Consider the following 57,671-nt stretch of genomic DNA (forward strand, 5'->3'; position numbering starts at 1 on the left):
TTAGCACACCACTCCCCCGAACGGCGAAACGCGGGGCCTTGATCGTCGTTTCGTCCACGCGCCGGGTCTTAGGCGGGGCGCCCCGCCGCCACAGGCCCGCGACCGCGGGGGGGCGCCGCTCCCACGGCACATCGCCTGAATGATGCCTAATGGCTGCTTGACCGAGTGGGCGATACGATGATCAAGGCCCAAAGCGCTTATGCCCACCCCCGCATGGAGCAAACTGCCCTATCACAGCGGGCGATTCCATTTGTGAGAAACGGACCAGCTCAGACCCGACCAAGGAGCCACGACGGGCGAAAGCAAGAGGAGGAGGGGGAGGAAGCCACGCGCAGCTTGACGCACGAGCACGCGGCGAGATTTAGCGAGAAGTGAAGAGGGACCGCACATCGCGCACTCCACCCAAAGACCATAGGTGGGAGTGCTCAGCGAGCCTGGGGGCTGAGGCGGCTGTGCAATGGTAAGCGCTCAGCCCCCGCCAATTTCGGCTGCTCCTGTGCGTAAGCCACTGATTCGTCGTTCAAGAGGGTGGCATCCGTGGAGGGGGCTGAACAGTTAAGTGCAATGGAGCCTTGCCCCACCACCGTGCCGAATGCCAAACGACATTCGGCGCGCGATCGGTGATCGGAGAGCGCTCTCTTAGCCGACAAGCCGGCCGCAAAGGCGGCCAGAAACCTTTAGCGGCTCAGTTTCGAGACACTCAGCCTTCGACCAAACGCAGTGAATTCGCCTTGAAGGCCTCGCGATCATCCTTCGAAGATGGATCATAGCCCTGGTCCCGCATCTTCTGTTTCATCCATCCAGGCAGGACACCACGTACGTAGACGTTCTCCGAGTTATCGGGGTCGACGTATCGCTTGTACTGCCGGCTGCTAACGAGCTTCCGCGAGCCTACCGAGCCGCGCCGACGACGTGGCGCGATCATCGAAATGATCTCGTCCAGCTCATAGCCATTATTGATAATGAGGTCCTTCACCTGCTGGACGACCTCATCCTTGCGCTCTTCACGCCGAACTTCCAGCATACGCCGCAGCTCTGCCTTCCTACTTTCAGCCTCTTCAAGCTGCCGTTGAATTTCTTCGACACTGAGATCAGTGTAATCCACGTGAGACGCCTCCACGAGAGATAAGCATTTAAAGTTTAGAAATAACCATCACTGGCTCGCCGCAATGATGGATGCCCGCACCGCCTGATGTCAAGGAGCATACGCCTTATTGCACATTCCCGGCATGTCTTTCAGCATCTATCCTGGACCAATAGCGGAGATCATGAGCACGCTGAAAATCACGGAGCGTGCTCAAACAGGCAGCAGATAGCCCCAAGCCTCAGACTCCAATCACCCAGCACCCATCTCCGCCTCGCCTTCAAGCGAATCCACATAGCCGACCTGCAGCGCAATCGAGCTCCGATATCATCGGCTTCGCGCCCATCGCCCAAAGACGCAACTCCCGTTCGCTTTAACAGTTCGAAGAAAGCTGGGGCGGCGCGATACGGCAGATCTGCAAATGCAGTCTTTCGAACTGAAAGGGCATCAAGGAAGCGATCAGCTCCCAGCCTTCAGGGGTCAGCTTTTCACCATCGACCAATGAACCATCGAGCGGGGTTTTCACTGACGCTGCCGGCGAGCAAAGACGTAGATATCGAAGCGCTTGGCAGCACGAATGCTGGAAGCTGACCGCTCGCAGCTGTTTCTAAGCTCGCGGAAGTGGATCTAGGGGGCGAAGATGACAGCACGGCCAATCGACAGAGGTCGAGCCTCAGTCAGTAGCGCAACCGAGGGTCGCAGTAAGGACAGCGGAGACCCATGGGAGAGTGCGTGGCGACCGAACAGGACCCGCACCATCGGGCACCGCCTAACAATCACCAGCTCAGCACGATCAGCAGCTCAGCCTTGGCGCGTGGGCGTGAGAAACATGGCATCACCATAGCTAAAGAATCGATAACGCTGCGCGACCGCGTGACGGTATGCCGCCATGATGCGCTCGTAGCCGGCGAAGGCGGCAACCAGCACCAAGAGCGTCGACTCGGGCAAGTGAAAATTAGTGATCATTGCGTCTACGCTACGAAAGCGATAGCCGGGCCGAATGAATAGGCGGGTCTCACCTCGAAAGGGTCGCAGCTCCCCACCCGCCGCCGCGGCTTCCAGGCTGCGCACGCAGGTCGTCCCGACGGCAATGACTCGTCCCCCGGCCCGACGCGTCTCGGCAATACACTCACAGACGGACTCATTGACCTCCAGCCACTCGGCGTGCATCACATGCTGGCTGAGATCGTCCACCCGCACCGGCTGAAAGGTTCCGCTGCCAACGTGGAGCGTCACCTCGACACGCCCCACACCGCGCCTGTCCAGCTCGGCCAATAGCCGCTCATCGAAATGCAGGCCGGCAGTCGGTGCCGCAATAGCACCGGTTTCGCGCGCAAAAAGGGTTTGATACCTGGAGTCGTCGGTCTCGTCATCCGATCGGCGAATATAGGGCGGCAAGGGCATGTGCCCGTGCGTAGCCATCACCTCCATGAAGGTGGATTGGAGCAAACGGAGCAGAAACAAGCCCCCTTCACGCCGCAGAACCTCGGCCTGCAGTCCGACTTCCAGCGTTATTCGACTCCCGGCTTTAGGCGGCTTGCTCGCCCTGATGTGCACCAAGGCCTCCTCTGGCCCCAGGAGACGCTCGACGAGGAGCTCGACATGCCCCCCGGTTGCCTTACGTCCGAAGAGCCGGGCACGCATGACGCGCGTGTTGTTGAAAACCAGCAGATCGTTCGGGCGCAGCAGCGTCGGAAGATCCGCAAACACCAAATCACGATGGGCGACTCCCGGGTCATCGCCGCTCGAGTCATTCAGGGCCAGCAATCGGGAGGCCGAGCGATGATCGAGCGGGTACTGAGCGATGAGCTCGGGCGGGAGATCATAATAGAAATCTGAACGACGCATCGCCGAGAGTTTATCATGTCGCGCCGCTGAACTGATCGCACACGAATGCGCTCGACCTGAGTAGGCGATGCTCGCATGCGCCCACGAGGCTTGGCGAGCAGGGCATCGATCATCGATTGGGTCGGCCTCCCGCTGGGTGGACAAGCGCAGCGCAGTCCACCAACGCCGGCGCGGGATTCGGTGGACTTCGCTCTCGCTCGTCCACCCTACAGATCCAACTGACGATCAAGGCCGCGAGCGGCGCTTGCCGGTCCACTTGGCCGCTGTCTGCTCCAATCCTCGACTCATAGCGCTGTCGATCGATATCGCCCGAACGAGACACAAGCACAGGATCCCCGTCCATGACGAAGCTCGGCATCGATAGATTGCTCGATACCCCCGACCTTAGAAAACCGCTGTGGGGCCGTCGAGCCGCACTGCTCGGACACGCCGCTTCGATGACATCGGAAGGCATTCACACGCTGGATGCGCTCATGGCGCTTGGCGAGATCAACCTCAGCGCCGCCTTCGGCCCGCAGCACGGTATGAAGGGCGACAAGCAAGACAACATGATCGAGACGACCGACGAGATCGACCCAAGCTACGGCATCCCGATCTTCAGTCTTTATGGAGAGGTCCGCTATCCGACCCAGTCCATGCTGGACAGCTTCGATGTCCTGCTCGTCGACCTTCAAGACATCGGCACGCGCATCTACACCTATGTGACCACGCTCGCCTATCTGCTCGAGTCCTGCTCGGCAGCGGGGAAAAGCATCTGGATCCTCGACCGCCCGAACCCGGCCGGACGGCCGATGGAGGGAACGCTACTGGAGCCGGGCTGGGAGAGCTTCGTCGGGGCGGGCCCCATGCTCATGCGCCACGGACTGACGCTCGGCGAGCTCGCCAAGTGGATGGTGAGCCAGCGCGGGCTCGATCTGGACCTGCATGTCGTCGCCATGGAGAACTACCGCCCAGCCGAGGCGCCCGGCTACGGCTGGCCCCTGACGGAGCTGTCCTGGATCAATCCGAGCCCCAATGCATCCAGCCTCAACATGGCGCGCTGCTTTCCCGGAACCGTCCTGCTCGAGGGCACGACGCTCTCGGAAGGCCGCGGCACGACAACCGCGCTCGAGCTCGTCGGCGCGCCCGACCTTAGCTTCGAGCGCATCCTGAAGCGTATGCGGCAGGACCAAGAGGAATGGGTCCAAGGCGCGTTGATCCGGCCCTGCTGGCTCGCGCCCACCTTCCACAAGCATGCCGGCAAGCTCTGCTCGGGGCTCCAGCTACACACGGATAACAGGCACTATCGGCACGAGCAGTTTCGCCCCTATCGCTTGATGGCCCTGCTCTTCAAGTCGCTGCGCGCCGAATACCCGGATTATCCGCTGTGGCGTGATTTCCACTATGAGTACGAGACCGAGCGACTTGCGATCGACCTGCTGGCGGGCGGGCCCTTCCTCCGTGAATGGGTCGACGACCCCGAGGCCCAGCCGGGCGACTTCGATCGGCGCCTGGCTGCGGACGAGTCGGTCTGGGCAGACAGGGTCGCACCGCATCGCATCTACGGCTGACGCAGGTTTCTCGGGCCGGAGCAGGCAGGGAGGCCGACTGCTCTCAGGACAGTCGCGGCCGCCTATTCGGCGGACCGCCCGGAGCCGAGTCTCAGGATCACCCGAAGGCCTGGCTGGTGATCTGCCAGCGCGATGGAGCCATGGTGCAGCTGGATGACGGCCTGAACCAAGCTCAAGCCCAGCCCGCTGCCCGGCGTGGAGCGGCTATGGTCGGCACGGAAGAAGCGGCGGAAGACCTGCTCGCGAAGCTCGACCGGGATCCCTGGTCCATTGTCCGCCACCTCGACGCGCGCGCCCGCCCCGGGCAAGGTCTCCAGGCCGATCGCGATCGCCCCGCCCGGGGGCGTGTATTTGATGGCATTGTCGACGAGATTGGCGAGCGCCTGGAACAAGAGGTCGCGATCGCCGAAGACGCGCCCCAAGCCGCTGCTGGTATAGAGGATCTGCTGCTCGCGGTCCGCCGCGAGGGGCTCGTAGAGCTCGACGACATCCTGAACGAGTGGGGTCAGATCCACAGCCGCGAAGGCGGCGCGGCGACTGCCGGACTCGATGCGCGCGATCCGCAGCAAGGCGTTGAAGGTCGCGAGCATCTCTTCGGCATCGCCAATGGTCTCCTCCGCCAGATCTGCGGCCCTTCCCGAGGCGGGCAGCTCGGCGCTCAGCAGCTCGAGCTTGTTCCTGAGGCGCGTCAGCGGGGTCCTCAGGTCATGCGCGATGTTGTCGGAGACCTGGCGCACGCTTGCCATCAGCTGCTCGATACGGTCGAGCATCGCATTGAGACTGGCGGCAAGCTGATCGAAATCGTCGCCGCTGCCGCTCAGTGGAATACGCCGCGAAAGATCTCCCGCCATGATCTCGCGGCTGGTCTGGTTGATCGATTCCAGACGGCGCACCAGCCCAGCGCTCATCAGCCAGCCACCGAGCAGGGCCAAGGCAGCCGTGATGGCGAGCCCCCAGGTCAAGGCATCCAGGATCAGGGCGCGCGTGGCTTCGAGATCCCGAACATCGCGCCCCACCAGTAGCCGCAGCCCACCGCGCAGCGCAAAGACCTGGGCGCGCGCCTCATGCTCTTCGGCGCGCGCCGGACCCCACTCGCGCAGCCTGAAACGGATCCAGCCGTCCGCATCCGGCATCTCCTGCGGCCAGCGGTCCAGATTTCCCACCACGCGCGCGAGGTCGCTGTCGACCAAGAGGTAGACGCTGGCACCCACGGGATCGCGCGCGACCCGCTCGGTGATCAGGGCCGTCAGACCGCCCAGGCCGCGCCGGCGATACTGCTCGGCGAGCCCTCGGATCTCGGCTTGGATCGTCGCCGTCGTCTGGCGGTCCATGTAGCCCGCCGTCGACCAGTAGATGAAGCCGAGCAGGATGGCAACAGAGACGCTCAGCAGGAGGACGTAGAGCAGCGCCAGACGAAAGGTGGAGCTGCGCAGGATCCGGGCCGCGCCCGTGCGCAGCTGGCCCCAAGGGCTGGACGGCGGATCCTGAGAGATCATTCGGCGCGCAGCATATAGCCGGCCCCGCGCACCGTGTGCAGTAGCTGGATATCGAACTCCTTGTCGATCTTGCCGCGCAGCCGGCTGATGTGCACGTCGATCACGTTCGTCTGGGGATCGAAGTGATAGTCCCACACCTGCTCGAGCAGCATGGTCCGCGTGACCACCTGCCCGGCGTGCCGCATCAGGCATTCGAGCAAGCGAAACTCCCGCGGCTGCAACAGGATCTGCTTACCGGCACGGCTGACCTCGCGCTTCAGCAGATCCATCTCCAAATCCGCCACCCGGAGCCGCGTCTCGGGCGCATCCGGGCTCCCGCGTCTCAGCAGTGCCTCGACGCGGGCTTGCAGCTCGGAGAAGGCGAAGGGCTTGATCAGGTAGTCATCGCCCCCTGCGCGCAGCCCCTCGACCCGATCGTCGACCTCGCCGAGTGCGCTGAGAAAGAGCACAGGCGTCTGGTTGCCAGAGGCGCGCAGCGTCCGGACGATCCCGAGCCCGTCCAGGCCAGGCAGCATGCGGTCGAGGATCAAGAGGTCGTAATCGCCACTCGCGGCGAGCAGCAGACCTTCGCGACCGTTCGCGGCCTGGTCCACGACGGCACCCGACTCCGCCAGGGCCTTATAAAGGTAGTCCGCCATCTGGCGGTCGTCTTCCACCAGCAGGATTCGCATGCCCCCTCCGCTTGCTGACTCCTCAGGCCGCCAGCGGGACAGCGACGAAGCGCGCTCGCCCATTTCGCTCCACCCGCAGGATCAGGGCCTGTTTCTGCGCTTTCGCCGCCTTGCGCACGGCCGCGACAACCTGATCCGGGGAATCCACCGGATCCGCGCCAACCATCGAGATCAGACTCCCCGACTTGATACCCGCCTTCGCGGCCGGGCTGCCGGGCTCGACCCGGGCTACGAGAACGCCTTGCTGGGCCGCACTCAGTCCCTGCTGCATCCGCCTCTCCGGCGTCAAGGGCGCCAGATACAGGCCCAAGCGCGGCTGATCGCCATCGGCGCTCGGGCCCTGCCGCGCAAGAACGCCTTCCTCGCCAGGCATCTCGCCGACAGTGACCTCGATCCTACGCAACCTTCCCTCACGGGCCACCTCGAGCGTCATGGTCGAGCCGGCCTTGGTGCTCGCGACCACCTTGGGAAGATCTTTGTAATCCCTCAGGGGCTCGCCGTTGACGCGAAGCACGACATCTCCCGCTTGCAGATCCGTCCTGCTTGCCGGCCCGTCGCGCATGACGTCCGCGACCAGGACACCCTCCGCCGCGTCGAGCCCCAGACCAGCCGCCAGCTCGGGCGTGATGGCCTGGATTTGAATACCCAGCCATCCGCGCTCTACACGACCATCTTCGCGCAGATCGGCCACGATCCCCCGCACGGTTTCCGCCGGGATGGCGAAACCGATGCCGACGTTACCACCGGTCGGGGAATAGATGGCCGTGTTCACGCCGATCACGCGACCGCTGGTGTCGAACAAGGGTCCACCCGAATTGCCGCGGTTGATGGCGGCATCGATCTGCAAGTAGTCGTCATAGGGTCCAGAGTGGATATCCCGGCCGCGCGCGGAGATGATACCCGCATTCACAGAGCCGCCGAGCCCGAATGGATTGCCGACGGCGAGCACCCAGTCCCCGACGCGCGCCCTCGAGGAATCGCCAAGCTCGACATAGGGCAGCGGGGTCCCCGCGTCGATCTTCAGCAGCGCCAGATCCGTCTTATCGTCCCGACCGACGACTCGCGCCAGATACTCTGACTCATCGTTCAGCACCACGGCCACCTCAGTCGCACCCTTGATGACGTGATTGTTGGTCACGATGTAGCCGCTTGGATCGATCAGGAATCCCGATCCCTGCCCCTCGACTCGATGCGGCGCCAGCTGCCCTCGCTCGCCGAAGAAGCGGCGAAACGGCTCAGGCAGGGGCATGCCCTTGGGGGAAGTACCATGGGCGGACAGACTCGCATGGTCCGCGCGCTCCGCCGTCACCTTGACGTTGACCACAGCTGGCGTCACGCGCTCAGCCACGTCCGCGAAACCCGGCAGCAAGGCGCTGCCCGCGGCTGGCACGCTGGCTACCTGTCCCGGCAGGGGACTGTTGGCATGTGCCCATATAGCCCCGCCGCCAGCAAGCGCGCTGGCGACGACCACTGCCAGTCCACGCTTGACCAGGCCAGGAGTGGCCGCATTTCGTCTAGGCTTGTTAGCGCCAGGAAGCTCAGTCATTGCAAGACAACCTCGATATAGGATGAAACTCAGGTGCCATGCGCAATCTCTCGAGACCACACCGCGACGGCACCGCGATCACGCCGAAGTATCGGGGCGGCTCCATTGCAGCGGGCTTAACGCCGGCTTAACTTTTGGTTATGTCGCGCCAAGCATCGCGGTCAGACAACGCCGATGCCGGCATCGAGCCCGAGCAAAGGGTCCAGGACCTGTTCAAGCTCGCCCCCTTGGGAGCGAGCGGAGCCATCGAGACCCACTCAAGCTCGCCTCCGCGCTCATCCGTTCGTAACGAGAAGATCTACGTCCGAAAGGATCCACGTCCCACGAGCTCGACATCCAACAGGAGCGACAACATGCCAAGCCAACCGCGCATCCCAACCCTGACCGCCGGTCTCCTCGCGATGACGCTCGCAAGCGCCGCGCAAGCGCAGACTGAAACCATGCCGATCGCCGGGGCAGCCGCCTCCATGGAGCTCACGGGAACCGTGACCATCGTGAACCAGGAAAAACGCATGCTGACCATCGAAACCCCTGACGGGCGCTTCGAGGTCCTGCATGTGCCCAAAGAGGTCACGCGACTGAGTGAGATCAAGATCGGCAACCTGCTGACCATTACCGAGACCCAAGCGCTCCTTGTCGATCTCAAGAAGGGCGACGGCGCGGGGACCATCGGCATGTCCAAGCGCACAACCACCGAGCGGGATCCGGGCACCAAGCCATCCGGCGCGATCGTCGACACCCTCACCATCAGCGGTCGCGTAGAATCCATGGACAAGGCCGCATCGACTGTCAGCGTTCGCGGCCCCAACCGCCTCGTCACCTTGAAGGTCGAGGATCCCGCGCTGCTCGACTCGCTTGCCGTCGGCGACGGGGTGGAGGCGAGCTACATGCGCATCATCAGCGGCGATGTAAAGTTCCAGTAGACCGCGAGGCTCGAGAGCGCCTCGGGCAGCACCCTGCCGAGGCACTCCCATGCGCTTCGCGCCTCATCGCCGCCCCCCTGAGCATCGACGTTTCAGGCGCAGATTCGGGCAGCCCATTGACCAATACCCCCACAGCAGCCTTCCTGACCATAACGCTCGCGAGCGCCCTGGCGCTTGCGCTTGGAGGCTGCCAAACGCAAGGCAGCAGCCGCACGGATCGCCGCACGCCCGCACCCGGGATGACAACCTCGGAGCTTGCGAGCTGCGGCTGTTTCTCGGCGTCAAGGCAGTCGCGCTACGCCATTGGCCCAGCGCCGGACGCCCCTCCCCAGGAGGTGCAGAGCGTTTCCATCCTCAGCTACTTCTGCCCAGTGGAAGAGGGCGGAATGGCGCGTGTCGTCGTCGTCAACGGCATCGCAAAAGAGGTCTTCGAGTAGCCCACCTGTCAAGGTCGCTGGCGTCACCCTCGAGATCTCCGCGCCAAACAAGCCGGAATCCGCTGCTGGATTCGGCGCGCCACTGCCTTGGTCTTTCACATCGCCAGACAGTAGACTTGCAGCAGCCTTTAGTTGGACTTGGCAGCGGCCCATTCCTTGCCAAGTAAGCCCATTGATACCCACCTGACGCTGGACGCAACAGAATGAAGGGCTTGGCTTGCTTGACATTCGCGCTCTTTCTCGCCCCCGCGGCAGCACAGGTGCTGATTGTCAACGAGAGCACCGCCGTTGCCGAGCTCACGCGAAACGAAGCCAGGCTCTATGTCACCATGCGGCTCAAGCAGTGGCCTGACGGGACTCAGGTCAGGCTCTTCGTGCTGCCGGATGACCATGACCTCCACCAACGTTTCGTCAATGTCGTGCTTGGCCTCTATCCCTATCAGCTCAGACGTGTCTGGGACAGACAGATCTTCACTGGGACAGGACAAGCGCCGACGCGCGTCTCCTCAGAGGACGAGATGATCCAACGCGTGGCATCGACCCCAGGAGCCATTGGCTACATCGAGTCGAGCGAGCCAAGCTTGGGAGTCAGGGCCGTGCAGATTCACTGAGAATCACACCGAATTGCCGGATCGAGCCAGCTGCAGTTGCAATCCGCGGTCACGCCCGCACAGACATGTGTCACGTCACATGGGGAGCGCAGGAGATCCTCTGCTCGAATTCAAGGGCGCCCTTAAGGGCAGCCGTGGAGCTGATATGGATCCGTCCGTCGCCGGCAATCGGTGTTGATGACCAGAGACCCCGGACCGCGAAGAGTACGGCCCTAACGAGAAAGGCCCGAAAGAGCGCGTCGACGCCGAAGCCCCTGAGGAGCTCGTAGTCACCGAACATGCGTGGCATCCACTGCCAACTCCATCGAGAGAGCGACGCGCTCCGACGGGCGCAGAGAGCCGTGCCCACCGGCCCGACCGACGCGCAATCTCGCATCTGGCCGGTCATTCGACCCATCTGGAGTCGTTGAGTGCTCCCTTTGCTGAAAGGATTCTGGCCTCCGCCCTATCTGAGCCTGCGCTGGAAGGCGCTGATTGCACTCAGCCTGCTGCTCATCGCCGTCAATGTCGGCCTTGCGGCACTCGCCTACGTGCAGTCGACAGGGCAGTTCGAGCTGCAGCAATCCCGCCTGCGCGACCAGCAAGCACGTCAGCTGCGTGCGATGCTGAAAGAGCGGGAGCAAGGAATGACCAAGCTGGCAACCCTAGTGCCTCTGCTCGGTCCGGCCGATGCCACCAGTCTCAACGACCGCCTGACCCAGGCACTCGATACCAATGGCGCGGTCCTCGGGCTGGAATGGGATGTCACATCGGTTCATTGGGTCACCAGAGAAGGCCAGGTGGCCATCGCCTGGCCAGGGCAGGCGAGCACGCTTCCCGATGCGCTGCTCTCCACCCTGCGGGAGTCACCGGAAAAGACAGCGTCCGCTCTGGCTTGCGGACAAAGCTGCGGACAGTTCATTGCCATCCCACTGCTGTGGCAGGGACGCTTCGCCGGCTCCCTGACACTGGAGCGCTCGCTCGCCGACGCGCTGCTCGCCTTCCATACGCTGACGGGAGCCGACATCGGTATCGACGTCGTCACGGCGAATGACGGCCAGAGTCTGCTCGACCCCGCTCAGCCCGACTATCTCGCCCTGCCCATCCTGACCTATCCGCCCCGGTCGCTACCGATCCTGAGGGCCGCGGGACCGAGTCTCATGGAGATGCAGCGGACGCGCGAGCCGGTTCTCGTCGGCTTAGAGGACGGCTGGTTCGAGATCTTTCGTATCCCTGGTCTCGCTGACGGTGTCGACGCCTACGTCATCAATGACGTGACGCAGCAAAGGCTCGGTATCCAGGCGGCCACCCGTCGCAGCCTTTTGATCGGCATCGCCGGCATCGTCCTCTCCGAGCTACTGCTGCTCTTGATCATGCAAGCACCTCTGCGCCGTCTGAAGAGACTCGCGGGCGCCCTGCCCTTGCTCGCGGAGAAGCGCTACCAGGACCTTCGTGCCGATCTCGCGCAATTCGGCATCGCCCGTTCACCTCATGACGAAATTGACCTCATGGTCAAGACGGTCGGAAGTCTGACCGACCGGATGGAGCATCTGCAGCAGGACCGCGAGCAGGCCGAGGAGCGCTTCCTCTGGCTGGCCGACCATGATCCGCTGACGCGCCTGATGAACCGCCGCCGCTTCAACGAGGACTTCGCCCTAATCGTCGAGCGGGCAATCCGTTACCAGCATCCGGGGACTCTCCTCTACCTGGACCTCGACGCATTCAAGGACGTCAACGATCTGAGTGGGCATCAAGTCGGGGACGGTCTCCTTCAGCGCGTCGCCGATGCAATCAACGAGGTCACGCGCTCCAGCGATCTCGTCGCCCGACTCGGCGGCGATGAGTTCGCCATCGTCCTGCCCGAGGCAAGTCTCGACGATGCCAGACAATTGGCCGAGCGCGCCCAGCAGGTCATCCGCGCGATCACCATCCGAGAGCAAGGGCGTCAGCACCAGATCTCGGCAAGCATCGGGATCGTCACCTTCCCCTCACAAGGCAAGGAAGTCGCAGAGCTGCTGGCGAGCGCGGATCTGGCGATGTACCGCGCCAAGGAGCTCGGAAGGGATCGGTGGCAGGTCTTTTCGGATGACGACAAGGTGCGCGAGCGGCTGGACGCGAGAATTCTGTGGAAAGAGGAAATTGCCGAGGCGCTCCGCGAGGACCGCTTCACCATGCATTTTCAGCCGATCATCGACATTCGCAGCCGAGCGATCTGCCATGCCGAGTCCCTGCTGCGTCTGCGCGATCGCCACGGAGAGATGACGCCGCCCGATCGCTTCATCCCCATCGCCGAGCAGACCGGACAGATCCAAGCGATCGATCATTGGGTGCTCAGGCGAGCGCTCACGACGCTATCGGAGCACAAGGATCTCAAGCTCGCGATCAATCTGTCGGCCAACGCGATGGACGACCCGGCAATCCTCGAAACGCTCAGCCGGCTGCTCGCCAAGCAGGCGGTCGAGCCGTCCCGCATCTCCTTCGAGATCACGGAGAGCGTCGCCATCAACAGCCTCACGAGCGCGACACGCCTGATGCTCAACATCAAGGAGCTCGGCTGCCGCTTCGCACTCGACGACTTCGGCAGCGGCTACGCATCCTATGCCTATCTGCGCCAGCTCCCGGTCGACGACATCAAGATCGACGGCGCCTTCATCCGCGAGCTGCCGAACAATCGCGAGGACAGAATCTTCGTGAAGGCCGTCACCGACATGGCACATGGCATGGGGAAGCGGGTCATCGCCGAGTTCGTTGACAAGACCCAAGTGCTCGACATCTTGGAAGACATCGGCGTCGACTGCGCTCAAGGCTACCTCTTCAGCCGACCTCTGCCACTGGAACAGCTCGAGACCTGGGTGCGCTCAAACCAAGGACTCAGGGTCGGCGAGCGCGCGTAACACCTTCGCAATGGCCGAAGAATCCAGATCGCCCAGGCCCTGGCCCACCAGGGCATTGAGGTACTGGGAGATCATGGCCGCCGAGGGCAGACAGAGCCCAAGCTCTGCCGCGGCCTCTCCGACGATACGCATGTCCTTCTGGTGCAGGCGGGCCTTGAAGCCGGGCTCGAAGTCATCCTCGATCATGCGCCGCCCGTGGACCTCCAGGACGCGACTGCTCGCAAATCCGCCCAGCAAGGCCTCGCGCACCCGTGCCGGATCGACGCCCGCGGACTGCGCGAGCAGGACGGCTTCGGCCACACCGGCGATGGTGGCGCCGACCACGATCTGATTACAGGACTTGCACACCTGGCCCGCACCGCTTTCACCGATGTGGACGATACGCTTCCCCATGACGCGCAGCAGCGGCAGCACACGCTCGAACGCCGCCTCCGAGCCACCGACCATGATGGAAAGCGTGCCCGCGATGGCGCCAGCCTCCCCACCTGAGACAGGCGCATCCAGCATAGCGACGCCCTGCTCACCCAGCTGCGCGGCGATCCGTCGCGTGGCCGACGCCGAGATGGTGCTCATATCGATGACCACCGAGCCGGGGCGCGCGCCCTGGATGATTCCCTGGTCGCCCAGGATCACGGCCTCGACGTCCGGAGTATCCGAGACCATGGTGAAGATGACGTCGGCCCGCTGCGCGACATCCGCCGCACTGGCACAGGTCAGCGCCCCGGCGTCCGCCAACGGCCGCATGGACGCCTCACGGCGGGCGTGGACGTGCAGCTCGTAGCCCGCCTTCAAGAGGTTCAGCGCCATCGGGCGCCCCATGATCCCGAGGCCGATGAATCCCAATCTCTCACTCATGCGCGACCGCCTCATTGGTGTCTAGGAGCTCGAGCCAGTGCACCACAGGAACCTCCGCACCCGCGCCCAGATGGAGCTGGCAGCCGACATTCGCCGTTGCGATCATTTCCGGGGCACCGGACGCCAAGGCATCGAGCTTTCTCGCCTTCAGCTCGGCGGATAGCGCCGGCTGCGTGATGGAATAGGTCCCCGCGGAGCCGCAGCAGAGATGTCCGTCCGGCACGGGCGTGAGGACGAAGCCGAGACGGCTCAAAATCGGCTCGACCACCTGCTTGAGCTGCTGGCCGTGCTGCAGGCTGCAGGGCGCGTGGAAGGCGACTTTGCGGCCACTCCCGAGCTCGCCGAGTGCGGCGAGACCCTCCGCACCCAGGACTTCGGCGGGGTCGCGCGCGAGCGCCGACACCCGGGCGGCCTTCGCGGCATAGTCTGGGTCCTGGGCGAGCACCTCACCGTATTCCTTGACCATGGCGCCACAGCCGCTGGCCGTGACCAGGATCGCCTCACAGCCGGCCTGGATCTCGGGCCACCAGGCGTCGATATTGCCCCGCATGGCATCCAACGCGGTCTCGCGCGCGTTGAGGTGATAGGCCAGCGCGCCACAGCAACCGGCCTCCGACGCCTCGGCCAGATCGATACCGAGGCGCGCCAGCACGCGCGCCGCGGCCGCGTTGGTCCGCGGCGTCGTCACCGACTGCACGCACCCAGCGAGCACCAGCATCCGACGCCGCCCCGCCGGGCTCGGCCAAGGCCCAGCTGGGGGCGCATCTGGAAGCTTGGCGCCGAGGACGCGCGGCAAGGCCGGACGCAGGGCACGCGCCAGCCCGAGCAAGGGCCGAATGCGGCGCGGATGCGGAAGGATCCGCAGCATCAAGGCACGCAGTAGGCGCTCGGGCAACGGACGCCGAGTCCGCTCCTCGACGTAATGACGCCCGATATCCGCGAGCCGCGCATAGCGCACGCCGGAGGGACAGGTGGTCTCACAGGCCCGGCAGGTCAAACAGCGATCCAGGTGCTGTTGCGTCACCCGCGTCGGCGTCTGTCCCTCCAGCACCATCTTGATCTGGTAGATGCGCCCGCGCGGCCCGTCCAGCTCGTCGCCGAGCAGCTGATAGGTCGGACAAGTCGCGGTACAAAAACCACAGTGCACGCAGGCGCGCAGGATGGCATCGGCCTCCTGCCCTTCGGCGGTCGCGAGAAAGTCAGGCAGAATCTCGGTTTGCACACTGGACTCCTAGAGGCCAGCGTAGAGCCGACCGGGGTTGAGGATGCCGTGCGGATCGAACGCCGTCTTGACGCGCCGATGCAGCTGCATCATGTGCACCGGAAGGGGGTGAAAGACCTCACCGAAGCGATCGCCACCACGGAACAGCGTCGCATGGCCACCTAGCTTAGCGACCGCCTCGCGAACCTTCTCCGGGGCATCCTCGCTGCGCAGCCAGCGTTGCCCGCCGCCCCACTCGACCAGCATGACACCGTCGAGCGCCGGCCGAGGCGCGGCTTGCGGCATGGATAGGCGCCACAAAGGCACATCTCCAGCGAAGAAGCCGTGCTGCTGCTCGCGGAGCAAGTGATGCCAAAGATGCTTCGCCGGGTCGGGCTCGACGGCATCGCCGCCGATCCGCTCCAAGGCCTCCCTCACACCCTGCGCCGCCCCCGACAGGCGGACCCAGAGATGCTCGCCATCGAAGCAGGTGGCGGTGACGGGCAGGGGCTTGGCCGCCCACTCGCCCATCAGCCGGAGCGCATCCGCCTCGCCGCAATCAAGCACCTGCGTCTGCGTGGCCGAGGGCGCGGGCAAGACCTTGAGGCTGACGTCCAAGAGGATGCCGAGGGTGCCGAGTGCGCCGACCATGAGGCGCGAGACGTCGTAGCCGGCGACATTCTTCATGACCTCGCCGCCGAATCTCAGCACCTCGCCACCGCCGGTGAGGACGCGCACACCCAAGACGAGATCCCGGGCCGAGCCGAGGTAGGGACGCGCCGGACCGGACAGTCCGGCCGCGATGGTGCCGCCGAGCGTCGCACCTGCGTCGGCGGAGCGAGCGAAATGAGGAGGCTCGAAGGCGAGCATCTGACCCGCCTCCGCCAGGACGGACTCGATCTCGGCGAGGGGTGTCCCTGAGCGGGCGGTGATGACCAGCTCCTTGGGCTGGTAATTGAGAATGCCCGCATGCGCGGACAGCGCGATCGCCTCCGCGTCCAGGGCGCGCCCAAGGAACGACTTGGTTCCATGCCCGACGAGGGCGAGCGGTCTAGCATCCACCGCTGCGGCGCGAACGCGGTCTCGAAGCTCGGTTGTCAGATCCTGTTCCACGCTCGACCTCGTCCGGGTTTCAACGACAGACAGGGCCCACGGGCCCACTGACCCTAGCGGAAGTCGGGGCATGTGGCGGCAACCCAACCCCTCGGCAGGGCACGCCTAGGCGCTCAGCCTAGACTGACCGATTTGAGCGCGGCCCGGATGATCTCCTCCGAGGTCTTGGCACCGTCGTCGACCGCGCGCGCCATGCGGCTCGCGTCCGGTGAGCGGTAGCCAAGCGCGACCAGCGCGCTGACGGCATCGGCCATGGCTTGGTCGCGATCGTCGGCCAGCCCCCCGATCGGCATCGGCAGACCCTGCGCCTGGGCATCCGCCGCCGGGATGCGGTCGCGCATCTCGATGACGAGACGCTGGGCAGTCTTCTTGCCGATGCCGGGAATGCGGGTCAAGGCGGTCGCGTCCTCCTGCTCGACGCATTGCCCGAAGCGTGCCGCGTCCATCCCGGAAAGGATCGCCAGCGCCATTCGGGCGCCGACCCCTGAGACCTTGAGCAGGGCACGGAAGAGCGCGCGATCCGACTCGCGAATGAAGCCGTAGAGGATCTGGGCGTCCTCGCGCACCGCCAGATGGGTGATGAGGGTCACGGTCTCGCCCACGGCCGGCAGCTCGTAGAAGGTCGACATCGGAGCTTCCAGCTCATAGCCGACACCACCGACCTCCAGCAGCAGCTGGGGCGGGCGCTTGATCAGGATCTCCCCACGCAGACGGCCGATCATGGGCTTAGGGCCTCCAATCGCGCCATGAGGCAGCGGCGCGCTTGCGCGCCGGGATGCCCATCGAGTGCGCATGACAGAGGGCGATGGCCAAGGCGTCCGCCTCGTCCTCGGCGGGACGCTCGCCCAGGGACAAGAGCACCCGCACCATGTGCTGGACCTGAGACTTCTCGGCGCCGCCCGTCCCGACGACCGCGAGCTTGACCGACTTGGGGCTGTACTCGTGCACAGTCACGCCACCCTTGAGGCCAGCACAGAGCACGGCACCGCGCGCCTGGCCGATCTTGAGCGCAGCCGTGGGGTCGCGGGCGAAGATGAGCTGTTCGACGGCCATCTCGTGCGGCCGATACTCGGCAACGATAGCGGAGACGCGGTCGAAAATGAGCCCGAGCCGATCGGGCCAAGGCTCCGCGCCAACCCGAATGCAGCCGCTATTGATGCGTGCGCTCTGGTGTCCGTCCGTGTCGATGACGGCGAAGCCTGTGATGCGCGAGCCGGGGTCGATGCCGAGAATGCGATGCGGCAGCCGCATGGGTCAGCCGGAGCAGAGGCGCTGGCAACGGACAGGAGCCCAGGATCCGCGATCAGGCATCCAGGGCCTCGAGGATCTCGTCGGCGATATCGGCGTTGTGGTAGACGTCTTGCACATCGTCGAGATCCTGAAGGTGGTCGACCAGCTTGAGGAGCTTTTCCGCCGTCTCCTGGTCCAGCTCGACCTGGGTCGCGGCATTGTAGGTGATCTCGGCGGCCTCGGTATCGAGTCCGGCCTGAGTCAGGGCATCCTTGACGCTGGCAAAGCTCTCCGGGGTGGTGATGACATCGAGCGAGGTGTCGTCATTGACGACCACGTCCTCGGCACCCGCCTCGAGCGCCGCCTCCATGACGGTGTCCTCGTCCGTGCCCGGCTGGAAGCTGATGACGCCCTGCTTGGCGAAGAGATAGCTCACCGAGCCGTCCGTGCCGAGATTGCCGCCGCGCTTGGTGAAGGCGTGACGCACGTCGGATGCGGTTCGGTTCCGGTTGTCGGTCATGCAATCCACCATGATGGCGACGCCCCCAGGGCCATAGCCTTCGTAGCGAATCTCCTCGTAATTGTCGCCGTCCTGGCCACCGGCGCCGCGCTTGATGGCGCGGTCGACGGTATCGCGCGGCATGTTCGCCGCGAAGGCCTTGTCGACGGCGAGGCGCAAGCGCGGATTCGCCGCCGGATCCGGCCCACCCTCTCGCGAGGCGACCGTCACCTCGCGAATCAGCTTGGTCCAGACCTTGCCGCGCTGCTTGTCCTGCGCGGCCTTACGATGCTTGATGTTGGCCCATTTACTGTGCCCGGCCATGAATAGCGTCTCCTGCGTGAGCATGCGGATCGGCGCGCGCCGATTTGGGGCCCTCGACCGACCGGACCTGTGACCGACACATTGGAAGCCTCGGCGCATCGGCCTGCGAGCAGTGGCTCGGCGCGAGCCCTGGAATTCAGCTAGCCCATTAGTTTAACACCAGCCAGACACCTCAGGTAAGCGACTGAAATCACTCGCGACATCGCCGTCCTCGGCACGCACTTATGGTAACCTCCAGCGCCCTATCCGACGCGCAGCGACGCTGCCGAAACGCCCCGACAGGACGCCTCATGTACGCGACCCCGGAAACCGGTGATGGCTGGATCACCCAAATCATCTCCACCGACGACTCAGGCTTCACCGTCACCGCGCGCTTCTCCATCTCAAGCGAGTTCCGCAGGCTGGCCGGCGGCCGCGAGGCGGACCTGGTATTCGCGGCGCGCAGCCGACTCGCACGCCTCGGCATCAACATCCTGCCACTCGGCACAACCGCCTTCGATGGCGACTACTGCGACCTTCAGCTACGCATTCTCGCCGCGATCCACTCCTATGGCATCGGCGAGCACCTGGAGCGGATCGTGGTGCCCGGGCTGCGCGTGGGACGCCTGGTGTTCTGCCCGGCCGACAACCGCCTGGACTCTGCGAGCGTCCACGCACTGATTCGCAACAACCAGCTTCAGGTTCCCGCCGGCTTTTCGCTCGACGGCAACGGCTATCTCATCATCCGGCCGCAGCAGCAGATCTTTCGCTTTCAGAAGCCGCTGACGCCCGAGGAGGTCACGGCCATCGCAACCCACGCCGATGGCAAGGACCTGCTCAATCGGCTGCAGATCCGCGAGCAGGTCGACCACATCGAGCTGTTGCCGAACGACGGCCTGGTGACCGCCTGCTCCATGTTCCTGCACCGCCACTACATCGTCCTCAGAAACCTGGACGAGTCGCTCGGCTTCCACCTGCAGGCGACGGTGCTCGACCCTATTTCGACCCGCGGCACCAAAGTCTATCTGGAGTTCATCAATCGCACCGCGCAGCTGATCATCAATCCGAGCGTCGCGGCCTCGGTCCACGAGGCCGTCCGGATCGATCCCAAGCCCCGCTATTGGCACGGACATTCGACCGAGCACCCGGATGCTTGCGAGACAACGGGCCAGACCGGGTGCCGCGCCCTGCTCGAGATCTTCGACCGCTTCGAGGCCACACCTGTGCACGACCGCTATTCGCACCGGATGGTCGCGGTCGCGCGCGATCCTCAGGCCCTGCTCGGCGGCGGCGACCCCGATCTGGTCTGGAGCCAGCCAGATCGCCCCAGAGACCCGCGCGGCGGGACCGATCTCGCCGCGAGCCCAGTCACCCAGGGACTCGGGTCGGGAGCACCCATCGAGTGCGGAACCCAGCTGCTCGAGCAACTGCCCGACGGAGCCGAGGCGACCTTGCTGCTCGGCTATTTCCCGAACCTGATCGAGCACAGTCAGATCTGCACCGCCGCTTTGCGCAAGGCCATTCGGCGCATTGTGCTCAGACGCGCCTCGTTCGAGCACGGCCCCTTCCTCTCGGCCCGCGACCATGGGCGCCTCGCCGACTACGAGGGCTTGGGACTCGAGGTCTTTTGGTGCAATGAGGACCGCGGACACATCGTTCGCCACGTCTTCCGCGGACTGCGCGGTTATTTCACCACGCCCGACAAGGTCGACAGATTCGGCTCTTGCCTCATCTTCGCCATCTATGGCTCTACCAAGCCGCTCAACGACCGGGCGGAGCATCAGATCGAGCAACTTCTCGCGAACCTGCGCGCCCTCTTCGGCAGCGATATCGGCATCCTCACCGGCGGCGGGCCGGGCGCCATGCAGCAGGTCACGGATATTGCCCATCGGCTCGGACTCATGGTGGGCTCGAGCTTCATCGAGACGGTCGATCAGACGACCAACCAGAGCGCGGAGTTCTACCAAACCTTCCAGGCCCGCAGCCGACAGGCGCGCCAGCGCTGGTTCGAGATCGCGAGCTTTCATCTCTTCCTGGTCGGCGGGGTCGGCACACTGGAAGAGATCGGCCTCACCCTCACCGACATGAAGCTGGGCGTCATCGAGACCGCCCCATTGGTCTTTTTCGACGGCACGGGCAATGAGCTCTACTGGAAAGGACTGCAAGAGCAGCTCGCGCACATGGCGCGCCTGGGGCGCGTGCCCGCCTGGCTTATCGAGCAGATCCTGATGACGACAGACCCGGATGCCGTACCCCACTTCTACAAGCAGGCGCTGCGCCTCGGCTGAGCGCGCGAGGCGCACAGGACACCCCGCGAAAAGTCGGATACCCCACGGCCAGAAGGCGGAAACCGACTCGTGCAGCGCCAGGGGATTCCCCATCCGAATCATCCGAGACAAGCATCTCGTTGCGGTAAGCCCCGTGACAGAGAGGATCGAAATCAGGACAATCCCAGCCGGGTATTGAACCGACATCCAAGTACAGAGCGAGCTAGAGAGACGGACTGAGCGCGCGCAACAGGACCCCGGTCATCGACGGCTAGCGGCATGGGAGCCAGTGCCGGGGCCCCGAGTCATTCGCAGGACACCCGCGCGGCGGAGCGCCCTCCTACCCGCTAGCTAGCTGACAGCCCGACGCAACCGGGCTGTCGACATTCTCACTTGGTCGCCCGGCAGGCCGCGCGCATCGACGCCGCGACCGTCTGGGCTCGCGACAAGGCAGTGTCTACATTGATCACTTTCGAACATCCGCTGAACGAGCGCATCCGCACCTTCCTCCGCCTCGAGCACCTGTTCAGGCAGCTCGATGTCTTCGTGCACCAAGAGGACCCGCGCGGATCGCGCTGCGCGATCGCGATCCTGCTCGATATCGTCGCCGTCACCGCGCGCGCCGATGTTCGCAACGAGCTGCTCAAGGAGCTCGACCGCCATATCGCCAACCTGAACCGCCTATCCTCGCAGCGCGGCGTCGATCCGACCGCCCTGAATCAGGTCATGGATGACCTCAAGCGGGCCGTCGATGCCATCCACGCGCTCAACGGCCCGATCGGCCACGTGGCGCGCGAGGACGACTTCCTCAAGGCCATCGCCCAACGCAGCAGTATCCCCGGCGGCACTTGCAGCTTCGATCTGCCGCACTTCCATTACTGGCTGATCCAGGACGCCGAGCTGCGCCAGACGCGATTCACGGAATGGCTCCACGACCTCAAGCCCGCGATCGAGGCCATCGCGCTCGCGCTGTCGCTGGTGCGCTCGAGCTCGGCCTCGCGCCGGGTCACGGCCGAGGGTGGCTTCTATCAAGAGGCACTGGACTCGGTCGCCCCAGCCCAGATGCTGCGGGTCGCCGTTGCCGCGGATCAGGGCATCTTTCCAGAGATCAGCGGTCACAAGAATCGCTTCAGCATTCGCTTCATGAAGGCCGAAGCGCGCGGACGCGCGACACAGCATTTCAAGGACGTCGAGTTCAAGCTGACCTGCTGCGTGTTCTAGGGCACGTCGCAAAATCGCCCCGGCGCTGACGTGAATCTGGTGATCGATTGCCGCAGGTCGATTTCAAAGATGGTGAAAATGGTTGCATGCCCGCACTGCGGGCGCCCGGTCGAGTGGACCGAGATATCGCGATGGCGTCCCTTCTGCAGTGAGCGCTGCCGGCTGATCGACCTAGGCGACTGGATCGAAGAGAACCACAGGATCAGCGATCCGACAGATGCCCCGAGCGAGGATCCGCCGCCATCCGAGGACGGACCGCCGCATCATTGAGGGGCATTCGCTCGGGTCCGGACCGAGCCCGGCGTCAGGCCGGAAAATGGAAAGGAAGCGCTCAGCCTGAAGGAAGCTGTCAGCTCCCAGCCTCCAGCAGCCAGCTTTACGGAATCCGTCAGCTGGCCTCCCTCCGCGATGGAGGCTAATGGCTGGAGGCCGGCCGCCCTCTTAGGCTCAAGCAGGCCAGAGCCCGCGAATCGCGGCGATCCCCTGGCCGCCACGCACGAAGACCTCGGCGCAATCGGAGGGAGCGAGACCCCCAAGGGCATAGACCGGCAGGGCCGCCTGGTCGACGAGCCTCGCGAACCCCTCCCATCCGAGGGGCGCGGCACCTGGATGACTCTGTGTCGGCTCGACTGGCGACAGCACGGCGTAATCCAGCCCGAGCTCGGCGGCGCGGGCTAGCTGAGGGAGGTCGTGGCAGGAGGCGCCGACGATCTCATCGACGCGACCCGGCCTTGCCGCAAGCCCCATGAGCCGCGCACTGGTCAGGTGGACTCCATGACGCGGCAGCTGGCCTGCAGCCCCAAGATCGCGATTCAGCAGCAGGCGCGCGCCGGCCCGCTCGCAAACCACATAGGCATCCGAGGCCAGGCTTCGGAAGGCAGCGTCCGCGAGCCCGTGCGCTCGCAGCTGCACCAGCCGAATCCCCCCTGCCAAGGCCCGCTCCAACCTGGAGAGGAATGCGCTCGGCTGCCCGGGGTCTTCGCCCGTGATCATGAGTCGGTCGGGTAGCCGCAAGGCATTGATGATCGGACGGTCCGCCGCCGGGAAGCGCGTCGGATTCATAGCCTCCGGATGCTCCCAGGCGAGCGGCTGAGCTTCACGACCGACCGGCGTGCCCGCGTAGGCTTCGACCCGATGCACGTCGAGCAGGACGCGGCGATCACAATAATCGTGATGGATGCGGATCAGCGGCCGGCTTGCTTCGACCTCGATGCCCAGCTCTTCCCACAGCTCGCGCCTCAGCCCCTGCTCGGGGCGCTCGCCCGGCTCCAGCTTGCCGCCGGGAAACTCCCAGAGGCCGCCTTGGTGCACGTGATCCGGTCGTCTCGCGACCAGGATCCGGCCGGCACCGTCCGCGACGGCCCCCGCCATGACATGAATTCGCATCGCGCTAGGTGCGGTACTCTGCGTTGATCCGGACGTAATCGTAGGAGAGATCGCAGGTCAGGACCCGCGCCTGGACATGACCACGCCCGAGCAGGATCCGGATCGCGATCTCCGGCTCGGCCATGACTGCCGCGCCCAGGGCTTCTTCATAGCCCTGCGCTCGCCCGCCGTCCTCCACGATCAGGACGTCGCCCAGGAAGATGCTGATTCGGCCGACCTCGAGATCGGGAACGCCCGCCCTCCCGACGGCCGCGAGGATGCGGCCCCAGTTCGGGTCGGAGGCGAAAAGCGCGGTCTTGACCAGCGGCGAATGGGCGACCGTGTAGGCGACCTGACGCGCCTCGGCGATCTCACGGGCGCCCTGAACGTCAATGGTGACGAGCTTGGTCGCACCCTCGGCATCTCGCACGATGTCCGTCGCAAGGTCGACGCAAAGCGCCTCGATCGCCGACGACAGGGCGGCATAGTCTGCGCTCTCGCTGTCGGCGATCGGCGCACCGCCGAGCGCACCCGTCGCGACCAGGACGCAAGCGTCGTTGGTGGAGGTATCCCCATCGACGGTGATGCTGTTGAACGACCGATCCACGGCAACCTGAAGGCATTGCTGGAGCAGGTCCGGCGCCACGGCCGCATCGGTCGCCAGGAAGGCGAGCATGGTCGCCATATCCGGGCAGATCATCCCCGCCCCCTTGGCGATCCCCGTGACCGTTACGCATTTCCCGGCGATCTCGACCTGGCGTGTCCTCAGCTTAGGGACATTGTCCGTGGTCATGATGGCCCGGGCGGCATCCGGCCAGGCATCGGCAGACATGGCCCCGACCAAGGCCGGCAAGGCAGTCGCGATACGCTCGACGGGGAGATGCTCGCCGATCACGCCCGTCGAGAAGGGGAGCACCTCCTCGGGCCGGCAGCCGACGGCCTTTGCGAGCGCCTCGCAGGATGCTCTCGCGGCCGCAAGCCCGCGTCGCCCGGTCCCTGCATTGGCGTTGCCCGAATTGATGAGCAGATAGCGCGGCGACCCTTGCGCCAGGTGCTGGCGAGCGACGGTGACGGGCGCCGCGCAGAAGGCGTTGCGCGTGAAGACCGCGGCGCAGCTGCTTCCTGGCTGCAGCTCCAGCGCGACCAGGTCGTCGCGACCTTGATAACGAATCCCGGCGCCAACGGCTGCCAGACGAATGCCGGAGACGGGGGGGAAACTAAGGCCTGGGGCGCTCATAAACAATTGAACCTAGATTCGGCAATCGGAACCGCAAAGGCGCCAAGGACGCCAAGTAAAACAAAGGGTTGCTCAATGCATCCATGTCGCCCATTGGGTGAGTAAGCTCCACTCCGCAACGCATTGAAATCCTTTGCGCTCTTAGCGCGCTTTGCGGTTCAACAGCTCTTTTCAGGTTGAACCTAGAAAAGGCTGCGAGCCGCCAGCTCAAAGCCTTGTTCCGGCGGTGCTCTCGGGTGTCCTGCGCACCCCCGTAGGTCAGCAACCGGCCTGGTGGCAATAACCCAAGCAGCTGACTAGACGCTGGCGGAGGCTTGCCCACCCATATTCGGTGTGGCGCCGTCGAGCAGGGAGAGTAGCCGCGCCAACGCAGGTGTCGATGGGGCCACTCAGCTGGATTCGAGCCAGTGCGCGAGTGGTCGGGGTCGCGGATAACGCAAACCCCTGCGGCGAGCAAGACGCCCGCCCCAGTCTCGCCTTACCGCAAGGCCCCTGCGACTGGGACGAGCGGCGATAGCATCAGCTCACCCGACCGTGGCATTGCTTGTATTTCTTGCCGGAGCCGCATGGGCAGGGCTCATTGCGACCGATCTTGCGGCCGTCACGCACGAACGGCCGGTGCTCTGCTTCGGCGTTGGCCTGGGGCTGCGACTCTTCCAGCGGCGCTTCCGGGTCGCCGCCCTCGAAGCCCTCGAAGACTTCGTGCTTGAACTCGAAGCCGCTGTTGTCCGCCGGCGCTTGACCGGCCAGGTCGTCTCGGGAGCCGCCCGCTTGGATCTCGAGCTTCGAGAGCGTGGTCACGACATCCTGCTTGATGCTCTCCAGCATCCCAGAGAACATCTGGAAGGCCTCGCGCTTGTACTCCTGCTTCGGATTGCGCTGAGCGTAGCCGCGCAGATGGATCCCCTGACGCAGATAGTCCATCGCGGCCAGATGGTCCTTCCACTGGGTATCCAGGGTCTGCAGCATCACCGCCTTCTCGATCTGGCGCATATTCTCGGCACCGACCAGGGCTTCCTTCTCGCGATAACGCTCGAGCAGGGTATCCTGGATCCGCTTGCGGAGGCTCTCCTCATGCAGATCGTGATCCTGGTCCAGCCATTGCCTCAGCGGCCACTCCCCGCCGAAGTGGGTGGCGAGGGCCTCGCTTAAGCCAGGCACATCCCACTGCTCCTCTAGACTTTCTGGCGGAATGAAGCCGTCGATCAGACCCTTGAGCGCATCGGCGCGCATGGCATCGACGGTATCCGAGACGTCCGTGGCATCCATGAGATCCCGGCGCTGGCGGTAAATGACCTTGCGCTGATCGTTGGCGACGTCGTCGTAGTCGAGAAGCTGCTTGCGGATGTCGAAGTTGCGCCCCTCGACCTTGCGCTGAGCATTCTCGATCGCCTTGGTGACCCAAGGGTGCTCGATGGCCTCGCCGCGCTGCATCCCGAGACGCTGCATCATCTTGCCCACCCGGTCGGAGGCGAAGATGCGCATCAGGTTGTCTTCGAGCGACAGGTAGAAGCGCGACGAGCCAGGGTCGCCTTGGCGCCCTGAGCGGCCTCGCAGCTGATTGTCGATACGGCGCGACTCGTGCCGCTCGGTCCCGACGACGTGCAGGCCACCCGCCGCGATCACCTGCTGGTGGCGCTCCTTCCACTGCGCCCTGATCGCGTCGCGATCGGCATCCGGCCCGGTCTCGTCGAGCTCGGACTCGAGATTGCCGCCCAGCACGATATCCGTTCCGCGACCCGCCATGTTGGTCGCGATGGTGACGGCGCCCGGACGTCCCGCCTGGGCGATGATGCCGGCCTCGCGCTCGTGCTGCTTCGCGTTGAGCACCTCGTGCGGGATGCTCTGCTTGTCGAGCAAGCCGGACACCAGCTCCGAGGTCTCGATCGAGGCCGTGCCAACCAGGACAGGCTGGCCGCGCTTCACGCAGTCCTGAATGTCCGCGATGATGGCCTCGTACTTCTCGTCTTGCGTCAGGTAGACCAGGTCGCCCATGTCGTCGCGAATCATGGGCTGGTTGGTCGGAATGACCACGACCTCCAGGCTATAGATCTGCTGGAACTCGTAGGCCTCGGTGTCCGCCGTGCCCGTCATCCCCGACAGCTTCGGGTAGAGGCGGAAGAGGTTCTGGAAGGTGATGGAGGCCATCGTCTGGTTTTCAGGCTGGATGGGAGCCCCCTCCTTCGCTTCGACAGCCTGGTGTAGACCCTCCGACCAGCGCCGCCCCGGCATGGTGCGGCCGGTGAACTCGTCGACGATGATGACCTGACCGTCGCGCACGATGTACTCGACGTTCTTCTGGAAGAGCGCGTGAGCCCTGAGCGCTGCATAGACGTGATGCATCAGGACGATGTTGCTCGGGTCGTAGAGCCCGGCCCCTTCTTCGAGAAGACCGGTCTCGACCAGCATCTGCTCGACGTGCTCGTGCCCCTCCTCACTGAGATAGACCTGACGGAGCTTCTCGTCGACCGAGTAATCGCCGGGGCCGAAATCTGGCTGCCCTTCCTCGTTGGTAATCGGATCTTGCCGACTGAGACGGGGAATCAAGCCGTTGATCTGCTTGTAGAGCTCCGTGCTCCCCTCCGAAGGCCCGGAGATGATCAACGGGGTGCGTGCCTCGTCGATCAGGATCGAGTCCACCTCGTCGACGATGGCGTAAAAGGGGTCGCGCTGGGCACGTTGCTCCTGCGCGAACGCCATGTTGTCGCGCAGATAGTCGAAGCCGAACTCGTTGTTGGTGCCGTAGGTGATGTCGGCGGCATAGGTCTCGCGGCGCGTGGCCGGCCTGAGGTGACGATAGCCGCCGCTCCCGTTCGGCTCGAAATCCGGATCGTAGAGATAGGATGCCGAATCCGGCCCCATGCCGCCCGAGGAGTTGATGACACCGACGGACAGCCCCAAGAACCGATACAGGGGGCCCATCCAGGCAGCATCGCGGCGCGCCAGGTAGTCATTGACCGTGACGACGTGCACCCCCTTTTCGGGAAGCGCGTTGAGGTAGGCGGCCAGGGTCGCGACCAGGGTCTTGCCCTCGCCTGTGCGCATCTCGGCGATCTTGCCGTCGTTGAGCACCATGCCGCCGACCATCTGGACATCGAAGTGGCGCATCCCGAGCACCCGTTTGCCGGCCTCGCGGACCACCGCGAAGGCTTCGGGGAGCAGACTATCGAGATCCGCGCCGGCACTGAGCCGCTGGCGAAATTCATTGGTCTTGCCGGCGAGGGCCTGGTCGGACAGCTGCGCCAGCTCGGGCTCGAGCGCGGTGATCCGCGCAACCGTCTTCATGAGTGTCTTGACCAGCCGCTCGTTACGGCTGCCAAAGAGCTTCCTAAAGATGCGTGTAACCATCGAATGAGAATTGGGCTGTCGCAGAAATCGGCGGATGATACCGGATTTCGATGACGAAGGTGGGAAGGCGTTTCTTCAGGAGAAACGCCCGCACGTTGAAATCAGCTATCCAGGTCCGAGCCAGTGGAGGCGATTGCTTGCCGTGGCTTGGAGCGCAGATAGGGCATGGGGTTGATCGCCTTGTCGCCGCGCCGGACTTCGAAGTGGACATGTGGCCCGGTCGCGGTACCAGTCGCTCCCACGGTCGCGATCTTCTGCCCCTGACGGACCAACTGCCCCTCTTTGACGAGATTTCGCGAATTGTGGGCATATCGGGTTATCAGGCCATCGATATGACGAATATCGACGACATTTCCGTAGCCGCCCTTGCGTCCGCTGAAGGCGACGACACCATCGGCGACGGCGAAGATCGGCGCACCGCGCGGACTGGCGAAATCGACGCCATCGTGGAAGAGGCGCACCTTCTTGACCGGATGAACCCGGAAGCCGTAGTTGGAGGAGACATAGCCAGAGCGAACGGGCCAGCCCGCGGGCAGTGCCTTGCGCGCCAGGTCCTTCTCCACGATGAAATCCTGAATCAGGTCCAGCTTACGCTCGCGGTCCTGGATCAAGGCGATCACGTTCGTCAGCTCGCTTGCAAGCTCCTTGATCGTGTAGTCTTTGACCGCCCCCTGATCGGGCCCACCTTGAGGTGGAGGGTCTTCAAAGTCGAACTCCTCCGGATTGAGCCCGGACATCTCGACAAGCCGCTCACCGAGCGCGTCGAGCCGCGTCAGTCGAGCTTGCATCTCCCCAAGACGGACGACGACCGCATCCATGTCATCCGAAGCTCGCGGCTGGGCCTGGGGACGACTGGCGACCTCGTCGGCATGGGGGCGCTCGATGGTGATGCTCGCAACGCTAGGAGCTGCCGCATAGCGCCCGACCCAATACCCGAGCGCCACCCCGGTCAAGGAAAAAGTCAGGACGGCAAGAATGATGATGACGGCATGCCCGCGACTCGCTCGAGCCATGTCTCTATGACGCATGATTTTCTCTGCTGCTGATCGATCGTGGTTGGTGCACGCACGCGCTTCTGACGGAGTCAGAAGCGAAGGCCGCGACGCCCCGACACCCTTGGAGGTCAGCGCAAAGCCACATCGCTGTCGATACGACGGCTAGCTAGGAGGTGCCTGGTGTGCGTACGCGATTTTCGCATATTCGAGATTTGCTGAAGACGAGCAAGGCGGCCCGCCCCTTACTGGACCAGGTGCGTCAGGATTCGCAACTTCGCGACGCCGTGCGGGAATCGCTCCCCTTGACGCTCAGACCGCACCTCGCTGACGCCATCATAAACGGAGCGACGGTCACGATTTTATTCGATTCGCCATCTTGGCAGACCAAGGGGCGATTTTTTGCCGATCGAATCATCGCGTCATTGAGGGATAGAGGGATAGAGCACGCCACATTCAGGGCGCGCCCCAAATCAGGAGCGGCCGCACCAGGGCCATCCGCCCCTCCGGGGAAGCCACGCCTATCGAGCCTTGTCGTCGCACACCTCTACGAAGCCGCGGATCATCAGAGCGACCCTCAGTTGAGCGAGGCGATCAGAAGGATCGCGCGCCATCACGATCAGAGCGCACCCACTGAGGCAACCTAGAGGGCGGGCACTGGCTGGGCGTAGCAGATCGGCGCGGCAGCGGAATCCTCGTAAACCACCTCCTCCCAAGCGGATTCATCTGCCGCGAGGGCGCAGAGCAGCCGGTTGTTCAAGGCGTGACCGGACTTGTAGCCGTAGAAGGAGCCGATCAGCGTATGGCCCAGGAGATAGAGGTCGCCAATCGCGTCCAAGATCTTGTGCCGCACGAACTCATCATCATAGCGCAGCCCCTCTTCGTTCAAGACCCGGTACTCGTCGACGACGACCGCGTTGTCCAGGCTTCCGCCGAGCGCCAGGTTCTGTTGGCGCAGCGCCTCGATCTCCCGCAAGAACCCAAAGGTGCGTGCGCGACTCAGCTCTCGCACGAATGACGTCGTCGAGAAGTCGACTTGCGCCTGGTTCGTCTCGGCACTGAACGCAGGATGATCGAAATCGATCGCAAACGCCATCTTGAAGCCGTTGTAAGGCTCGAAGCACGCGATCTTGTCACCATCGCGTACCTCGATCGGACGCTTGATGCGAATGAAGCGCTTCGCCTTTCCTTGCTCTTCGACTCCCGCCGACTGCAAGAGAAAGACGAAAGGCGCGGCACTCCCGTCCATGATCGGCACCTCGGCCGCGCTCAGATCGACATAGGCGTTGTCGATCCCCAGACCGGCAAAGGCCGCCAATAGATGCTCGACCGTTGAGATCCTCACGCCTCCCTCGACCAAGGTCGTGGAGAGGCGCGTATCACCCACGGTGAAGGGCGTCGCCTTGATCTCGACCGGGGCATCCAAGTCGAGACGCCGAAACCGGATACCGGTATCTGGTGCAGCCGGCCGGAGAGTCAGCTCGACCTTTTCGCCCGTGTGCAAGCCTACACCGGTGGCCCGGATCACATTTTTCAAGGTACGCTGCTTGAGCATCGATCGGGACCCCCCTTAGCAATCCCCGCCGGCATATTCCGAGCATCAGCTCGCCCAACCGCGTCTATCACCACACCAGCGCAGCCAGGCCTGGCCAAGAATACGCAGGCTACAGGTTTGCGCTGAGCCACGGACGACGCTGAGGACTTTCGGTAGGCTAAGCCTAGGGTTTTCCCGAAAATTTTTCAAGCTCTACTTCAAATAAAGCAGGATCTCCTTGTTTCAAAAGGATTCTTCAATAAAGGGAAACCCCTGATCAGTCGGCCTGACGGCGCAAGAATGCCGGGATGTCCAAGTAATCGAGATCACTTTCCTCCGAAGACTCAGAAGATGTCGCCGCACCACCCTTACGATAAATGGCGGGGCGCCCAGCCATTTCGCGATAGTCCGGGGCGGCGTCATCGCTCTCTCCGCTGACCAGGCGCATGGCAGGCTCGCCGCTCGGGCGCTTGACAGAGACACGCCGCTCGCCGAGCCCTGTCGCCACGACGGTGACCCGCAGCTCCTCTTCCAGCTCGGGGTCCACAACAGTACCCACGACAACGGTGGCGTCATCATCGGCAAAGTCCCGAACGGTGTTGCCGACTTCGTCGAACTCGCCGATCGTGAGGCTGAGACCGGCGGTGATGTTGACCAAGATCCCCTTGGCGCCGGCAAGGTCGATATCCTCGAGCAGAGGGCTCTTGATCGCGGCTTCGGCGGCCTCGCGGGCGCGATTCTCGCCGCTCGCGGAGCCGGTGCCCATCATGGCGACTCCCATGTTCGACATGACGGTCTTGACGTCCGCGAAGTCGACGTTGATGAGACCGCGGCAAGTGATCAGCTCGGCGATTCCCTGGGTGGCGTTGAGCAGCACATCGTTGGCCGCCTTGAAGGCATCGAGCAGGCTCATGTCCTTGCCCAGAACCGCGAGCAGCTTCTCGTTGGGAATGGTGATCAGCGAATCGACGTGATTCGCCAGCTCCGAAATCCCTTCCTCGGCGATGCGGCGGCGCTTGGCGCCCTCGAAGGGGAAGGGCTTGGTCACGACGGCGACGGTCAGCACGCCCAGCTCTTTCGCGACCTGCGCGACCACGGGGGCCGCTCCCGTTCCGGTGCCGCCACCCATGCCGGCCGTGATAAAGACCATGTCGGCGCCGTCCAAGGCCTCCTGAATGCGGTCCTTGTCCTCGACGGCGGCGCCGCGGCCGACCTCGGGGTCCGCGCCCGCGCCCAAGCCTTTGGTGATGCCGGCACCCAGCTGCAGGATGGTCTTGACGTTCGAGCTCTTGAGCGCCTGCGCATCCGTGTTGGCGCAAATGAAGTCGACGCCTTCGATGGTCGACGCGACCATGTGGTTGACCGCGTTGCTGCCACCGCCACCGACACCGATGACCTTGATGACGGCATTCTGGCTGTGGGTATCCATCAATTCGAACATGATCTCTCTCCTCAGGCGCACCTGGTACGCCACCTTAGAAAACTGAATGCTCTTGACCGCACGGACTAACCGTACAGCCACCCCCGACTTTGACCGAGGTGCCAGTCGACCCCGATCCGAGACCACCTACAGCGACCTCTGCTGCCGATGGAGCCCCACAAGCTGATGCCCCATCGTTCGCTGGCAACTGGAAGCAGCAACATCGACCATGCTTCCAACATCAAAAAATCCTTCGGCTCTCCAAGAGCGCGGGCTCTCGGTGACCGCCGACAATCATCTAGAAGTTCCCTTGGAACCAGCTCTTCAGGCGCGCCAGCGTCGCCCTGAGCCCGAGATTCTCGGCCAGCTCCGGCCGGCGCGCGAAACGATGCTGGCGCGCGTACATCAGCAATCCCACTCCCGTCGAATGGATGGGGTTGCTGACGACCTCCTCCATCCCGATGACGTGGCTCGGCACGCCCAGTCGCACCGGCATATGAAAGACCTCTTCGGCAAGCTCGATCAGGCCCTGCATCTTCGCACTGCCGCCGGTCAGCACGACGCCCCCGGCGACGAGATCCTCGAAGCCGCTGCGCCGCAGCTCGTTGTGCAGCAAGGTCAGCAGCTCCTCGTATCTCGGCTCGACCACCTCGGCCAAGGTCTGCCGCGAAAGCCGGCGCGGCGGACGGTCGCCGATACTGGGAACCTCGATGGTGTCGCCGTTCGCGGCGAGCTGAGTCAAGGCGCAGGCATGCTGGACCTTGATCTGCTCCGCGTGCTGGGTTGGCGTGCGTAGCGCGACCGCGATGTCATTGGTGACCTGGTCGCCAGCGATCGGAATCACCGCGGTGTGCCTGATAGCGCCATCCGTGAAGACCGCAAGATCCGTGGTTCCACCACCGATATCGACCACGCAGACACCCAGCTCCTTCTCGTCCTCGCCCAGCACAGAGTAGCTCGAGCTGAGCTGGGCCAGCACCAGATCATCGACCTCCAGGCCGCAGCGCCGGATGCATTTGATGATGTTCTGCGCCGCGCTCACCGCCCCCGTCACCATGTGGACACGGGCCTCCAGGCGCACGCCGCACATCCCGATCGGCTCGCGGATTCCCTCCTGCTCGTCGATGATGAACTCCTGCGGCAGGATGTGCAGGATCTTTTGATCTGCGGGGATGGCCACGGCCCGTGCGGCATCGATGACCCGGTCGACATCGGCCTGAGAGACCTCGACCTCCTTGATCGCCGTGATGCCGTGCGAGTTGAGACTCCGGATATGGCTGCCGGCGATACCGGCATGCACCGAATGGATCTCACACCCAGCCATCAGCTCGGCCTCTTCGACGGCACGCTGGATCGACTGGACGGTCGACTCGATGTCGACCACGACACCCTTCTTGAGCCCACGGGACGGATGTGTGCCAAAGCCGATGATCTCGATCTGGTCGTCGTCCTTCAGCTCGCCGACCAACGCGGCGATCTTAGACGTGCCAATATCCAGACCGACCAGCAGACTCTTATCGTTGCGTCGCGACATCCAGTATTAACCTCGGTTGCCCGATCGCGCGATGCGATCGCTGTGCGCACGCAGCTCGGAGCCCGTGCGCGATGCCCATTTCACAGAGAAGCCGTTGCTGTAGCGCAGATCGACGATTTGCGGCTGTCCCGCCGCCTCGATCTGCGGCGCACTCGCAATGAAGCGGGCGAGACGCACCTCCACGGCCCCGGTCCCAAGCCGCAGCTCGGTCCCCATCACCAGCTCGAGACGCCAGTCACCCCGTGGGTCCACGGACAGCGTCTGGATCAAGTGACCGGCCAGCATAAGATCGTCCCGCCACTTCAGATAGCGCGACGTGACCTCGGGAGCCCGCTCGTCATCGCCCTCGAGCAGCGGCAGGCCGGCGGGCACGGCCCCGCCCGTCGGGCGAAAGACGATGCCTTCCGCAGTCACGAGCCCGTCGGCGTTCCAGCGCGCGATGGGACGATGCTCCGCGACGCGCACCTTGATGGTGTCCGGCCATACCCGACGCAGGCTCGCGTGCCCGACCCAGGGCAGATCCTCCGCGAGCGCCTGCAGCGCTTCGAGGTCCGCGGTGAGAATGCCCCCGCGCAGGCGCTCGCTCAGACGCTCTTGCAGCAAGCGCGAGGAATGATGATGGAGCTCACCCTCCACCTCGATCAAACGGATGGGCAACAGCCGTGACTCCCATTCTCCGAGCAGCCAGATCGCGGCCCCCATCGCCAGGAAGGCGAGCGCGCCAACTCCAGCGCGCAGCCGCGCCGCATTGATGAACGGCTTCTCGGCCCTTGGTTTTCGCTTGCGCTCAGCCATGCTCCAAGCTCGCTTCCAAGATCCGCATGACAAGGGCGTCGAAGTCGATGCCAGCCGCGCGCGCGGCCATGGGCACGAGGCTGTGATCCGTCATGCCCGGCACCGTGTTGATCTCCAACAAGTGCGGCTGACCGGATTCGTCCAGCATCATGTCGACACGCCCCCAGCCGGAGGCACCCACGACATCGAAGGCGTCGAGCGCCAACTGCCGCAGCTTCCGCTCGATCGCCTCATCGAGACCGCTCGGGCAGTGATAGCGCGTCGTCGTTGCCCGATACTTCGCGTCGTAGTCGTAGAAAATGTTCGGCGTCTCGAGGCGAATCATCGGCAGGGCCTCGCGCCCCAGGACGGCACAGGTCAGCTCGGCGCCCCGAATCCAGCGCTCGGCCAGCACCAGGGCATCGAATTCAGCGGCCGCCCGCCAGGCCTGCTCGAGCGCGTCCGCCGTTTCGACCCGAGCCATGCCGATGCTCGAGCCCTCATGGGCAGGCTTGATCATGAGGGGAAACCCCAAGGCCTCCGCCATCGATAGATCCTCGGCCGCCCTCAAGACGACGGAATCCGCCGTCGGCAGGCCTGCGCCGGCCCAGACCAGCTTGGTCCGGTACTTGTCCATGCCGAGCGCGGACCCCATCACCCCGGATCCCGTGTAGGGCAGACCGATCGTCTCCAGGGCGCCTTGAATCTGACCATCCTCGCCGCCCCGCCCATGCAGGACGATGAAGGCCCGGTCGAAGCCTCCCGAGATCAGTGTCTCGAGCCCGTCTTCGGCAGGGTCCAAGGGCTGGGCATCGACGCCGCAGCGCAGCAGCGCCTCGAGCACCGCCCGACCGCTGTTCAGCGAAACCTCGCGCTCGGCGGCTCTGCCCCCGAGCAGCACGGCCACCTTGCCCAGTCTCCGCACCCGCTCAGCCATCGCCATGGTCATAGCCTCTCCCCCGCAACGCGCCTGACCTCAGGAATCAGCCGGATCCCCGTCCCAAGCTCCACGGCGTCACGGACGTGGTCGATCAAGGCGCTGATATCCGACGCAGTCGCGTCCCCAGTGTTGATAATGAAGTTCGCATGCTTCTCGGAGACCTGAGCACCGCCGATCCGACAACCTTTCAGGCCCAAGGCCTCGATGAGCCTAGCCGCATGATCGCCCGGCGGATTGCGAAAGACCGAGCCGCAGCTCGGCAAGCCGATCGGCTGCCTCTGCGCGCGCTCGTCCAGCAGCGCGCGCATGCGCGTCATGCCTGCCTCGCCATCGCCTCGGGCCAGGCCGAGCTCGGCGGCGGCGAACCATTCGCCGCTCGGTCCCGAAACCTGGCGATAGCCTGGCGAGAAGTCCGCAGCATCGCGCTCGCGGATGACCCCGCCTCGATCGATGGTCCATAGACGGCGCACATGCGGCCAGGTCTCACCACCCCAGGCGCCCGCATTCATCGCCAGCGCCCCACCGAGGGTCCCGGGAATTCCGGCCAGGAATTCCACGCCGACCAAATCGTTGCGGGCCGCGAATCGCGCGAGCTTCGCGCAGCTCACCCCGGCCTGCGCATGGATGCGCCCAGGCTCGTCGAGTCGCATCGCCGTCAGGCAGCCCTGCGTCAAGATGACGGTTCCGGCAAAGCCCTCGTCGCCGACCAAGAGATTGCTGCCCAGGCCGATCCACAGCAACGGCTCGGCCGGGCTCAGCTGACTCAAAAAGACCGCCAAATCCTCCAGATCCGCCGGCCGGTAGAGCCGACGCGCCGGACCGCCCACACGCCAGCTGGTGTAGCCGGCCAAGGACTCCTGCTCGCGGAGCTCGCCTCTCAGGGCTGTGCTCGGCATCGCCATTGTCTCAAGGCCTCACAGCAGGGTCGGCGGCCCGCGCGAGCGCAAGCCTGCCGGCTCGCGCCGCATCGCTGCGCAATCGCCGCATGGCCGCGACCGCATCGCCCGCGGTGGCGCCATTGAGGACCGTCAGCGACTCCCCGCACCCCATCGACAAACGATGCACCAAGGACGCCTCGACAGCACTCCGCGCCACCTCCGTAGAGCCCAAGTTGCTCATCCAGATCCCTCCCGCAGCAATGCGGGCAAACGCGCGGCCAAACCGCCGATGTCACCGGCGCCAGAGACGATCAAGATGTCGCCGTCTCGAGCCAGATTCGCAATCAGACCGGGCACGTCCTCCAGATCCTGCGCGAAGACCGGATCGAGCCCACCTCGAACGCGAATCGCCCGACTCAGAGCCCGTCCGTCCGCACCAGTAATGGGTGTCTCGCCCGCGGGGTAGACCTCGCAGAGGACCAGTGCATCCGCGGTCGACAGCACCTCGACGAAATCCTCGAACTGCTCCTGGGTGCGGGTGTAGCGATGCGGCTGGAAGACGAGCACGACCCGGCGGTCGGGCCAGCCCTCGCGCGCGGCCGCCAGGGTCGCCGCCAGCTCGCGCGGATGGTGGCCATAGTCGTCGACCAGGAGTAGCCGACGATCCGCGGCATCCTGGATCTCGGTCGCCACGAAGCGTCTGCCGACCCCCTGGAATTCGGAGAGCGCGCGCCGAATGGCCTCGCCGTCGACGCCCAGCTCCAGGGCAACGGATACGGCCGCCAGGGCGTTCAGAACATTGTGCCTGCCCGGCAGATTGAGCGTCACGGGGAGCGGCTGATCGAGGTCATCGCAGTGGACCAGGAATGCCGTCCGCATCCCCGTTTGGCGGATCTCGGAGGCCCGCACGTCGGCCTCGGGCCTGGTGCCATAGGTGCGCACGGGACGCGAGACCTGAGGCAAGAGCGCACGCGTTTCCTCGTCATCGATACAGAGCACCGCCAGACCGTAAAAGGGCAGGTGGTGGAGGAACTCCATGAAGGAGCCACGCAGCCGAGTGAAGTCGTTCTCGTAAGTGCCCATGTGGTCTGCGTCGATGTTGGTCACGATCGACACCATCGGCTGCAGATAGAGAAAGGAGGCGTCGCTCTCGTCGGCCTCTGCGACCAGGTACTTGGTCGTGCCGAGCTTGGCGTTGGCCCCCGTACTGTTGAGCTGCCCACCGATCACGAAGGTCGGATCCAAGCCGCCCTCTGCAAGGACGCTTGCGACCAGGCTGGTGGTCGTGGTCTTGCCATGGGTGCCGGCAATGGCCACGCCATAGTAGAAGCGCATCAGCTCTGCGAGCATCTCGGCGCGCCGCACGATCGGGATTCGCGAACGGCGCGCCTCCTGGATCTCCGGATTGGACTCGTCGATCGCCGTGGAGACGACGACGGCATCCGCCCCGCTCACCAGATCGGCAAGGTGCCCGATGAATACCTCAACGCCCAGTCGCCGCAAACGCTGCGTGACCTTGCTCTCGCGCAGGTCGGAGCCGGCGACCTCATAGTCCAGGTTCGCCATCAGCTCGGCGATCCCGCTCATCCCCGCACCGCCGATCCCGATGAAGTGCAGGCGACGCACTCGCCCCATGTTGGCCGCCGTATGCTGGAGATGCGCATTCATGAGCCGCGCCCCCCAGGCAACTCTTTCAGCCTCTCATCGGCCCCGGAGCGACTGCCATCAGCGAGCTCCAGACAGGCGGCGGTGATACGCGCCGTCGCCTCCGGCTGCGCACGCGAGCGCGCTGCCTCGGCCATCGTGCGAAGCCGCGTGCGATCCCCGAGCAGCTCGGCGAGCAGCGCCGTCAAGCCCGCTGCCGTGAGCTCATGCTGCACAACCAGATGCGCGGCGCCGACATCGGCGAGATAACGGGCATTGCCGACCTGGTGATCGTCGACCGCGAAGGGATAAGGCACGAGCACGGAGCCGACACCGGCCGCGGCCAGCTCGGACACCGTCAGGGCGCCGGCGCGACACAGGACCAAGTCCGCCCAGGCATAGGCCTCCGCCATATCGCGGATGAAGGGCGTGACCTCGGCGTCGACACCCGAGGCCGCGTAGGCGGCTCGCGCGACCTCCAAGGTACGCTCGCCGGCCTGATGCCGAATCTGCGGGCGCGCTTGCGCCGGCAGCGCGGCGATGGCCAAAGGCACCGTCTCGTTCAAGACCCTGGCTCCGAGCGATCCCCCCAGCACGAGCAAGCGCGCCGGACCCGCGCGCCCGGCGAAGCGCTCCGCCGGCGCAGGCAGCTCGGCAATCGCTTCCCGGACGGGATTACCCGTGAGGACCGCGTGACGGGAGGCTGGGAAACTGCCGGGAAAGGCCTCGAAGACGCGCGTCGCCATTCGGGCCAGCCATTGATTCGTCATGCCCGGCACGAAATTCTGCTCATGGATCACCAGCGGCAAGCCGAGCGTGCGCGCCGCCAAGCCGCCCGGCCCGGATACGAACCCGCCCATGCCAAGGACCAGGTCGGGCCGCCGGCGCCGGAAGATCCCGCGCGCCTGGGAGAGCGCGGCCAACAGCTTGGCCGGGGCCTTGAGGACTTGCGCCAGCCCCTTGCCGCGCACGCCCTCGATACTCACCCATTCCATATCGAAGCCATGCTCGGGCACCAGCCGCGACTCCATCCCGGCATGCGTGCCGATCCAGAAAACGTCCGCGCCCTGCCGACGCAGCCGCTCGGCCACGGCGAGCGCAGGAAAGACATGACCGCCGGTGCCACCGGCCATGACGGCTAAGCGCGTACCCATCTCAGCCCCCGTTTGGGTCCGCCCTCGAGCTCGAGCTGACGCACCAAGAGATCGATCCGCAGCAGGATGGCGATCGCCATGCAGCCCACGATGAGACTGTTGCTGCCATAGCTGAGGAAGGGCAGCGTCAGCCCTTTCGTGGGCAGAATACCGACGTTGACGCCGATATTGACGAAGGCCTGCAGGCCCAGCCAGACGCCGATCCCTTGAGCGACATAGGACTCGAAGGGACGCTTGACGGCCTCAGCGCGCACGCCGATCGAGAGCGCCCGCCAAGTCACGAAGGCTAAGGCCGCAATCAGGACCGTCATGCCGAGCAGCCCAAGCTCTTCCCCGATCACTGCGGCGATAAAGTCCGTGTGCGCCTCGGGAAGAAAGAACTGCTTCTGAATCCCATTACCCAGCCCGACACCGAGCCACTCCCCGCGACCGAAGGCGATGAGCCCTTGGCTGAGCTGATAGCCAGAGGCGTAGGGGTCTTGCCAGGGATCGAGGAAGGCCGTGACCCGAGCCCAGCGATAGGGCGACAGCACCACCAGGGCGACCAGCCCGGATGCGATCACACCGAGCAGCAGAATGAAGGGCATCAAGCTGGCGCCGCCGAGATAGAGCAGGGCCATCACGGTCGCGATCATGACCGCCGCCGTCCCGAAGTCCGGCTGCATGAGGATCAGGGCCGCGGCGATGCCGATGAGGATCATCGGCCGGATGAAGCCTGAGATCTGGCTCGCCATCTTGTCGGCGTGCCGCACCATGTAGCTCGAGACATAGAGGATGGCGAACAGCTTGACCAGCTCAGACGGCTGCAGATTCAGCGGCCCGAGAGGAATCCAGCGAATCGCGCCGTTGACCTCGCGGCCAATGCCGGGGATGAGCACCAGCACCAGAACGCCAATGCTGGCGAGGAAGATCCAGGTCCCATAGCGCTCCCACCATGCCGTCGGGACGCTGTAGGCCACAAAGCCCGCAGCCAAGGCCAAGGTCAGCGCCATGGCATGACGCATGGTGTAGAAGAAGGGATCTCCGCAGCACCGCTCCGCGATCGACATCGACGCCGAGGAGACCATCACCAGCCCGAAGGCGAGCAGCCCGAGCGCGCAGAACAGCAAGGGGTAGTCAAAGGTCGCAGTGCGCTCCCGGCGACGCTGTCCGGGATGCCGCGAGCGAACGGCAGCGGTCATAGGCTCAGCCTCCGGACGGCATCGGCGAACACCTGGCCGCGATGCTCGTAGCTATCGAACATATCGAAGCTGGCGCAAGCGGGCGACAGGAGCACAGCGTCTCCAGCCTCGGCCAAGGCTGCGGCCTGAGAGACTGCGTCGGCCATGTCGGTCGCACGCGCAACCGGCGCGGCGCCGGCGACCGCTTCTTCGATCAAGGGCGCATCTCGGCCGATCAGCACTAGGGCCCGCGCGGCGCGGACGACTGCGGATCGCAGGGGCGCAAAATCGGCGCCCTTGCCATCCCCACCCGCGATGAGGACGACGCGACCGGCGGAGCCCTCAGGCACCAGCCCCTCCAAGGCAGCGATGGTCGCGCCTGGATTGGTGCCCTTGGAGTCGTCATACCAGCGCACCCCAGCGTGATCCGCGATCAGCTGGCTGCGATGCGGAAGTCCGGGGAAGCGTCGCAGCGCCTCGCAGGCGGCCTCCATGGGAAGACCGGCCGCGCTCGCCAGCGCAAGCCCAGCCAGGGCGTTGGCGAGGTTGTGGCGCCCGGGGATGAGGACCTCGTCGGCTTGCATCAGCGGCTCGACGCCGCGGCAGACCCAGAGCCTGTCTTCCAGGCGCCGCAGCCCGAAGTCGCCTGGCTCCGGGGCACCGAGCGTGAAGCCGACCTCCCGCTCGGCCGCGCGCGGCATGGCCGAGACCAAAGGATCGTCCCGATTGACCACCGCCACCTGCGCGCCGCCATAGATCCGCGCCTTGGTCGCAGCATATGCAGCCAGGTCGGGATAGCGGTCGAGATGATCCGCGGAGACGTTCAAGACGGCTGCCACGGCAGGCTGCAGACCCGGAGCGGTCTCGAGCTGAAAGCTCGAGAGCTCGACCACATAGAGGTCGACGGCATCCTCGATGAGATCCAGGACGGGCTCCCCGAGATTGCCGCCGACGGCCACGGAGCGCCCGGCCAAGCGGGCCATGAGGCCGACCAGGGAGGTCACGGTGCTCTTGCCGTTGGAGCCGGTGATCGCACAGAGCGGGGCCTGCGCCTCACGCGCGAACAGCTCGATATCGCCGATCACCGGCACACCGCGCGCAATCGCCTGCTGAATCAGGGGCTCCGCGATCGGCACCCCCGGGCTCACGACGAGCTCGGAGGCGGATGCGAAGACATCGGGCTCGAACCCACCGATGAAGGCGGCGACCTCCGGCATCTCGGCCTGCAGGGCATCGAGCCCCGGCGGACGCTCGCGGCTGTCCGTCACCGCCGCGACGACCCCCTTGGACTTTAGATAGCGCAAGCACGAAAGACCCGTCTTCCCGAGACCGACCACGAGCGTCTTGTCCTGGGATGCGGCAGGCCGAAATGCGTGCATTGCGCTCGTCTGAGACATCATCGCTGGCTACCTGATCTTCAGACTCGCAAGGCCAATGAGAACGAGGATCACGGTCACGATCCAAAAACGCACGATCACGCGGGGCTCGGGCCAGCCCTTGAGCTCGAAATGATGATGCAAGGGCGCCATGCGGAAGATGCGCTTGCCGGTGAGCTTGAAGGACAGCACCTGCAGCATGACCGAGACGGTCTCCATGACGAAGACGCCGCCCATGATGAAGAGCACCAGCTCCTGACGTGCCGCCACCGCAACGGCGCCGAGTGCCGCGCCGAGGGCCAGCGCGCCCACGTCTCCCATGAAGACCTGCGCCGGGTAGGCATTGAACCAGAGAAAGCCAAGCCCAGCGCCCACGAGGGCACCGCAGAAGATGACCAGCTCGCCGACCTCGGGGATGTGCGGAATCAGGAGATAATTCGCGATCTGCGCGTGACCGGCCGCGTAGATGAAGATGGCCAGGGCCCCGGCAACCAAGACCGTTGGCATGATGGCGAGCCCGTCGAGGCCATCAGTCAGATTTACCGCGTTGCTGGCACCGACGATCACGAAATAGGTCAGCAGGATGAACCAGGGGCCAAGCTGAATGGCGAGGTTCTTCGTATAGGGGATGAGGAGCGCCGTCTCTGCGGGCGAGCTCGCGGCAGCATAGAAGGCGATGGCCGCCGCGAAGCCGACAAGGGTTTGCCAGAAATATTTCCAGCGCGCGATAAGGCCCCGCGGGTCGCGCAGGACCAGCTTCTTGTAGTCGTCGACCAGGCCGATGACACCGAAGCCCAGGGTCGTCAGCAGGACGATCCAGACATAGTGATTGGTCAAGTCCGCCCAAAGCAGGGTGGCGATGCCCACGGCGACCAGGATCAGGGCACCGCCCATGGTCGGCGTGCCGGACTTCGACAGGTGGCTCTGCGGACCGTCGTCACGCACGGTCTGGCCGATCTTATAGGAGCGCAGCCGGCGAATCATGGGGCGCCCGACCAGTAAGGCGATCAGCAGTGCGGTGAGCACACCCAAGATGGCGCGCAAGGTCAGATAGCGGAAGACGTCGAATCCGCTATGGACCTCGGCCAGCCACTCGGTCAAATACAGCAGCATTAAATTTCTACCCCGGCGCAGAGCGCCTCGACAACCTGTTCCATCCGCGCCAAGCGCGAGCCCTTGACCAGTACCGGATCCTCAGGTCCAAGCTCGGCGCGCAAATGCGCGACCAATTCGGCCTGATCGGAAAAATGTACAGCCCCCTCGCCGAAGGCCAGGGCCGCCGCCTCGCTCAGCGCCCCGACCGCCGCGAGCCGATCGACACCGGCGTCACGCGCCCGCTCGCCGATCTCCGCATGCAGCCTAGGGGCATCGACGCCCAGCTCGCCGAGATCTCCGATGACCAGCCAGCGGCGCCCCTCAAGCCCAGCCAGCACCTCGATGGCCGCCGCAATGGAGTCGGGATTGGCGTTGTAGCTATCGTCGATCATCGCCCGTCCGGCACAGGCACGCGGACAGAGGCGACCCTTCACCGGGGTGAGCGCGGCGAGTCCCTCTTGGATAGCCGCGTCCTGGATACCCAGGGAGGAGGCGACCGCCACCGCGGCGAGCGCGTTACGGACGTTGTGCCGCCCCGCGAGCCGGAGCGAAACTGGCAAGCCCGCCCCTTGGCGACACACCTCGAAAGCGGCCCGAAAGCCCTCGGCGCCCCAATCGATGCGCACTTGCTCAGGATCCGCGCTCACATCGCTCGCGGGGCCGAAACCGAAGGTGACCAGGCGCCGCCCAGCCGCAAGCTCACGCCAAAGCGGCAAGAAGCGCGAATCGCCATCGACCACGAAGACGCCTTCCTGGCCGAGTCCCTCTGCGATCTCGCCCTTCGCCCGCGCCACGCCCTCGACGCTGCCGAAACCTTCCAAATGGGCGCGTCCGGCATTGGTGATCAGGGCCACGTCCGGGCGGGCGATCGCCGTCATGTAGCCGATCTCGCCCGGATGATTCGCGCCCATCTCGAGCACCAGGTAATCCTCGTCGCGCGCGCTCAGCAAGGTCAGCGGCATCCCGATGTCGTTGTTGAGATTACCCTTGGTCGCGCGCACCCGGCCGCTGCGCGCGAGCACGGACGCCACCATCTCCTTTGCCGTGGTCTTGCCGTTGCTGCCCGTAATCGCCACGATCCTGCCGGCAAAGCGGTCGCGCCAGGCCGCCGCCAGGCGCCCGAGCGCCAGTCGCGTATCCTCGACGACCCACTGGGGAATCTCCAAGGGCAACGGGTGATCCACCATGGCGGCAGCTGCGCCAGCCGCCCGAGCCGCGGCGACATAGTCATGACCATCGAAACGCTCGCCCCGCAGCGCGACGAACAACTGACCGCTACAATCGGCGCGGGAATCCGTGCCCACGGACGTGAAAGGGGCGTCTCGCCCCTGCATCACCCCGCCCACGGCATCGATCGCCTGCGCCAACGACCACATCAGTGGTGACCCTCCCGCCATTCACGAAGCGCCTCGACCACTTGGGCCCGGTCGCTGAAATGGACCTTGAGCTCGCCCATATCCTGAACTTTTTCGCCCCCCTTTCCGGCGACCAGAATGGCATCGCCGACACCGGCTCGCGCAACGGCGATACGGATGGCGAGTCCGCGTTGACGCTCGACGATGGCCTTGTCCGGCCAAGTCAGGCCAGACAGGATATCGGCGACGATGCGCTCGCCTCCGGCATCGCGCGGATTGTCATCGGTGAGAATGACCTGGTCGCTGAGACGCTCGACGACACGGCCCGCCACGGGACGCTCGGCGACCGGCATCCTGCCGTCGCAGCCGAAGACGGTCATGAGCCGACGGAAGCCGTGACGCCTCAGACTCGACAGCGCACGCTCCAGCTCCATCGGAGTGCTAGCGGAATCGACCACGATCATGGGTGCGCCCTCGCCGCCGAAGCACTCCATGCGCCCCGGAACGCCGCGCACCAGCGCAAGCTCCCGAGCGGCGCGCTCGAGCGGCAGCCCCCGAGAGCACTTGAGCGCCAGCAGGGCGAGCATGTTGGCCACATTGAATTCGCCGATCAAGGCGACTTCCAGCTCCGCCGCTTGAGCCGTCGCCTCGCCCAGAGACCTGACTCGGACCCGCAGTCCCCGAGGTGTCGCATCGACGTGCTCTGCCGCGAGCCAGAGGTCGCAGCGCGCTGGCCGGCTGGCCCCTGAGAGGAGCGTGTAGCCGGCGACGCAGATCGCCGCCGGGAGCGCCTCGAGAAGGTCGCGCTGCGCAGGGTCGTCGAGGTTGACGACGACCCAATCGGGCGAGGGCGAAGTCGCGAGGCGGCACGCGATCCCTTGGGCGGCCGCAGCAGGTGAAGCATCCGCATCGAGATGCGTGAGCATTAGGTGGCTCAACCGCAGGGAGGCAGCGTCCGAGCGCGCGAGGCGCCCTGGCGAGAGCGCCATGGCGACGGCACGTGCCCCTCGCGCATGCAGTGCATTGAGACGCTGACGCACAGCCAAGACGTCGAGGCCGTCGGCACCGTCGATGACGCCGCAGGTCAGCTCCGATTCGAGCGCTCGCGAGACGAGATGGGAAAGCGTCGTCTTGCCAAGGCTCCCGCTGATCCCGAAGACTTCGAGCTGGCGACTGGGCCAGCCGAAAAAGCGATCCGCAAGCGTGGCGAGGTGGTGGCTCAGACCGGGCACCTGGATCACCGGCAGCCCAATCCGCTCGCGAGGCCCTGCGAGATCACCCAGGGACCATGCTTGCGCGGGATCCGCGAGCACAGCGACGGCACCAAGGCGCTGGGCCTCGGCAGCCTTGACCGCGTTTGGCGCGACCCGGCCCTCCAAATCGACGAGGAGGTCGCCGGGCGAGACCGCACAGCCGTCGAGCGCAAGACCGGAAACCTGACACTCGGCGAGACGGCCCTCGACCGCGCGAGACGCGACGAGCCCGGCGAGCAGATCACCGAGCTTCCAAGCGTGACCGAGCGGCGCCACCGCCGTCACTGCGCGGGCTCCCTGTGCGCCAGCAGCATGGAAGGCGTCGGGTCATCCGGCGGAACGTTGAAGAGTCGCAGCGCCCCTTGCATGACCTTCTGGAAGACCGGAGCGGCCACGGTGCCGCCGTAATAGGACTTGCCGCCCGGCTCATCGATCATCACCACCATCACCAGGCGGGGCTGTCCGGCTGGGGCAAAACCGGCAAAGACGGACTGGTAGCGACGACCACGATATCCGGATTTACCCGCTTTCTTGGCCGTCCCCGTCTTCCCGCCAACGCGATACCCCGCAATCTTGGCCTTGACGGCCGTGCCCTCGTCGGACACCACGGTCTCCATCATCGCGCGCACCTTACGCGCGGTCGCCGGGCTCAGCACCGAGGTGCCCGCCAGCGAAGCCAGCGACTCCGGGTCGCGCTTGAAGAGCGAGACCGGCCGTTTGACACCGTCGGCTGCGAGGACGCTGTAGGCTTGCGCCAGCTGCAGCGCCGTCACCGAGAGGCCATAGCCGAACGCCATGGTGGCATGCTCGAACGGCCGCCAGCTGCTGTAATGGCGCAGCAAGCCGCTGCTTTCGCCGGGAAAGCCAACGCCGGTTGGACGGCCGAACCCCACCCCGTCGTAGATATCCCAGAGGTCGGCGTAAGCCATGCGCTGGGCGATCTTGACCGCGCCGACATTGCTGGATTTGGTGATCACGCCCGTGACATCGAGCGTCCCGTAGTTGTGGACGTCGCGCACCACATTGCGGCCGACCTTATAGAAGCCCGGACCAGTCGCGACCGGGGTGCGCGGCGAGATCAGACGCTTTTGCAGCGCGGCGGCCACGACCAAGGGCTTCATGGTCGAGCCAGGCTCCATGACGTCGGTGAGCGCGCGGTTCCTCCGGCGCTCGATGCCGCCAGTGCGATCCATGTTGGGGTTGAAGCCCGGCTGATTGACCATGGCGAGCACCTCGCCGGTGGCGACATCCAGCACGACGGCGGTACCCGCCTTGGCGCGGTGCTCCTTCACCGCCGCCTCGAGCTCTCGATAGGCGAGGAACTGAAGGCGCCGATCAAGGCTCAAGGTCAAATCCGTGCCGGAGCGCGGCGGACGAATCTGCTCCACTTCTTGGACGATGCGACCGCGGCCATCTCGAATCACGCGATGCAGGCCGGGCTCGGCCTTCAGCACCTCGTCGTACGCCAGCTCGATGCCTTCCTGACCGCGATCCTCGATGTTGGTGAAGCCGATGACGTGGGCGAAGAACTCGGCGCCTGGGTAATAGCGACGGTATTCCTTCTCGAAGCCAATGCCCTGCAGCTTCCGCTCGGCGACGACGGCCTTAGCGGCATCCGCCTCGCTGAAGCTGACGCGACGTTTGAGATAGATGAAGCGACGCTCCCAGTTGGCGAGCACCTTCTCGCGAAGCTTGGCGGCATCCATGTCCAAGGCAGACGCCAAGGCAGGTAGCGCGTCCAGATGTGCGCTCAGCCTGCTCGGATCCGCCGACACGGTCTCGACCGGCGTGCTCACCGCGAGCGGCTCGCCGTTGCGATCGGTGATCATGCCGCGCCGGGCCGCGATCTCCGCCGCCCGCAGGTGCCGCAGCGCGCCCTGCTCTTGCAGGAAGTCCGTCTCGATGACCTGGCGATAAAAGACCCCAGTGGACAAGGTGACGAGCGCCACCGACAGGGCGGCGGTCAGCACCTTGCGCCTCAGCACCAGGTTCGGCTTGGACCTCCGACTCGCAACCCGTCTTCCGCGGCGGCTATGGGTGGCCATGACCAGTATCCTCGATCAGCAGTACGTCACCGACTCTGGGAGCGAACATACCGAGCTCGCGCCTTGCCTTGCGCTCGACGCGCGCATGAGTTGAAAGCGCAGCCTCTTCCAGGCGCAGGCGGTTCCATTCGACATCAATGGCGTCGCGCTGACCCCTCAGGTCCTGCAGTTGTGCGAAATGGATTCTCGTCAGGTATTTGGTGTGCACCACGCCGATCGCCGCAAACAAAACGGCGACGGCGAGTCCCGCTAGCGTCACGAGATTGCTGCGCGTCATGACAATCTCTCCGCCACCCGCATCACGGCGCTCCGCGCCCTCGGATTGCCGGACACCTCCTCGGCAGAGGGGCGCCCGACCTTGCCCAATGCCCGCAAACGCCCCCGCGCCTGCGCCGCTTGGACAGGAAGCCCCTTCGGCAGGCGCGGACCACGCGCCTCGTCGCGGATGAAGCGCTTGACGATGCGATCCTCTAACGAATGGAAGCTGATCACCACCAAGCGACCTGCGGGATCAAGCAAATCGCATACCTGATCGAGGCAGCGGGTCAAGGCGCCGAGCTCGTCGTTGACCCGGATGCGCAGGGCCTGGAATGTCCGCGTGGCCGGGTGCTTGCCGGGCTCTCGGGTGGGGACGGCGCGCGCGACCAGCTCCGCGAGCTGGGACGTCGTCTCGATCGACTGCTCGGCCCGCGCCTGCACGATCGCTCGAGCGATACGCCTGGCGAACCGCTCCTCGCCGAGATCGCGCAGCATGGCCTCGATCTCGCCCTGACCCGCCGAGGCGAGCCAAGCAGCGGCGGAGAGACCGGTCTGCGGGTTCATGCGCATGTCCAAAGGCCCATCGGCACTGAAGCTGAATCCCCGCTCCGGCTGGTCCAACTGAGGCGACGACACCCCCAGATCCAGCAGGATCCCGTCGACGCGATCAAAGACACCGGCCTCCCGCAGCAGATCATGAATCGCCTCGAAAGAGCCGTGCACCATGCAGAAGCGTCCATCCTCTCGCGCGAGCGCTTGCCCCACGGCAACCGCCTCCGGGTCGCGATCCATGGCGATCACGCGGCCCTCGGCGCCCAAGCGCTGCAGAATCGCGCGGCTGTGACCACCGCGGCCAAAGGTGCCGTCGACATAGACCCCATCCGGGCGGACCACCAGTGCAGACACGCTTTCCTCCAGAAGTACCGACCTATGCTGCAAGCGAGTGCTCTCTCTCGTTCGATCAGCTGTGGCAAACCGCAGCCAAGGGGGCCGCCGGAAGGCCTTGTCGCATCCCAGCCATGCGCGCCATCACCTGGCAGGCAGGCCAGAAAACCCGTCGTCTGCCCCGACTTTGACCATTAAAGAGTCAGGGAGCCAAGCCCTGCCTCCAGGGCCAAATCACCAATGGCCGCATCGTTCAGGGCCGCCTCGTTTCGCGCGTGCCACGCCTGCTCGTCCCAGAGCTCGAACTTGATGCCTTGACCGACGAAGGCGACACGTTTTTCCAGTGAGGCGAACTCACGTAGGTACTGGGGGAGGAGGATGCGCCCCTGGGCGTCCACGTCCACTTCTTGTGCGTTTCCGACGTAGAGACGCTGCAGAGAGCGCGCAGTGGGATCGAGAGCGGGGAGCGCGGAGAACTTGCGCTCAATGACTTCCCATTCCGGCTCCGGATACAGCAGCAGACAGCGATCCCGGTCGACGGTCACGACCAAATGGGAATCGCACATCTCCTGCAAGGGATCGCGATGCTTGGATGGAATCGCGAGCCGCCCTTTTGCATCCAGATTGACAATGGAAACCCCCCGAAACACCGGCGCACCTCTCAGCGATCCGCCTTAGGCAAAAAGCCCCCCGATTCCCCACTCTCTCCCACTTCGGTTTCATGTTAGAGAGGGCTTGCCTCAACGTCAAGGAATCCTCGCGCTTTATTCTTGATAGTCAGCAACTTACAGACCAAACCTACCTCAAGCGCACAACAAAAGAAAAGGCCTTCATGATCAGGAGCATCAAGGCAAAAGCTCACAAAGCGCTTGAGGAAAGCGACGCAACGAGCGAAGAAATCGAGTAGTGATTGCGGACCAGAGAAATGGCCGCAAGAAAGGGAGGCGGAGGGAGGTGGGAGTCAGCCGATAAGCCGGGTTCTGTCGAGGACAGTCATTCGTCTAGATCGCACGTCACCGCGCGACTCAAGCGACCTACCCGGGGACACGCGCGGGCCGCGCGCCGCGGCCAAGGCCGCAAGTCCCCCTATTTGGTCTTGCTCCGGGTGGGGTTTACCCTGCCACTGATGTTGCCACCAGCGCGGTGCGCTCTTACCGCACCATTTCACCCTTACCGCCCGTCCGGAAACGGGGTTGGCGGTATATTTTCTGTGGCACTTTCCGTGGATTCGCATCCCCCAGGCGTTACCTGGCACCCTGCCCTATGGAGCCCGGACTTTCCTCCCCTCCCCGGATGGGAAGGAGCGACTGCCTGGCTGACTCCTGCGTGGGATGATACTAAAGAAGCACTTGGGCTGTCTCGCCTCAGTCACCAGCATCGCCGCCAGCCGCGTCGAGCCCGAGCTCGAGCCCCAGCCGATAGAGGCGATTCTTCTTGGCACCCGACAGCCGCGCCGCGACGACCGCCGCCTGACTCAAGGGCAGCGCGTCGCACAGGACACGCAGTACGCGCTCCAGCTCGACACGATCTTCGGAGCCCGAGCATGCTTGACGACCCTCTACCAGCAGCACCAGCTCGCCCAGGCGCTGAGCGGCGTCCGCCTCCAGCTGAGCGATGAGCTCGCCAGGATGCCCGGTCAGGAAGATCTCGAAACGCTTCGTCAGCTCGCGGGCGATGACAGAGCGCCGATCGGCGCCGAGGGTGTCGCGAACATCGGCGAGGGTCGCCATGACCCGCTTGCCGCTCTCGTAGAAGACCAGCGTCCCTGGCTCGTCGGCAACCGACTCCAGCAAGGCGCGGCGCTGACTTGCGCCCCGCGGGGGAAAACCGAGAAAGAGGAAGCGATCGCTCGGCAGGCCCGATGCCGAAAGCGCACAGGTGAGTGCCGAGACGCCAGGCACGGGCACCACGGTCAGACCGCGCGCGCGCGCCGCCGAGACCAAGCGGTAGCCCGGATCGCTGATCAGGGGAGTCCCAGCATCCGACACCAAGGCGATCTTGGCCCCGCCTTCCAGGTCGCTAGCCAGTCGGGCGGACATCGTCTCCTCGTTATGCTCGTGGTAGGCGACGAGCTTGGCCGCAATGCCCAGATGCCTGAGCAGCTTGAGCGTCTCGCGCGTGTCTTCGGCGGCGATCAAATCGACCTCGCTCAAGAGCTTACGCGCGCGGTCAGTGATGTCGCCCAGATTGCCGATCGGCGTAGCGACCACGTATAGTACCCCGGCTTCTTGCGGCATCTTCTCCCCCGGTCGGTCCTCAGCTAGGGAACGGAAATATGTTCACGCCTCACCGCCAGACTCGTCATCCGGCCAAGCGCTCGATCACGGCCTCACGCCTGATCACAGCTCCACTCTTGATCGCCATCGGCGTCTCCGGCTGCGCGGTCGCGCCGATCCAAGACGAGTCCGTCATTCTCGCGCCGGTCTCGAGCGCCGAGCTCTCACGCGCCAGGAGTCTGGAGAGCCAGGGCAAATCGGGCGACGCCGCAAAGCTCTATTTGTCGCTCGCCAGCCAAGCGCAGCCGCCGGCGAAGGCCCAGCTGCAAATCAAAGCGGCTCAAGCTTACTCGGCGTCAGGCCGATCGGCAGAGGCCGAGCGCACCATCAGCGCCATCTCGCGGCAGAGCCTGACTCCGGGCCAACAACAGCTGCTCCTACTGACGCAGGCGGAGCTTGCCCTGACGGCCGACCGGCCGAAAGACGCGATCAAGTCTCTCGAGCGTATGCGCGCGACAAGTCTACCTCAGGATCTGAAGGCCAAGCGTCTCGGCATGCTGGCCTCGGCCCAGCGCCTCGACAACGACGCGATCGCCGCCGCGGAGACGCTCAACGCGCTCGACGGACTGCAGGACGATCGCAAGGCGCGCCTTGACAACCAGGTCTCGCTCGTCTCCACCCTCGGCCTGCTCAGCCAATCCCAGCTGCAGACGCTTGCCCGCCAAGGCCGAGGCGCCATGAAAGGCTGGGCCGAGGTAGCGCTGCTGACCCAGGGCTCAGGCGCCGATCCCGGACAGCTCGACAGCCGCTACCGTCAATGGAAACGAAGCCATAGCGGACACCCCGCACTCGCCGATCTCGGCCGCGCCTACGCCGAGACCCTTTCCGGCGGATACGCGGCGGGCGACAGGGTGACCATCATGCTGCCGCGCAGCGGGCGCTTCGCGGCGGCCGCGAAAGTCGTTCGAGACGGCATCGAGGCGGCCAGCCGCTTGGACTCAGGCGGCAATCGCCCGACGCTGAGCTTCGTGGACAGCACCAATGCGGGACGGATGCGCGGCCTGCACGCGAGCGCGGCGGAGAAGGGCGCGAGCTATGCGATCGGCCCCCTGGAGAAGCCCGCGGTCGACAAGCTGCTCGCGACGGGAAGCCTGCCGATTCCGACGCTGGCCTTGAACCAGGCGACGCGCGATCGTCGCGCCTCCAACCTCTATCAATTCTCGCTCTCGCCCGAGAACGAGGCCGCGCAGGCGGCGAGCAAGGGCGCTGCGATGGGCGCAAAGCGGGCGCTCATCCTCTACCCAAGCGGCGCTTGGGGTGACCGGCTCGCCAACGCCTTTCGTCAGCAATGGCGAAATCTCGGCGGCACCATCGCCGGACAGGCCACCTACAACCCGGCCTGGTCGACCTACGACAAGACCCTCGACAAGCTCTTCAGCGGCACTGACTACGACCTGACGTTCTTCGTGGCGACAAATGCGATGGCGCGGAAGATCTATCCCCAGGTCTCCAAATCCGCCCCGCATCCAGCGCCAGTCATCTCGACCTCGCACGTCTATACAGGCACGGTCAAACCAGGGGACAAGGTCCTCGAAGGGCTCTATTTCGTCGACATTCCCTGGATACTGGATACGGGTAGCACCGGCCCGCTGTCGCGGCGCGCAGCCAAGGGCGCAGCCACTTCCAGCCCATTGGCGCGGCTCTATGCCATGGGGATCGACGCCTACCGCGTGGCACCCAGATTGACCGCGCTGGCCAGCAATCCAGGCGCTTACTACCCAGGCCAGACAGGTGGACTTGCGATCGATTCGCTCGGTCACGTCACACGCCAGCTCAAGCTGGGACAATTCACTGCAGGCGGCATCCGCTTGGTCGATCCACAAAGTCTCTCCGGGCAGCCCCGTTGAGACCCCGTCGGCTCACCCATGGATGACTGAGGGCCGCCTTGAGACACCAGGCTTTCGCAGGCGCCATCGGCCAGGATAAGGAGCGCCTCGCCGAGCGCTTCCTGAGGGAGCACGGACTCGAGCTCCGCACCAGGAACCACCGCTGTCGGTTCGGGGAGATCGATCTCGTGATGGCGGACGGGGACACCCTCGTCTTCGTCGAGGTCCGCTACCGCCGATCCGCGAGATTCGGCAGCGCGGCGGAGACGGTCGACGCACGAAAACGGCAACGACTGGTCAAGACCGCTCGCCACTATCTGCAGCGCAATCCCACCATGCTACCCTGCCGATTCGACGTGATCGCCATCGATGGACCAGATCACATCAATTGGATTCGTCATGCCTTCGCTCTCGACACCTTCTGATCAGCCTGACTCCAGCGCCAGCCATGACGCCTCGCGACGCCCCGCAAGCGCCAAGCGCATGCGCCGGATGACGTTGCTCACGCTTGCGATCGCCGGCATCACAGGACTCGCGGGCTGCGCCCCCGTGCTGGTCGGCGGCACCATTGCCGGCGCCTCGGCGCTCTACGACCGACGCCACTATGAGATCGTCATCGACGATCAGCAGATCGAGCTCGCCGCCATGCATGCCTTGGCACAAGACGCCATGGTCGAGCCCAGCTCGCGAATCTCCGCAACCAGCTACAACCGCAGCGTCTTGTTGACGGGCCAAGCCGACTCCGAAGCGGTCAGGGCACGCGCGGCGGATCTGGTCAGCCGCCTCCCCAAGGTGGAGCGCGTCATCGATGAGATCCGCGTCGGCCCGCCCATCTCCCTCGCCCAGGAATCCGAGGATGCGCTGATCACCTCACGCGCCAAGCTCGCCCTGACCAAGGTCAAGCTGCCAGACTTCAACCCGACCCGGGTCAAGGTGGTCACGGAAGACGCCACCGTCTATCTGCTGGGGCTGGTCACGCCTGAAGAGGCCGACGACGCCGCCGCGCAGATCAGCTATGTCCCGGGCGTCCAGCAAGTGGTCAAGCTCTTTGAATACGACCCGACAACTCCCTAAGCTCAGCAAGGGCTTCTTGAGCAGCCTCAAGAAGGTCGCAGGCAAGGGCGGCCTCTTGACCGACCCCGGCGACTGCTGGCCCTACGGCTACGACAACTCGAGACGCCAGGCACTGCCCCAGGCCGTCGTCTTCGCATCGCGCGAGGAGCAGGTCGGCGGCCTGGTGCGACTCTGTACCGACGCCGGGGTTCCGCTCACCGCACGCGGCCTGGGCACGGGCACTACCGGAGCCACCGTCCCGGACCGTGGCGGCATCGTGCTCTCCTTCGAGCGCATGGATCGCATCCTACGTATCGCGCCGGAAGATCGTCTCGCTGTGGTGCAGCCCGGCGTCATCAACGCATCCCTGCAAAGGGCCGCCGAGAGCGTCGGCTTTTTCTGGCCACCCGACCCGACCAGCGCCGCGACCTGCACCATCGGCGGCAATCTCGCCTACAACTCGGCGGGACCGCGCGCGGTAAAATACGGCACGCCGCGCGACAATACGCTCGGCCTGCGGGCCGTCAGCGGCGCTGGAGACATCCTCAAGACGGGCGTGCAGACCACGAAGGGCGTCGTCGGCTACGACCTAACGCGGCTGATCATCGGCTCCGAAGGCACCCTAGCACTCATCACCGAGGCCACCCTCAAGCTCACGCCGCTCCCCGAGGCCAAGCGCACGCTTCGCGCGACCTACGCGGATATCCATGCCGCCGCGCAGGCCGTCTCCGCGATCATGGCGCAGCCGGTCACACCCTGCGCCTTGGAGTTCATGGACAGCTCGGCGATCGACATGGTGAGCAGCTATGCTGGACTCGACCTTCCCGAGGGCGCCGGCGCGCTGCTGATGATCGAGGTCGACGGTCCGGCGGCCTGTATCGACGAGGCCCAGGCCGCCGTGGGCGAAGCGGCGCGCGGTCCAGGCTTGCTCGAGCTCAGACTCGCCCAGAGCGCCCAGGAAGTCGCGGCCCTCTGGAAGACCCGCAAGGCACTCTCGCCCGCGCTGCGTCATATCGCGCCCAAGAAGATCAATGAGGACGTCGTGGTGCCAGTCTCGCGGATGGGGGAGTTCATCGACGCCCTCGAGCGCCTCTCGCGCGAGACAGGGATCCGCATCGTCAACTTCGGCCACGCGGGCAACGGCAACATCCACGTCAATCTGCTCATTAACCCAGACGACGCGGAAGAAGTCGCACGGGCAGCCGAGTGCCTGGACGCGGTCTTTTCACTGGTCTTGCGACTGGATGGAAGCCTGTCGGGCGAGCATGGCGTCGGCCTCGAGAAACGCGACTTCGTGCATCGCGAGCTGGACCCTGTCGCACTGAGGCTGATGCACGAGATTCGGAGCCGCTTCGATCCCAAGGGCATCCTGAGCCCGGGCAAGTCCCTGCCAGCGCCCGACTGAGACAGGGCTCTCTAGCGCCCGGGGCGCACCAAGGCCCCGAGCCCGATCGCCTCCAGCGCGTCCAGCAGCAAGCGGCGAACCGCGGCGGCATCCTCGCACTGCAGCGCGGCCCTGAGCACCTCACGCGCCCGGGCCTTGCTGATACTGCGGATGACTTTCTTGACGCGGAGCAGACTGCCGGCCCCCATGCTCAGACTGTGCACACCCATGCCGAGCAGCAAGAAGGTCGCCAGGGGGTCGCCCGCCATCTCGCCGCAGACACTGACCTCCTTTCCGTGCAGTCTCGCGCCGGTCAGAATCTGCAGCAAGGCGCGCAGCACAGCCGGGTGATACTCGTTGTAGAGCTTGGCGACGTGAGGATTGTTGCGATCGACGGCGAGCAGGTACTGGGTGAGGTCATTGGTCCCGACGGAAAGGAAATCGACGCGTCGCGCCAGCGCCTCGGCCTGATAGACGGCGGCCGGGACCTCGATCATGACGCCAATGGACGGCATGCGCACCTGATAGCCTTCTTCCAGTAGCTCGTCATGGGCGCGCCGGATCAGCTGCATGGCCTCATCCACTTCGCTGACGGTGCTGATCATGGGCAGCAGCAACTGCAGATTGTCGAGCCCGATCGCAGCCCGCAAGATGGCACGCACCTGAGTGAGGAAGATCTCCGGGTGATCCAGGGTGATCCGAATGCCACGCCAGCCGAGAAAGGGGTTGGCCTCGTGCATCGGAAAATACGGCAGCGGCTTGTCGCCGCCGATGTCCAGCGTGCGGATGGTCACCGGACGCGGCGCAAAGAGCTCGAGCACCCGGCGATAGTTCGCCATTTGCGCGCCCTCGCCCGGGAAGCTGTCACGCACGATAAAGGGCAGCTCGGTGCGATAGAGTCCCACGCCGGCCGACTCCTCGATACCCAGTGGCCGGGTCTCTGAGACCAATCCCGTGTTGAGATAGAGCGGGATCAGATAGCCGTCCGTGGTCTCTGCGGGCAGATGCCGCAGGGCTTGGAGCTCGCTGGTCAGCGCCGCATCGTCCGCGGCCAGGCGCTGATACTCCAAGCGCACCGCCGGCCCCGGCGAGACATAGACGCGTCCCCGGTAGCCGTCGACGACGATCTCGCGCCCCTCGACGCGACTGACCGGCAGATCGGAAACGCCCATGGCGGCGGGGAGCCCCATACCGCGCGCCAGGATGCCCACGTGCGAGGATCCTGAGCCCGTCGTGGAAACCAGACCCGCCAGGCACTCGCGCGGCACGTCCGCGATCTGCATCGCGCTGATCTCGTCACCGACCAGGATGGTGTTGGGCGGATACTGGATGGGCGCGGCGGACTGATTCTGCAAATGCATGAGGATGCAGCGCCCCAGATCGCGCACGTCCGAGGCACGCTCGCGCAGATAGGCGTCGTCCATCGTGTCGAAGACCTTGGCGTGCTCGGCAATGGTGTCGCGCAAGGCCCCCTGAGACCAGTTCCCGGCGCGGATCCGCGACAAGGTCCCGTCGATCAGGGTGTCGCTTTCGAGCATCAGCCGCCAGGCGTCGAAGAGCGCCATGTCCTCGGCACTCAAGTGCGCCTGAGTGCGCGCGGCGAAGCGATCGAGGTCGTTGGCGACGTTCTTGACGGCACGCTTGAAGTCCGCAACCTCTGAGTCGAGGCCCTCGGGCTTGCGGTCCGGCACCGCATCCAGATCCGCTGGCGGATAGACGACGACCGCCGTCCCGATGCCGATCCCGGGCGATGCGGCCAAGCCGGGCAAGAAGCGCTGCGGGATGCCGTCGTGCTGAAGGCGCGCCAGCTCGCCGCTGGTGCGCGCGAAGGTGATCGCGCCCGCCAGCTGCGAGGCCAGTGTCATGACGAAGGTCACTTCGTCTTCCGCGAAGTGACGACGCCTGTGCTGCCTCAGCACCAAGACGCCCAGCACCGTGCGATTCTGGATGATGGGGGCGCCGAGAAAGCCGTGGTAGAGCTCCTCGCCGGTATCGATGATGCACTCGTAGCGCGGATGGGCAGAGGCGTTGTCGAGATTGATAGGCTCGGCCCGCTCGCTCACCAGCCCGATCAAGCCGCGACCGAGCTCTAAGCGGACCCGACCGACGGCGTCTTTACGTAGCCCTTCGGTCGCGTGCAGGACGTGTCGACGATTCTCGAAATCGTTGAGATAGACCGAGCAGACGTCGGCGCCAACCGCTTGCTTGACGCGCCGCACGATAATGGTGAGCGCCTGCTCCAGATCGGGGGCATTGTTGACTTCGTGGACGATGCGCCGCAGCGAATCGAGCATCCCCATCGAGGGCTGCTCCACGCGGCTAGATTGAAAGTCCGAAACGCCCACGCCTAACGCTTGTCTTTCGAGCTCTGGATCTTTGATCTGGGCCCCCTGCTCGGGACGGCATCGTCATCCTGTCAATGAGAAGCGGCACTCTCGGCCAGCGGCCGCGCCCGAAAGCCTCCCGGAAGCGGGTCAGACTGCCGCGGCCCGCACAGCCACTTTCCAGCCAGCCATCAGCCAAGTCCTCGACCTTTGCAGGCGATGCTCCCTGAGGGCACGGCAGCCCGACCCCCAAACGCGCGCAGACCGGCACGCCCGCCTGCTCGAGTGAAGCGCAATAGGCACAAGCCCCCCGGACGTCCATCATGGGCAGCGCTGGCGCATCATCCGGGAGGAATCACGGTAAGGGCTGGCCCGCTCCGGAACGCCTTCAGGGTAGAGTGTCGGCGCCAGCTCTTCCAAGGCCTGCTGGTAGACGTGCCGCTTGAAATACACCACCTCGTACAGTGGCTGCCAATACCTCACCCAGCGCCAGGCATCGAACTCCGGCTTGTCCGTATGATCGAGACAAAAGGCGTCCTCGCCACAATCGACGCGAAGCATGAACCAGATCTGCTTCTGGCCGATGCATGTCGGGCCGCAATGCCGCCGAATATAGCGCTTGGGGAGGTGATAGCGCAGCCAGCCACGCGTCGAGCCCAGAATAGTGACCTGCTCTTCGCGAAGACCAACCTCCTCCTCGAGCTCCCGGTACATCGCCTCTTCCGGCGTCTCGCTGGGATTGATGCCGCCCTGTGGAAACTGCCATGCGTTTTGACCAACGCGGCGTCCCCAGAATAGGCGGCGGTCTCGATTGCTCAGGATGATGCCGACAT

At 65.0% G+C, this 57,671-nt stretch carries 48 protein-coding genes and 1 other RNA gene (1 of these 49 running past the window's edge); 12 read left to right on the forward strand and 37 right to left on the reverse strand.

Annotated elements, in window-relative coordinates; genetic code table 11:
* Positions 1 to 700: 700 nt before the first annotated feature.
* Both G3446_RS08630 and queA read right to left on the reverse strand, forming a co-directional pair.
* Positions 701 to 1,105: an H-NS family nucleoid-associated regulatory protein gene (locus G3446_RS08630; protein ID WP_164452429.1), complete on the reverse strand. Its 405-nt coding sequence runs from the start codon at positions 1,103 to 1,105 to the stop codon at positions 701 to 703.
* Between the two features lie 780 nt (positions 1,106 to 1,885).
* On the reverse strand, positions 1,886 to 2,932 hold the full coding sequence (gene queA / locus G3446_RS08635; protein WP_164452430.1) for a tRNA preQ1(34) S-adenosylmethionine ribosyltransferase-isomerase QueA: 1,047 nt from the start codon (positions 2,930 to 2,932) through the stop codon (positions 1,886 to 1,888).
* 341 nt (positions 2,933 to 3,273) lie between these two features.
* Between queA and G3446_RS08640 the strand changes: the two genes are divergently transcribed.
* Entirely contained in the window at positions 3,274 to 4,482 is a 1,209-nt protein-coding gene (locus G3446_RS08640; protein WP_164452431.1) for an exo-beta-N-acetylmuramidase NamZ family protein, read from the forward strand.
* Positions 4,483 to 4,544: 62 nt separating this feature from the next.
* On the opposite strand, the gene G3446_RS08645 is transcribed toward G3446_RS08640, so the two are convergent.
* From G3446_RS08645 to G3446_RS08655, 3 genes are read right to left on the reverse strand one after another with little or no spacing between them, the layout of a single operon-like run.
* Positions 4,545 to 5,978 carry a sensor histidine kinase gene (locus tag G3446_RS08645; RefSeq protein WP_164452432.1) on the reverse strand — a complete coding sequence of 478 codons (1,434 nt, stop codon included), beginning with the start codon at positions 5,976 to 5,978 and terminating at the stop codon, positions 4,545 to 4,547.
* Positions 5,975 to 6,649, reverse strand: a complete 675-nt coding sequence (locus G3446_RS08650) for a winged helix-turn-helix domain-containing protein (protein WP_164452433.1) — start codon at positions 6,647 to 6,649, stop codon at positions 5,975 to 5,977. The genes G3446_RS08645 and G3446_RS08650 overlap by 4 nt, the downstream gene beginning before the upstream one ends.
* Positions 6,650 to 6,671: 22 nt before the next feature.
* On the reverse strand, positions 6,672 to 8,039 hold the full coding sequence (locus G3446_RS08655) for a Do family serine endopeptidase (protein ID WP_342450071.1): 1,368 nt from the start codon (positions 8,037 to 8,039) through the stop codon (positions 6,672 to 6,674).
* Positions 8,040 to 8,548: 509 nt separating this feature from the next.
* On the opposite strand from G3446_RS08655, the gene G3446_RS08660 reads away from it, so the two are divergent.
* From G3446_RS08660 to G3446_RS08670, 3 genes are all read left to right on the forward strand, one after another.
* Positions 8,549 to 9,118 carry a hypothetical protein gene (locus G3446_RS08660; protein ID WP_164452435.1) on the forward strand — a complete coding sequence of 190 codons (570 nt, stop codon included), beginning with the start codon at positions 8,549 to 8,551 and terminating at the stop codon, positions 9,116 to 9,118.
* Between the two features lie 116 nt (positions 9,119 to 9,234).
* Positions 9,235 to 9,555, forward strand: a complete 321-nt coding sequence (locus G3446_RS08665) for a hypothetical protein (RefSeq protein WP_164452436.1) — start codon at positions 9,235 to 9,237, stop codon at positions 9,553 to 9,555.
* A gap of 203 nt (positions 9,556 to 9,758) precedes the next feature.
* On the forward strand, positions 9,759 to 10,166 hold the full coding sequence (locus tag G3446_RS08670) for a type 2 periplasmic-binding domain-containing protein (protein ID WP_164452437.1): 408 nt from the start codon (positions 9,759 to 9,761) through the stop codon (positions 10,164 to 10,166).
* Positions 10,167 to 10,236: 70 nt separating this feature from the next.
* On the opposite strand, the gene G3446_RS08675 is transcribed toward G3446_RS08670, so the two are convergent.
* A complete protein-coding gene (locus tag G3446_RS08675) occupies positions 10,237 to 10,455 on the reverse strand; it encodes a hypothetical protein (protein ID WP_164452438.1) in 219 nt (72 codons plus the stop codon).
* Between the two features lie 121 nt (positions 10,456 to 10,576).
* Between G3446_RS08675 and G3446_RS08680 the strand changes: the two genes are divergently transcribed.
* Positions 10,577 to 13,039: a bifunctional diguanylate cyclase/phosphodiesterase gene (locus tag G3446_RS08680; RefSeq protein WP_342450072.1), complete on the forward strand. Its 2,463-nt coding sequence runs from the start codon at positions 10,577 to 10,579 to the stop codon at positions 13,037 to 13,039.
* Here the strand turns inward: G3446_RS08680 and G3446_RS08685 are convergent.
* The 6 genes from G3446_RS08685 to G3446_RS08710 form a co-directional block, all read right to left on the reverse strand.
* Entirely contained in the window at positions 13,004 to 13,894 is an 891-nt protein-coding gene (locus G3446_RS08685) for a 2-hydroxy-3-oxopropionate reductase (protein WP_164452439.1), read from the reverse strand. The two genes, G3446_RS08680 and G3446_RS08685, sit on opposite strands and share 36 nt — an antisense overlap.
* Complete coding sequence (glcF, locus tag G3446_RS08690) at positions 13,887 to 15,116, reverse strand: glycolate oxidase subunit GlcF (RefSeq protein ID WP_164452440.1); 1,230 nt, start codon at positions 15,114 to 15,116, stop codon at positions 13,887 to 13,889. The genes G3446_RS08685 and glcF overlap by 8 nt, the downstream gene beginning before the upstream one ends.
* Positions 15,117 to 15,125: 9 nt before the next feature.
* Positions 15,126 to 16,208, reverse strand: a complete 1,083-nt coding sequence (glcE, locus tag G3446_RS08695; protein WP_342450073.1) for a glycolate oxidase subunit GlcE — start codon at positions 16,206 to 16,208, stop codon at positions 15,126 to 15,128.
* Positions 16,209 to 16,321: 113 nt separating this feature from the next.
* On the reverse strand, positions 16,322 to 16,930 hold the full coding sequence (gene ruvA / locus G3446_RS08700; protein ID WP_164452442.1) for a Holliday junction branch migration protein RuvA: 609 nt from the start codon (positions 16,928 to 16,930) through the stop codon (positions 16,322 to 16,324).
* A 4-nt stretch (positions 16,931 to 16,934) separates the two neighbouring features.
* Positions 16,935 to 17,459: a crossover junction endodeoxyribonuclease RuvC gene (gene ruvC / locus G3446_RS08705; RefSeq protein WP_164452443.1), complete on the reverse strand. Its 525-nt coding sequence runs from the start codon at positions 17,457 to 17,459 to the stop codon at positions 16,935 to 16,937.
* Between the two features lie 52 nt (positions 17,460 to 17,511).
* Positions 17,512 to 18,261 carry a YebC/PmpR family DNA-binding transcriptional regulator gene (locus G3446_RS08710; RefSeq protein WP_164452444.1) on the reverse strand — a complete coding sequence of 250 codons (750 nt, stop codon included), beginning with the start codon at positions 18,259 to 18,261 and terminating at the stop codon, positions 17,512 to 17,514.
* Positions 18,262 to 18,551: 290 nt separating this feature from the next.
* Between G3446_RS08710 and G3446_RS08715 the strand changes: the two genes are divergently transcribed.
* From G3446_RS08715 to G3446_RS08725, 3 genes are all read left to right on the forward strand, one after another.
* Positions 18,552 to 20,528, forward strand: coding sequence for an LOG family protein (locus G3446_RS08715; protein ID WP_164452445.1), 1,977 nt, complete (start codon positions 18,552 to 18,554; stop codon positions 20,526 to 20,528).
* Between the two features lie 432 nt (positions 20,529 to 20,960).
* On the forward strand, positions 20,961 to 21,728 hold the full coding sequence (gene zapD, locus G3446_RS08720; protein WP_167757076.1) for a cell division protein ZapD: 768 nt from the start codon (positions 20,961 to 20,963) through the stop codon (positions 21,726 to 21,728).
* Between the two features lie 78 nt (positions 21,729 to 21,806).
* Positions 21,807 to 21,998, forward strand: coding sequence for a DNA gyrase inhibitor YacG (locus G3446_RS08725; RefSeq protein ID WP_425338385.1), 192 nt, complete (start codon positions 21,807 to 21,809; stop codon positions 21,996 to 21,998).
* Positions 21,999 to 22,175: 177 nt separating this feature from the next.
* On the opposite strand, the gene G3446_RS08730 is transcribed toward G3446_RS08725, so the two are convergent.
* The 23 genes from G3446_RS08730 to rsmI all read right to left on the reverse strand — a co-directional run bounded on the left by G3446_RS08730 (position 22,176) and on the right by rsmI (position 50,212).
* Positions 22,176 to 23,114 carry a Nudix family hydrolase gene (locus G3446_RS08730; RefSeq protein ID WP_164452448.1) on the reverse strand — a complete coding sequence of 313 codons (939 nt, stop codon included), beginning with the start codon at positions 23,112 to 23,114 and terminating at the stop codon, positions 22,176 to 22,178.
* A gap of 4 nt (positions 23,115 to 23,118) precedes the next feature.
* Entirely contained in the window at positions 23,119 to 24,330 is a 1,212-nt protein-coding gene (gene argJ / locus G3446_RS08735; protein WP_164452449.1) for a bifunctional glutamate N-acetyltransferase/amino-acid acetyltransferase ArgJ, read from the reverse strand.
* A gap of 519 nt (positions 24,331 to 24,849) precedes the next feature.
* The gene (secA, locus tag G3446_RS08740) at positions 24,850 to 27,678 is read right to left on the reverse strand and encodes a preprotein translocase subunit SecA (RefSeq protein WP_164452450.1); all 2,829 of its coding nucleotides are present in this window, start codon (positions 27,676 to 27,678) and stop codon (positions 24,850 to 24,852) included.
* 101 nt (positions 27,679 to 27,779) lie between these two features.
* Complete coding sequence (locus G3446_RS08745) at positions 27,780 to 28,706, reverse strand: M23 family metallopeptidase (RefSeq protein ID WP_164452451.1); 927 nt, start codon at positions 28,704 to 28,706, stop codon at positions 27,780 to 27,782.
* Positions 28,707 to 29,313: 607 nt separating this feature from the next.
* Positions 29,314 to 30,225 carry a UDP-3-O-acyl-N-acetylglucosamine deacetylase gene (gene lpxC / locus G3446_RS08750; RefSeq protein ID WP_164452452.1) on the reverse strand — a complete coding sequence of 304 codons (912 nt, stop codon included), beginning with the start codon at positions 30,223 to 30,225 and terminating at the stop codon, positions 29,314 to 29,316.
* A 256-nt stretch (positions 30,226 to 30,481) separates the two neighbouring features.
* On the reverse strand, positions 30,482 to 31,645 hold the full coding sequence (ftsZ, locus tag G3446_RS08755) for a cell division protein FtsZ (RefSeq protein WP_164452453.1): 1,164 nt from the start codon (positions 31,643 to 31,645) through the stop codon (positions 30,482 to 30,484).
* A 277-nt stretch (positions 31,646 to 31,922) separates the two neighbouring features.
* On the reverse strand, positions 31,923 to 33,158 hold the full coding sequence (ftsA, locus tag G3446_RS08760) for a cell division protein FtsA (protein WP_164452454.1): 1,236 nt from the start codon (positions 33,156 to 33,158) through the stop codon (positions 31,923 to 31,925).
* Between the two features lie 6 nt (positions 33,159 to 33,164).
* Complete coding sequence (locus G3446_RS08765; protein ID WP_164452455.1) at positions 33,165 to 33,953, reverse strand: cell division protein FtsQ/DivIB; 789 nt, start codon at positions 33,951 to 33,953, stop codon at positions 33,165 to 33,167.
* A complete protein-coding gene (locus tag G3446_RS08770; protein WP_280818794.1) occupies positions 33,946 to 34,875 on the reverse strand; it encodes a D-alanine--D-alanine ligase in 930 nt (309 codons plus the stop codon). Before G3446_RS08770 ends, G3446_RS08765 begins: the two co-directional genes overlap by 8 nt.
* Positions 34,876 to 34,877: 2 nt before the next feature.
* Entirely contained in the window at positions 34,878 to 35,768 is an 891-nt protein-coding gene (gene murB, locus G3446_RS08775) for a UDP-N-acetylmuramate dehydrogenase (protein ID WP_425338384.1), read from the reverse strand.
* Between the two features lie 219 nt (positions 35,769 to 35,987).
* Complete coding sequence (gene murC / locus G3446_RS08780; RefSeq protein ID WP_164452457.1) at positions 35,988 to 37,418, reverse strand: UDP-N-acetylmuramate--L-alanine ligase; 1,431 nt, start codon at positions 37,416 to 37,418, stop codon at positions 35,988 to 35,990.
* Complete coding sequence (gene murG / locus G3446_RS08785) at positions 37,415 to 38,548, reverse strand: undecaprenyldiphospho-muramoylpentapeptide beta-N-acetylglucosaminyltransferase (RefSeq protein ID WP_164452458.1); 1,134 nt, start codon at positions 38,546 to 38,548, stop codon at positions 37,415 to 37,417. The genes murC and murG overlap by 4 nt, the downstream gene beginning before the upstream one ends.
* Complete coding sequence (ftsW, locus tag G3446_RS08790) at positions 38,533 to 39,729, reverse strand: putative lipid II flippase FtsW (RefSeq protein ID WP_164452459.1); 1,197 nt, start codon at positions 39,727 to 39,729, stop codon at positions 38,533 to 38,535. Before ftsW ends, murG begins: the two co-directional genes overlap by 16 nt.
* Positions 39,726 to 41,087, reverse strand: coding sequence for a UDP-N-acetylmuramoyl-L-alanine--D-glutamate ligase (gene murD, locus G3446_RS08795; RefSeq protein WP_164452460.1), 1,362 nt, complete (start codon positions 41,085 to 41,087; stop codon positions 39,726 to 39,728). The genes ftsW and murD overlap by 4 nt, the downstream gene beginning before the upstream one ends.
* A gap of 27 nt (positions 41,088 to 41,114) precedes the next feature.
* Positions 41,115 to 42,197 carry a phospho-N-acetylmuramoyl-pentapeptide-transferase gene (mraY, locus tag G3446_RS08800; protein ID WP_164452461.1) on the reverse strand — a complete coding sequence of 361 codons (1,083 nt, stop codon included), beginning with the start codon at positions 42,195 to 42,197 and terminating at the stop codon, positions 41,115 to 41,117.
* On the reverse strand, positions 42,197 to 43,555 hold the full coding sequence (locus G3446_RS08805) for a UDP-N-acetylmuramoyl-tripeptide--D-alanyl-D-alanine ligase (RefSeq protein WP_164452462.1): 1,359 nt from the start codon (positions 43,553 to 43,555) through the stop codon (positions 42,197 to 42,199). Before G3446_RS08805 ends, mraY begins: the two co-directional genes overlap by 1 nt.
* On the reverse strand, positions 43,555 to 45,072 hold the full coding sequence (locus tag G3446_RS08810) for a Mur ligase family protein (RefSeq protein ID WP_342450074.1): 1,518 nt from the start codon (positions 45,070 to 45,072) through the stop codon (positions 43,555 to 43,557). The genes G3446_RS08805 and G3446_RS08810 overlap by 1 nt, the downstream gene beginning before the upstream one ends.
* A complete protein-coding gene (locus G3446_RS08815; RefSeq protein ID WP_164452463.1) occupies positions 45,069 to 46,832 on the reverse strand; it encodes a peptidoglycan D,D-transpeptidase FtsI family protein in 1,764 nt (587 codons plus the stop codon). Before G3446_RS08815 ends, G3446_RS08810 begins: the two co-directional genes overlap by 4 nt.
* Entirely contained in the window at positions 46,819 to 47,109 is a 291-nt protein-coding gene (gene ftsL, locus G3446_RS08820) for a cell division protein FtsL (protein WP_164452464.1), read from the reverse strand. Before ftsL ends, G3446_RS08815 begins: the two co-directional genes overlap by 14 nt.
* Positions 47,106 to 48,029: a 16S rRNA (cytosine(1402)-N(4))-methyltransferase RsmH gene (gene rsmH / locus G3446_RS08825; protein ID WP_164452465.1), complete on the reverse strand. Its 924-nt coding sequence runs from the start codon at positions 48,027 to 48,029 to the stop codon at positions 47,106 to 47,108. Before rsmH ends, ftsL begins: the two co-directional genes overlap by 4 nt.
* A gap of 140 nt (positions 48,030 to 48,169) precedes the next feature.
* On the reverse strand, positions 48,170 to 48,625 hold the full coding sequence (gene mraZ / locus G3446_RS08830; RefSeq protein WP_164452466.1) for a division/cell wall cluster transcriptional repressor MraZ: 456 nt from the start codon (positions 48,623 to 48,625) through the stop codon (positions 48,170 to 48,172).
* 303 nt (positions 48,626 to 48,928) lie between these two features.
* An RNA gene (gene rnpB, locus G3446_RS08835) (RNase P RNA component class A) lies at positions 48,929 to 49,298 on the reverse strand.
* A gap of 41 nt (positions 49,299 to 49,339) precedes the next feature.
* Entirely contained in the window at positions 49,340 to 50,212 is an 873-nt protein-coding gene (gene rsmI, locus G3446_RS08840; RefSeq protein WP_164452467.1) for a 16S rRNA (cytidine(1402)-2'-O)-methyltransferase, read from the reverse strand.
* Between the two features lie 38 nt (positions 50,213 to 50,250).
* Between rsmI and G3446_RS08845 the strand changes: the two genes are divergently transcribed.
* The 4 genes from G3446_RS08845 (at position 50,251) to G3446_RS08860 (ending at position 54,535) form a co-directional block, all read left to right on the forward strand.
* Positions 50,251 to 52,098, forward strand: a complete 1,848-nt coding sequence (locus tag G3446_RS08845) for a penicillin-binding protein activator (RefSeq protein WP_164452468.1) — start codon at positions 50,251 to 50,253, stop codon at positions 52,096 to 52,098.
* A 38-nt stretch (positions 52,099 to 52,136) separates the two neighbouring features.
* The gene (locus G3446_RS08850; protein WP_164452469.1) at positions 52,137 to 52,502 is read left to right on the forward strand and encodes a YraN family protein; all 366 of its coding nucleotides are present in this window, start codon (positions 52,137 to 52,139) and stop codon (positions 52,500 to 52,502) included.
* A gap of 67 nt (positions 52,503 to 52,569) precedes the next feature.
* Complete coding sequence (locus G3446_RS08855) at positions 52,570 to 53,151, forward strand: BON domain-containing protein (RefSeq protein ID WP_245232388.1); 582 nt, start codon at positions 52,570 to 52,572, stop codon at positions 53,149 to 53,151.
* Positions 53,093 to 54,535, forward strand: coding sequence for an FAD-binding oxidoreductase (locus G3446_RS08860; protein WP_164452471.1), 1,443 nt, complete (start codon positions 53,093 to 53,095; stop codon positions 54,533 to 54,535). The genes G3446_RS08855 and G3446_RS08860 overlap by 59 nt, the downstream gene beginning before the upstream one ends.
* A gap of 11 nt (positions 54,536 to 54,546) precedes the next feature.
* Here the strand turns inward: G3446_RS08860 and ptsP are convergent, their stop codons facing one another.
* Together ptsP and G3446_RS08870 are read right to left on the reverse strand one after the other, a co-directional pair.
* The gene (gene ptsP / locus G3446_RS08865) at positions 54,547 to 56,808 is read right to left on the reverse strand and encodes a phosphoenolpyruvate--protein phosphotransferase (RefSeq protein ID WP_164452493.1); all 2,262 of its coding nucleotides are present in this window, start codon (positions 56,806 to 56,808) and stop codon (positions 54,547 to 54,549) included.
* 351 nt (positions 56,809 to 57,159) lie between these two features.
* Positions 57,160 to 57,671, reverse strand: partial view of an RNA pyrophosphohydrolase gene (locus G3446_RS08870; protein ID WP_164452472.1) — the 3' portion only. It continues 28 nt past the right edge of the window; only the last 512 of its 540 coding nucleotides appear in the window; the start codon falls outside the window, past its right edge; it ends in the stop codon at positions 57,160 to 57,162.

It is taken from the genome of Thiorhodococcus minor (assembly GCF_010820565.1).
Classification (GTDB): Bacteria; Pseudomonadota; Gammaproteobacteria; order Chromatiales; family Chromatiaceae; genus Thiorhodococcus; species Thiorhodococcus minor.

Excerpts from the sequence above, each read along its gene's own strand:
- queA (WP_164452430.1), bottom strand. The coding sequence starts at position 2,932 with ATGCGTCGTTCAGATTTCTATTATGATCTCCCGCCCGAGCTCATCGCT.
- G3446_RS08640 (WP_164452431.1), top strand. The coding sequence starts at position 3,274 with ATGACGAAGCTCGGCATCGATAGATTGCTCGATACCCCCGACCTTAGA.
- G3446_RS08645 (WP_164452432.1), bottom strand. The coding sequence starts at position 5,978 with ATGATCTCTCAGGATCCGCCGTCCAGCCCTTGGGGCCAGCTGCGCACG.
- G3446_RS08650 (WP_164452433.1), bottom strand. The coding sequence starts at position 6,649 with ATGCGAATCCTGCTGGTGGAAGACGACCGCCAGATGGCGGACTACCTT.
- G3446_RS08660 (WP_164452435.1), top strand. The coding sequence starts at position 8,549 with ATGCCAAGCCAACCGCGCATCCCAACCCTGACCGCCGGTCTCCTCGCG.
- G3446_RS08670 (WP_164452437.1), top strand. The coding sequence starts at position 9,759 with ATGAAGGGCTTGGCTTGCTTGACATTCGCGCTCTTTCTCGCCCCCGCG.
- G3446_RS08675 (WP_164452438.1), bottom strand. The coding sequence starts at position 10,455 with ATGCCACGCATGTTCGGTGACTACGAGCTCCTCAGGGGCTTCGGCGTC.
- G3446_RS08685 (WP_164452439.1), bottom strand. The coding sequence starts at position 13,894 with ATGAGTGAGAGATTGGGATTCATCGGCCTCGGGATCATGGGGCGCCCG.
- ruvA (WP_164452442.1), bottom strand. The coding sequence starts at position 16,930 with ATGATCGGCCGTCTGCGTGGGGAGATCCTGATCAAGCGCCCGCCCCAG.
- ruvC (WP_164452443.1), bottom strand. The coding sequence starts at position 17,459 with ATGCGGCTGCCGCATCGCATTCTCGGCATCGACCCCGGCTCGCGCATC.
- G3446_RS08710 (WP_164452444.1), bottom strand. The coding sequence starts at position 18,261 with ATGGCCGGGCACAGTAAATGGGCCAACATCAAGCATCGTAAGGCCGCG.
- G3446_RS08715 (WP_164452445.1), top strand. The coding sequence starts at position 18,552 with ATGTACGCGACCCCGGAAACCGGTGATGGCTGGATCACCCAAATCATC.
- G3446_RS08725 (WP_425338385.1), top strand. The coding sequence starts at position 21,807 with ATGGTTGCATGCCCGCACTGCGGGCGCCCGGTCGAGTGGACCGAGATA.
- G3446_RS08730 (WP_164452448.1), bottom strand. The coding sequence starts at position 23,114 with ATGCGAATTCATGTCATGGCGGGGGCCGTCGCGGACGGTGCCGGCCGG.
- argJ (WP_164452449.1), bottom strand. The coding sequence starts at position 24,330 with ATGAGCGCCCCAGGCCTTAGTTTCCCCCCCGTCTCCGGCATTCGTCTG.
- secA (WP_164452450.1), bottom strand. The coding sequence starts at position 27,678 with ATGGTTACACGCATCTTTAGGAAGCTCTTTGGCAGCCGTAACGAGCGG.
- G3446_RS08745 (WP_164452451.1), bottom strand. The coding sequence starts at position 28,706 with ATGCGTCATAGAGACATGGCTCGAGCGAGTCGCGGGCATGCCGTCATC.
- lpxC (WP_164452452.1), bottom strand. The coding sequence starts at position 30,225 with ATGCTCAAGCAGCGTACCTTGAAAAATGTGATCCGGGCCACCGGTGTA.
- ftsZ (WP_164452453.1), bottom strand. The coding sequence starts at position 31,645 with ATGTTCGAATTGATGGATACCCACAGCCAGAATGCCGTCATCAAGGTC.
- ftsA (WP_164452454.1), bottom strand. The coding sequence starts at position 33,158 with ATGTCGCGACGCAACGATAAGAGTCTGCTGGTCGGTCTGGATATTGGC.
- G3446_RS08765 (WP_164452455.1), bottom strand. The coding sequence starts at position 33,953 with ATGGCTGAGCGCAAGCGAAAACCAAGGGCCGAGAAGCCGTTCATCAAT.
- G3446_RS08770 (WP_280818794.1), bottom strand. The coding sequence starts at position 34,875 with ATGGCGATGGCTGAGCGGGTGCGGAGACTGGGCAAGGTGGCCGTGCTG.
- murB (WP_425338384.1), bottom strand. The coding sequence starts at position 35,768 with ATGCCGAGCACAGCCCTGAGAGGCGAGCTCCGCGAGCAGGAGTCCTTG.
- murC (WP_164452457.1), bottom strand. The coding sequence starts at position 37,418 with ATGAATGCGCATCTCCAGCATACGGCGGCCAACATGGGGCGAGTGCGT.
- murG (WP_164452458.1), bottom strand. The coding sequence starts at position 38,548 with ATGGGTACGCGCTTAGCCGTCATGGCCGGTGGCACCGGCGGTCATGTC.
- ftsW (WP_164452459.1), bottom strand. The coding sequence starts at position 39,729 with ATGACCGCTGCCGTTCGCTCGCGGCATCCCGGACAGCGTCGCCGGGAG.
- murD (WP_164452460.1), bottom strand. The coding sequence starts at position 41,087 with ATGCACGCATTTCGGCCTGCCGCATCCCAGGACAAGACGCTCGTGGTC.
- mraY (WP_164452461.1), bottom strand. The coding sequence starts at position 42,197 with ATGCTGCTGTATTTGACCGAGTGGCTGGCCGAGGTCCATAGCGGATTC.
- G3446_RS08805 (WP_164452462.1), bottom strand. The coding sequence starts at position 43,555 with ATGTGGTCGTTGGCGCAGGCGATCGATGCCGTGGGCGGGGTGATGCAG.
- G3446_RS08815 (WP_164452463.1), bottom strand. The coding sequence starts at position 46,832 with ATGGCCACCCATAGCCGCCGCGGAAGACGGGTTGCGAGTCGGAGGTCC.
- ftsL (WP_164452464.1), bottom strand. The coding sequence starts at position 47,109 with ATGACGCGCAGCAATCTCGTGACGCTAGCGGGACTCGCCGTCGCCGTT.
- rsmI (WP_164452467.1), bottom strand. The coding sequence starts at position 50,212 with ATGCCGCAAGAAGCCGGGGTACTATACGTGGTCGCTACGCCGATCGGC.
- G3446_RS08845 (WP_164452468.1), top strand. The coding sequence starts at position 50,251 with ATGTTCACGCCTCACCGCCAGACTCGTCATCCGGCCAAGCGCTCGATC.
- G3446_RS08855 (WP_245232388.1), top strand. The coding sequence starts at position 52,570 with ATGACGTTGCTCACGCTTGCGATCGCCGGCATCACAGGACTCGCGGGC.
- G3446_RS08860 (WP_164452471.1), top strand. The coding sequence starts at position 53,093 with ATGTCCCGGGCGTCCAGCAAGTGGTCAAGCTCTTTGAATACGACCCGA.
- ptsP (WP_164452493.1), bottom strand. The coding sequence starts at position 56,808 with ATGCTCGATTCGCTGCGGCGCATCGTCCACGAAGTCAACAATGCCCCC.